General features: G+C 66.2%; 36 protein-coding genes and 1 tRNA gene (1 of these 37 cut by a window edge). 17 read left to right on the forward strand and 20 right to left on the reverse strand.

Translation table 11 applies throughout. The features are described 5' to 3' along the window. The 3 genes in view from ACTZWU_RS13525 to ftsH are tightly spaced (at most 58 nt apart) and all read left to right on the forward strand, a layout consistent with a single transcriptional unit that may run on beyond the window. Positions 1-120: the 3' portion of a tetratricopeptide repeat protein gene (locus ACTZWU_RS13525; RefSeq protein ID WP_444737887.1), read on the forward strand. The gene continues 822 nt to the left of window position 1, outside the view; only the last 120 of its 942 coding nucleotides appear in the window; its start codon lies off the left edge, out of view; it ends in the stop codon at positions 118-120. Positions 121-129: 9 nt separating this feature from the next. Then, a complete protein-coding gene (gene tilS, locus ACTZWU_RS13530) occupies positions 130-1,362 on the forward strand; it encodes a tRNA lysidine(34) synthetase TilS (protein WP_444737888.1) in 1,233 nt (410 codons plus the stop codon). 58 nt (positions 1,363-1,420) lie between these two features. Then, on the forward strand, positions 1,421-3,313 hold the full coding sequence (gene ftsH / locus ACTZWU_RS13535; protein ID WP_444737889.1) for an ATP-dependent zinc metalloprotease FtsH: 1,893 nt from the start codon (positions 1,421-1,423) through the stop codon (positions 3,311-3,313). A gap of 67 nt (positions 3,314-3,380) precedes the next feature. Here ftsH and folD read toward each other — a convergent pair whose 3' ends face one another. From folD to dnaE, 8 genes are all read right to left on the reverse strand, one after another. Continuing rightward, entirely contained in the window at positions 3,381-4,256 is an 876-nt protein-coding gene (gene folD, locus ACTZWU_RS13540) for a bifunctional methylenetetrahydrofolate dehydrogenase/methenyltetrahydrofolate cyclohydrolase FolD (protein WP_444737890.1), read from the reverse strand. Beyond that, on the reverse strand, positions 4,253-4,558 hold the full coding sequence (locus ACTZWU_RS13545) for a chorismate mutase (protein ID WP_444737891.1): 306 nt from the start codon (positions 4,556-4,558) through the stop codon (positions 4,253-4,255). The genes folD and ACTZWU_RS13545 overlap by 4 nt, the downstream gene beginning before the upstream one ends. A 39-nt stretch (positions 4,559-4,597) precedes the next feature. Then, on the reverse strand, positions 4,598-5,008 hold the full coding sequence (locus ACTZWU_RS13550) for a MarR family winged helix-turn-helix transcriptional regulator (protein ID WP_444737892.1): 411 nt from the start codon (positions 5,006-5,008) through the stop codon (positions 4,598-4,600). Between the two features lie 139 nt (positions 5,009-5,147). Continuing rightward, entirely contained in the window at positions 5,148-6,185 is a 1,038-nt protein-coding gene (ruvB, locus tag ACTZWU_RS13555) for a Holliday junction branch migration DNA helicase RuvB (protein ID WP_444737893.1), read from the reverse strand. Further along, a complete protein-coding gene (gene htpX, locus ACTZWU_RS13560; protein WP_444737894.1) occupies positions 6,182-7,090 on the reverse strand; it encodes a zinc metalloprotease HtpX in 909 nt (302 codons plus the stop codon). The genes ruvB and htpX overlap by 4 nt, the downstream gene beginning before the upstream one ends. 13 nt (positions 7,091-7,103) lie before the next feature. Beyond that, the gene (gene ruvA / locus ACTZWU_RS13565; RefSeq protein ID WP_444737895.1) at positions 7,104-7,838 is read right to left on the reverse strand and encodes a Holliday junction branch migration protein RuvA; all 735 of its coding nucleotides are present in this window, start codon (positions 7,836-7,838) and stop codon (positions 7,104-7,106) included. Next, entirely contained in the window at positions 7,835-8,344 is a 510-nt protein-coding gene (gene ruvC, locus ACTZWU_RS13570) for a crossover junction endodeoxyribonuclease RuvC (protein WP_444737896.1), read from the reverse strand. The genes ruvA and ruvC overlap by 4 nt, the downstream gene beginning before the upstream one ends. Before the next feature lie 128 nt (positions 8,345-8,472). Continuing rightward, positions 8,473-11,943, reverse strand: a complete 3,471-nt coding sequence (gene dnaE, locus ACTZWU_RS13575) for a DNA polymerase III subunit alpha (RefSeq protein WP_444737897.1) — start codon at positions 11,941-11,943, stop codon at positions 8,473-8,475. A gap of 94 nt (positions 11,944-12,037) precedes the next feature. On the opposite strand from dnaE, the gene ACTZWU_RS13580 reads away from it, so the two are divergent. From ACTZWU_RS13580 to ACTZWU_RS13595, 4 genes are read left to right on the forward strand one after another with little or no spacing between them, the layout of a single operon-like run. Beyond that, complete coding sequence (locus ACTZWU_RS13580; RefSeq protein WP_444737898.1) at positions 12,038-13,558, forward strand: ABC transporter ATP-binding protein; 1,521 nt, start codon at positions 12,038-12,040, stop codon at positions 13,556-13,558. Further along, entirely contained in the window at positions 13,555-14,631 is a 1,077-nt protein-coding gene (locus ACTZWU_RS13585; protein WP_444737899.1) for an ABC transporter permease, read from the forward strand. Before ACTZWU_RS13580 ends, ACTZWU_RS13585 begins: the two co-directional genes overlap by 4 nt. After that, the gene (locus ACTZWU_RS13590; RefSeq protein WP_444737900.1) at positions 14,628-15,518 is read left to right on the forward strand and encodes an ABC transporter permease; all 891 of its coding nucleotides are present in this window, start codon (positions 14,628-14,630) and stop codon (positions 15,516-15,518) included. The genes ACTZWU_RS13585 and ACTZWU_RS13590 overlap by 4 nt, the downstream gene beginning before the upstream one ends. A 36-nt stretch (positions 15,519-15,554) precedes the next feature. Next, entirely contained in the window at positions 15,555-16,631 is a 1,077-nt protein-coding gene (locus tag ACTZWU_RS13595) for a BMP family ABC transporter substrate-binding protein (protein ID WP_444737901.1), read from the forward strand. Positions 16,632-16,906: 275 nt separating this feature from the next. On the opposite strand, the gene purU is transcribed toward ACTZWU_RS13595, so the two are convergent. From purU to ACTZWU_RS13610, 3 genes are all read right to left on the reverse strand, one after another. After that, positions 16,907-17,791: a formyltetrahydrofolate deformylase gene (gene purU / locus ACTZWU_RS13600; protein ID WP_444737902.1), complete on the reverse strand. Its 885-nt coding sequence runs from the start codon at positions 17,789-17,791 to the stop codon at positions 16,907-16,909. Between the two features lie 138 nt (positions 17,792-17,929). Next, complete coding sequence (locus ACTZWU_RS13605) at positions 17,930-19,096, reverse strand: M20 aminoacylase family protein (RefSeq protein WP_444737903.1); 1,167 nt, start codon at positions 19,094-19,096, stop codon at positions 17,930-17,932. Between the two features lie 72 nt (positions 19,097-19,168). Then, a complete protein-coding gene (locus ACTZWU_RS13610; RefSeq protein ID WP_444737904.1) occupies positions 19,169-21,001 on the reverse strand; it encodes an ABC transporter ATP-binding protein in 1,833 nt (610 codons plus the stop codon). A 245-nt stretch (positions 21,002-21,246) separates the two neighbouring features. Between ACTZWU_RS13610 and ACTZWU_RS13615 the strand changes: the two genes are divergently transcribed. From ACTZWU_RS13615 to ACTZWU_RS13625, 3 genes are all read left to right on the forward strand, one after another. After that, positions 21,247-22,950, forward strand: a complete 1,704-nt coding sequence (locus ACTZWU_RS13615) for a peptide ABC transporter substrate-binding protein (RefSeq protein WP_444737905.1) — start codon at positions 21,247-21,249, stop codon at positions 22,948-22,950. Between the two features lie 119 nt (positions 22,951-23,069). Continuing rightward, on the forward strand, positions 23,070-24,077 hold the full coding sequence (locus ACTZWU_RS13620) for an ABC transporter permease (protein WP_444737906.1): 1,008 nt from the start codon (positions 23,070-23,072) through the stop codon (positions 24,075-24,077). Next, complete coding sequence (locus ACTZWU_RS13625; protein ID WP_444737907.1) at positions 24,070-25,047, forward strand: ABC transporter permease; 978 nt, start codon at positions 24,070-24,072, stop codon at positions 25,045-25,047. Before ACTZWU_RS13620 ends, ACTZWU_RS13625 begins: the two co-directional genes overlap by 8 nt. Positions 25,048-25,190: 143 nt before the next feature. On the opposite strand, the gene ACTZWU_RS13630 is transcribed toward ACTZWU_RS13625, so the two are convergent. Genes ACTZWU_RS13630 through ACTZWU_RS13645 form a run of 4 tightly spaced genes read right to left on the reverse strand, consistent with a single transcriptional unit; the run spans position 25,191 to position 29,330 of the window. Beyond that, positions 25,191-27,527, reverse strand: coding sequence for an aldehyde dehydrogenase family protein (locus ACTZWU_RS13630; protein WP_444737908.1), 2,337 nt, complete (start codon positions 27,525-27,527; stop codon positions 25,191-25,193). Positions 27,528-27,534: 7 nt separating this feature from the next. Continuing rightward, positions 27,535-28,473 carry a deoxyribose-phosphate aldolase gene (gene deoC / locus ACTZWU_RS13635; RefSeq protein ID WP_444737909.1) on the reverse strand — a complete coding sequence of 313 codons (939 nt, stop codon included), beginning with the start codon at positions 28,471-28,473 and terminating at the stop codon, positions 27,535-27,537. After that, positions 28,473-29,036 carry a DUF1523 family protein gene (locus tag ACTZWU_RS13640; RefSeq protein ID WP_444737910.1) on the reverse strand — a complete coding sequence of 188 codons (564 nt, stop codon included), beginning with the start codon at positions 29,034-29,036 and terminating at the stop codon, positions 28,473-28,475. The genes deoC and ACTZWU_RS13640 overlap by 1 nt, the downstream gene beginning before the upstream one ends. A gap of 12 nt (positions 29,037-29,048) precedes the next feature. Next, positions 29,049-29,330: a hypothetical protein gene (locus tag ACTZWU_RS13645; protein WP_304617973.1), complete on the reverse strand. Its 282-nt coding sequence runs from the start codon at positions 29,328-29,330 to the stop codon at positions 29,049-29,051. A gap of 173 nt (positions 29,331-29,503) precedes the next feature. Between ACTZWU_RS13645 and ccmI the strand changes: the two genes are divergently transcribed. The 3 genes from ccmI to ACTZWU_RS13660 all read left to right on the forward strand — a co-directional run bounded on the left by ccmI (position 29,504) and on the right by ACTZWU_RS13660 (position 31,500). After that, on the forward strand, positions 29,504-30,733 hold the full coding sequence (gene ccmI / locus ACTZWU_RS13650) for a c-type cytochrome biogenesis protein CcmI (protein ID WP_444737911.1): 1,230 nt from the start codon (positions 29,504-29,506) through the stop codon (positions 30,731-30,733). After that, positions 30,730-31,200, forward strand: a complete 471-nt coding sequence (gene ruvX / locus ACTZWU_RS13655; protein WP_444737912.1) for a Holliday junction resolvase RuvX — start codon at positions 30,730-30,732, stop codon at positions 31,198-31,200. Before ccmI ends, ruvX begins: the two co-directional genes overlap by 4 nt. 120 nt (positions 31,201-31,320) lie before the next feature. After that, positions 31,321-31,500 carry a DUF1289 domain-containing protein gene (locus ACTZWU_RS13660; RefSeq protein WP_444737913.1) on the forward strand — a complete coding sequence of 60 codons (180 nt, stop codon included), beginning with the start codon at positions 31,321-31,323 and terminating at the stop codon, positions 31,498-31,500. On the opposite strand, the gene ACTZWU_RS13665 is transcribed toward ACTZWU_RS13660, so the two are convergent. The 5 genes from ACTZWU_RS13665 to ACTZWU_RS13685 form a co-directional block, all read right to left on the reverse strand. Then, positions 31,497-32,426 carry a DnaJ C-terminal domain-containing protein gene (locus ACTZWU_RS13665; protein ID WP_444737914.1) on the reverse strand — a complete coding sequence of 310 codons (930 nt, stop codon included), beginning with the start codon at positions 32,424-32,426 and terminating at the stop codon, positions 31,497-31,499. The two genes, ACTZWU_RS13660 and ACTZWU_RS13665, sit on opposite strands and share 4 nt — an antisense overlap. Positions 32,427-32,498: 72 nt before the next feature. Continuing rightward, entirely contained in the window at positions 32,499-33,557 is a 1,059-nt protein-coding gene (locus ACTZWU_RS13670) for an aldo/keto reductase (RefSeq protein WP_444737915.1), read from the reverse strand. A gap of 145 nt (positions 33,558-33,702) precedes the next feature. Further along, positions 33,703-36,789 carry an efflux RND transporter permease subunit gene (locus tag ACTZWU_RS13675; protein ID WP_444737916.1) on the reverse strand — a complete coding sequence of 1,029 codons (3,087 nt, stop codon included), beginning with the start codon at positions 36,787-36,789 and terminating at the stop codon, positions 33,703-33,705. A 12-nt stretch (positions 36,790-36,801) separates the two neighbouring features. Further along, positions 36,802-37,866: an efflux RND transporter periplasmic adaptor subunit gene (locus tag ACTZWU_RS13680; protein WP_444737917.1), complete on the reverse strand. Its 1,065-nt coding sequence runs from the start codon at positions 37,864-37,866 to the stop codon at positions 36,802-36,804. Then, positions 37,863-38,411, reverse strand: a complete 549-nt coding sequence (locus tag ACTZWU_RS13685; RefSeq protein WP_444737918.1) for a TetR/AcrR family transcriptional regulator — start codon at positions 38,409-38,411, stop codon at positions 37,863-37,865. Before ACTZWU_RS13685 ends, ACTZWU_RS13680 begins: the two co-directional genes overlap by 4 nt. Positions 38,412-38,615: 204 nt before the next feature. Here ACTZWU_RS13685 and ACTZWU_RS13690 point away from each other — a divergent pair. The 4 genes from ACTZWU_RS13690 (at position 38,616) to ACTZWU_RS13705 (ending at position 44,199) form a co-directional block, all read left to right on the forward strand. Further along, positions 38,616-38,691 (forward strand) — tRNA-Ala (locus ACTZWU_RS13690). Between the two features lie 320 nt (positions 38,692-39,011). Continuing rightward, complete coding sequence (locus tag ACTZWU_RS13695; RefSeq protein ID WP_444737919.1) at positions 39,012-41,168, forward strand: restriction endonuclease subunit M; 2,157 nt, start codon at positions 39,012-39,014, stop codon at positions 41,166-41,168. A gap of 59 nt (positions 41,169-41,227) precedes the next feature. Then, a complete protein-coding gene (locus ACTZWU_RS13700; RefSeq protein WP_444737920.1) occupies positions 41,228-42,580 on the forward strand; it encodes a restriction endonuclease subunit S in 1,353 nt (450 codons plus the stop codon). Next, on the forward strand, positions 42,577-44,199 hold the full coding sequence (locus tag ACTZWU_RS13705) for a hypothetical protein (protein WP_444737921.1): 1,623 nt from the start codon (positions 42,577-42,579) through the stop codon (positions 44,197-44,199). Before ACTZWU_RS13700 ends, ACTZWU_RS13705 begins: the two co-directional genes overlap by 4 nt. Positions 44,200-44,575: the final 376 nt, after the last annotated feature.

Here is a 44,575-nt window from a genome sequence, read left to right on the forward strand (position 1 = left end):
GAGGCCGAGGCCGGTCTGGTCCGGCTGGGCTGCGGCAGCGCCGATCTGGGCGCCTTGGACCCGCTGCTGGACCCCGCGCTCGATCCCGAGGCGCTGGCCGATCTGGCCGAACACGACTAGGGGCCGGGGGTGATCGCCTCGGGCAGCGACCCGGCCACGCGGATCATGGCGGCACTGGACCGTCTGGCGGGCGATCTGCCCGCGCTTGGGCTGGCCGTGTCGGGCGGCGGCGATTCGGTCGCGCTGATGCAGGTGGCCGCAGAATGGGCGCGCGGACGCCGCATCATGGTCGCCACCGTGGATCACGACCTGCGCCCCGGCAGCGACCTCGAGGCCGCCGAGGTCGGTCGCGCCGCCCGCGCCCTTGGCCTGAGCCACGTCACCCTGCGCTGGCAGCGCGAGACCCGCAGCGGCAACCTGATGGCGCAGGCCCGCGACGCACGGCTGCGGCTGCTGGCGGGCTGGGCGCAGCGCAACGACCTGCCCGCCGTGGCGCTTGGCCATACCGCCGACGACATGGCCGAGACGCTGCTGATGCGGCTGGTCCGCAGCGCCGGGATCGACGGGCTGGCGGGCATGGCCGAATGGCGTGACGCCTTCGGGATGCGCTGGCTGCGCCCGGCCCTCGGCACGCACCGGCAGGAACTGCGCGACTGGCTCAAGGCGCGCGGCGTCTCGTGGATCGACGATCCCAGCAATGAGAACACCGATTTCGAACGCGTCCGCGTCCGCCGCGCGATGGCCACGCTTGGTCTCGACCCTGCCCCGCTGGCCCTGGCCGCCCGCCATATCGCCGAGGCGCGCGACGCGCTGTGCGATTTCGCGGCCCTTGTGGCGCGGGAGGCGCAGATCGAACAGGGGCGCCTGATCCTGCCGCGCGGCGCCTTCAACGAGGCCCCGCCCGAGATCCGGCGCCGCCTGCTGGTCGCCTCGTGCCGCTGGATCACCGGTGCCGATTACCCGCCGCGTCGCGCCACGCTGCTGCACGCGCTGCGCTCGATCGAGGCGGGGGCGCGGGTCACGCTGGACGGCACGATGATCGCGCCCTCGGGTGCCGATCTGCGCCTGACGCGCGAGGCAGCGGCGGCCGGGCGCGCCGTGCCGGTCGTCACCGGTGCCTGGGACCGGCGCTGGCTGGTCGAGGGGCTGGCGCCGGGCCAGCATGTCGCGGCCCTTGGCACGGCGCATCTGACCCGCCTCGCTTGGCGCGATGCGGGCCTGTCCCGCGACGAGGCCGCCGCCAGCCCCGCCATCTGGCAGGGCGAAACGCTGGTCGCCGCCGCCCTGCTGCGGCAGGGTCCGTGGCGCGTCACCCCCCTTCGTGGCGCGGCAGATTTCCGCAGCCTGGTGAAGGCACATTGAACCTTTGCCGATAATCCCTATTTTCAGGACAACCGCTTTCCCCGCCGGAGGACCGACTTTGGGCAACGCACGCAACTTCGCCTTTTGGGTGGTTCTGTTTCTGATGATCCTGGCGCTGTTCAACATGTTCAGCGACGGGGCCGGCACCGCCAACAGCCGGCAGATCAGCTATTCGGAATTCATGCAGAGGGTGCAGAACGATCAGGTCAGTGCAGTGGTCATCGACGGCGAGAACGTCGCGATCACGGGCGCGGACGGCCAGCAATACGCGACCATCCGCCCCCTGGGCGAGGAACTGGCCGGAAACCTGGTCAATCGCGGCGTCGATGTGCGCGTGGTGCGTCAGCAAAGCTCGGGCTTCATGTCGATGCTGGGCGTCTGGCTGCCCTTCATCCTGCTGATCGGCGTCTGGATCTTCTTCATGAACCGGATGCAGGGCGGCGGGCGGGGCGGCGCGATGGGCTTTGGCAAGTCGCGCGCCAAGCTCTTGACCGAGAAATCGGGCCGCGTGACCTTCGATGACGTGGCGGGCATCGACGAGGCCAAGGAAGAGCTTGAAGAAATCGTCGAATTCCTGCGCAATCCGCAGAAATTCAGCCGTCTGGGCGGCAAGATCCCGAAAGGCGCGCTGCTGGTCGGCCCTCCCGGCACCGGCAAGACGCTGCTGGCGCGCGCCATCGCGGGCGAGGCGGGCGTGCCGTTCTTCACCATCTCGGGCTCGGACTTTGTCGAGATGTTCGTGGGTGTCGGCGCATCCCGCGTGCGCGACATGTTCGAGCAGGCCAAGAAATCCGCCCCCTGCATCCTGTTCATCGACGAGATCGACGCGGTGGGCCGCGCCCGCGGCGTGGGCATCGGTGGCGGCAATGACGAACGCGAGCAGACGCTGAACCAGCTTCTGGTCGAGATGGATGGTTTCGAGGCGAATGAGGGCATCATCATCGTCGCCGCGACCAACCGCAAGGACGTGCTGGACCCCGCGCTGCTGCGTCCGGGCCGCTTCGACCGCCAGATCTATGTGCCGAACCCCGACATCAAGGGCCGCGAGCGCATCCTGTCGGTCCATGCCCGCAAGGTGCCGGTCGGCCCCGACGTGGATCTGCGGATCATCGCGCGCGGCACGCCGGGCTTCTCGGGCGCCGACCTGATGAACCTGGTGAACGAGGCCGCGCTGATGGCCGCCCGCATTGGCCGCCGCTTCGTCAGCATGGAAGATTTCGAGAATGCCAAGGACAAGGTCATGCTGGGCGTCGAGCGCCGCAGCATGGTCCTGACGCCCGAGCAGAAGGAAAAGACCGCCTATCACGAGGCCGGTCACGCCGTCGTCGGCCTGTCGCTGCCCAAATGCGACCCGGTCTACAAGGCGACGATCATTCCACGGGGCGGCGCGCTTGGCATGGTCGTCAGCCTGCCCGAGATGGACCGGCTGAACTTCCACAAGGACGAGGCTAAGCAGAAGATCACCATGACCATGGCCGGCAAGGCCGCCGAGATCATCAAATACGGCGAAGAGGGCGTGTCGAACGGCCCTGCCGGCGACATCCAGCAGGCCAGCGCGCTGGCCCGTGCGATGGTGATGCGGTGGGGCATGTCCGACAAGGTCGGCGCGGTGGACTACGCCGAGGCGCATGAGGGCTATAACGGCAGCACCGGCGGTTTCTCGGTCTCGGCCGCGACCAAGGAGCTGATCGAACAAGAAGTCCGCGAGCTGATCGAAGAAGGCTATCAGGAAGCCCGTCGCATCCTGATCGAGAAAGAGGCAGAATTCGAGCGTCTGGCCAAGGGCCTTCTGGAATACGAGACTTTGACCGGCGAGGAGATCGGCAAGATCCTTCGCGGCGAGCCTCTGGATGGTGGCGATGACAGCGGGCCGGGCAGCGTCATCCCCTCGGTCACCGCGATCCCCAAGGCGGGCAAGCCCGCTCAGGGCGGCGACCCCGCCCCGGCCTGAGCCGATCTTCAGGAACGACAAAGCCCCGGCAGGACCGGGGCTTTTTCATGCGCGCCGTGGGGCGGGCTCAGGGGGTCAGCCCCTCGGGGTCCGGCAGGCCGTTCGCGCGGGCCGTTGCGGTCAGGGTATTGGCCAGCAGGCAGGCGATGGTCATCGGCCCCACCCCGCCGGGAACCGGCGTGATCGCCCCCGCCACCGGCAGGGCGCTGGCGAAATCGACATCGCCGACCAGCCCGGCCTCGGTCCTGTTGATGCCGACATCGATGACCGTCGCGCCGGGCTTGATCCAGTCGCCCCTGACGAATTCGGCGCGGCCGACGGCGGCGACCAGAATATCGGCCTCGCGGCACAGCGCGGGCAGGTCGGCGGTGCGCGAATGCGCGACTGTGACCGTCGCACTGTCACGCAGCAAAAGCTGCGCCATCGGCTTGCCGACGATGTTGCTGCGCCCGATCACCACCGCGCGCTTGCCGGCCAGATCGCCCAGCCGGTCACGCAGCAGCATCAGGCAGCCAAGCGGCGTGCAGGGCACCATCGCCTTTTGACCCGTCGCCAGACGCCCGACATTCAGGATGTGGAACCCGTCCACGTCCTTTTCGGGCGAGATCGCGTTGATCACCGCCGCCTCGTCCATGTGGCGCGGCAGGGGCAGTTGCACGAGAATGCCGTTCACCGCCGGATCGGCGTTCAGCCGCGCGATCAGCGCCAGCAGCTCGGCCTCGGGCGTGGTGTCGGGCAGGCGGTGTTCGAACGAGGCCATGCCGACCTCGACCGTCATGCGCCCCTTGGACCGCACATAAACCTGGCTGGCCGGATCCTCGCCCACCAGCACGACCGCAAGGCCCGGCTTGATGCCGCGACCGGCCAGAGCCGCCACCTCGGCGGCGATCCGGTCACGCAATCCGGCCGCAAAGGCCTTTCCGTCGATGATCGCTGCGGTCATGGCTGCTCCTTGCGTTCAAGCTGGCGTTCTTCCTGGGCGATGGCGGCCTCGATCAGCTGGCGCCAGATCGTCTCGATCAGGTCGGCGTCCAGCCCCGCTGCCGTCGCATGGCTGCGGGCATTGGCGACAACCTCTTCGACGCGGGCCTCGATGCGGGCGGGCCAGCCATTCACCGCCTTGAGCTGGGCCGCACGGTCGATCAGGTCGCGGCGGCGCGCCAGCAGGCGCACCAGATCGCGGTCCAGTGCGTCGATCTCGGCCCGCAGGGCCTGCATATCGGGGATCTGGTCGGTGGGCTTCATGCCCGTCCCATGCAACGCCGCAAGGGAATACGCAAGGGTTCAGCCTGCCGCAGAGGCCAGCGCGCGGCGCAGGCGCCACAAAAGCGATTGCAGGCTTTCGACCTCGGCCAAGCTCAGCCCGTGCGACTCGCTGATACGTTTCAGCACGCCGCGCGCGGGCTTCTGCAGCGCCCGCCCGGCATCGGTCAGGCTGACGCGGACGCGGCGTTCGTCATCGGTGTCGCGCTTGCGATCCACCAGCCCGGCCTGTTCCAGCCGCTTGAGCAGCGGCGTCAGGGTGCTGCTGTCCAGCCCCAGCCCCGCGCTGATGATCCCCACGCTCTGCCCGTCCTCCTGCCACAGCGACGTCAGCACCAGGAACTGAGGATAGGTCACGCCCAATTCGTCCAGCATCGGCTTGTAAAGCCGGCCAAAAGCCAGATTGGCGGCATAGACATCGAAGCAGAGCATCGATTCCAATGAGAAGTGAGACGAATCGTTCATATTTTCTATCTATGGGCCAACAGCCCTACGCGCAATTAACGAATTTCGTTAGACCGATTTGTCGCCTATGCGCAGGGCTGAATCCCTAAACTTTTAGAGATTGCGTTCAGCCCTCGCCCTCGAACAGGTCGGTCTGCGCCGGGGTCCGGGGCGCGTCGATCCCCAGATGGCGCCATGCGCGCGGCGCAAGCTGGCGCCCGCGCGGAGTGCGCGCGATCAGGCCCTGCTGCAGCAGATAGGGCTCGATCACCTCCTCGATGGCGTCGCGGCTTTCCGACAGGGCGGCGGCCAGCGTCTCGACGCCGACCGGCCCGCCGCCGTAATGCTGCGCCATCAGCGTCAGATAGCGCCGGTCCGCCCCGTCGAGGCCCAGATCGTCCACCCCCAGCCGCGTCAGCGCCAGATCGGCGATCTCGCGCGTCAGGCGGCCATTGCCTTCGACCAGCGCGAAATCGACCACCCGTCGCAGAAGCCGCCCGGCAATGCGCGGCGTGCCACGGGCGCGGCGGGCGATTTCCAGCGTGCCTTCGGGATCGGCGCTGATCCCCATCAGACGCGCGCCGCGCTGCACGATCAGGTCAAGCTCCGGTATCTCGTAGAACTGCAGGCGCGTCGGAATGCCGAAGCGGTCGCGCAAAGGGGTCGTCAGCAAGCCAAGCCGGGTCGTCGCCCCGACCAGCGTGAAGGGTTGCAGCTCGATCCGGACGGTGCGGGCGGCAGGCCCCTCGCCGATAACCAGATCCAGCTCGAAATCCTCCATCGCGGGGTAGAGCACCTCTTCGACGGCGGGGTTCATACGGTGGATCTCGTCGATGAACAGCACGTCGCGGGCTTCCAGATTGGTCAGGATCGCGGCCAGATCCCCCGCCCGCGCGATGACCGGCCCCGAGGTCATGCGGAAGTTCACGCCCAGCTCGCGCGCCATGATCTGCGCCAGCGTGGTCTTGCCCAGACCCGGCGGGCCGTAGAACAGCGTGTGGTCCATCGCCTTGCCGCGCATCCTGGCGCTTTCGATGAAGACCTTCAGGTTCGCCCGCGCCTCGGCCTGACCGACGAATTCCGACAGGCCCTGAGGCCGCAGGGCGCGATCCTCGGCATCGCCCTCCATCCGGTCGGCGCGCAGGACGGGGTCGGGTTGGCTCATCCGCGCGACCAGGGGTCGTTGCGGCCCGCACGCGGAATGCGGCTGGCGGCGGTCGGACGCACGGGCGCGGCGCGCCCCTCCAGCGCCATGAGGCGGGCGATGCGTTCCTCGGTCGGGGGGTGGGTGGCGAACAGCCGGTCGGCCCGCAGCGCGTGCAGCGGGTTTATGATGAACATAGCCGCGGCGGCGGGGTTCTTTTCGGCGGGCAGATTCACGCTGCGGCCCGCGGCCGCGCTGATCCGCTGCAGCGCCGAGGCCAGCGCACGCGGCTGCCCGCAGATCGCCGCGCCGGTCGCGTCCGCCTCGTATTCGCGGGCGCGCGAGATCGCCATCTGCACCATGGCGGCGGCGAGGGGGGCAAGGATCATGGCCAGGATCGCGCCGATCCCGCCCCCGCGCCCATCGCGGCCGCCCATGAACAGCATCATGTTGCCCATCATGGCAATCGCCCCCGCCATCGTGGCGGTGATGGTCATGGTCAGCGTGTCGCGGTGCTTGATATGGGCCAGTTCATGCGCGATCACGCCCGCGATCTCGTCCCGGTTCAGCGCGCGCAAGAGGCCTTGCGTCACCGCGACTGCGGCATTCTCGGGGTTGCGGCCGGTGGCAAAGGCGTTGGGTTGTTCGGTCGGCAGCAGGTAGAGCTTGGGCATCGGCATATCGGCGCGGCGGGCCAGATCGGCGGTCATGGCGTAAAGCTCGGCCCCTTGGTTGGGCGACAGCTCGACCGCGCCCTGCTGGCGCAGGACCATCTTGTCGCTGTTCCAATAGGCGAAGAAGTTCATGCCCCCCGCGATCAGCAGCGCCAGAACCGCGCCACCGCCGCCGCCCAGCATCCAGCCCAGAACCATGACCAGCGCCGTCAGCGCGGCCATCAGCATGAAGACCTTGATATTCGCTTCCATCAACCAGCCTCCGCTAATCCTTCGGCGCCAGAAGACGCAGCGCCGCCCGGATCAGAACGGGGGTCGAGGCGCCCGGTTCCCCCGCCTGAGCCTCGGCCACAGCCGCCGCCGCCTCGGACGGACCATAGCCCAGATTGGCCAGCGCCGACAACGCGTCCGCCATGGCCTGACCGGAATTTGAGGCCGCAGACCCGCCCGCCTTTCGCACGGCGGCTGGCGGGGGGGGCGCCGTGGCGCCCGGCGCCGCGGCGGCGGAGGCGTCGGGCTCGATGCCCGACGCCTCCGCGCCACCGCCCGCGGCAACGTCCCCCGCATCGACGGTCAGCGCGCCGCCCAGGGCCATGACCGAGGGCGCCTTGTCCTTCAGCTCCAGCACGATCCGCTGCGCGAGCTTCGGCCCGACCCCGTTCGCCTTGCGGACCGACGCCCAGTCCCCCAATGCGATCGCGCGCCCAAGCCCCTCGGGTCCAAGCGTGCCGAGGATCGCCAGCGACACCTTGGCGCCCACCCCCTGAACCGAGGTCAGAAGCCGGTGCCATTCCTTTTCCAGCATCGTCGGAAAGCCGAAGAGTTGCAGCAGATCCTCGCGCACGACCAGTTCGGTATAAAGCGCTGCCCCCTGCCCGACCGGAGGCAGCATCGCCGCCGTCCTTTCGCTGACATGAACGATATAACCCACGCCCCGCACGTCGATCAGCACATGATCGCGCGCCCGGTGAAGGATGATCCCCGCGATCCGCCCGATCATGCCGCGCCCTTTCCGGCGGCGATCACGCGCAGGCTGCGCCCCTGAAGATGGCGCGCGTGGCAGATGGCGATGGCCAGTGCATCCGCCGCGTCAGGGCTTTCGAAACGGACGCCGGGCAATTGCACGCGCACCATATGCTGCACCTGTTCCTTGCCCGCGTGGCCCACGCCGACCACGGTCTTCTTGACCGCGTTCGGGGCGTATTCGCCGACCGCGATCCCGGCTTCGGCCGGGGCCAGCAGCGCGATGCCGCGCGCCTGACCCAGTTTCAGCGTGCCGGTCGCATCCTTGTTTACGAAGGTCTGCTCTACCGCCGCCTCGTCGGGTTGATGGGCCGCAATCACCGTGCAAAGACCCCGAAACAGCACCGAGAGCCGCGCGCCCAGATCCTGCGCGCCGTCGGAATGGATCGTGCCATTGGCGACATGGCGGATGCGCGGGCCATCGACCTCGATCACGCCCCAGCCCATGTTCCGCAAACCGGGATCAATGCCCAAGACCTTCATGCTGCCCCCTTTTTTGAATTCCTAGCACGAAGCGGGAACATCTGGCCAGTGGGGATGGCGGGCACGCCGGGGGCGCTTCGCCCCCCGGACCCCCCGAGGATATTTGAGTGAAGAAGAAGTGCTGGCCGCTATTCTTCGATGACGTCGAGCACGCCGGGTACCGCGCGCAGAGCCTGGCGGGCCGGAGTTGTCAGCGGGGCGTCGTTGGCGACCTCGATCTCGATGATTTCGTCCTCGTGGCGCAGGCGCAGGCGGATCGGGCCGCGGGCGCGCGAGGGGGCGGTGATCTCGGTCGTGACGCGGTGCAGGACCTCGGCCAGGCGGGGGATCGTGTCGGCGCCCTGGATTTCCAGCGCGAGGCAGCCCGCCCCCGCATCGGCGACGAAATCCTCGAGCAGGCTGACCGAATTGGCCAGCATCTTCACCTGATCGCCAGAAGGCTCGACCTTGACCTGCAGGACGACGTTCTGCCCCGGCTCGAGCTTGTCGCGCGCGGCAGACAGCAGGTCCGAAAAGCACGTCACCTCGTAGAGCCCCGTCGGGTCGGACAGGCTGACGAAGGCATAGGCGGTGCCCTTGGCCGATTTGCGTTCCATCCGCGCCGCCACCGTGCCCGCGATGAAGGCGACCATCGGCCCCGTCTCGGCCTCGCGCGAGATTTCGGCGAGGGTCTGCACCTTCTTGCGTTTCAGCGCGGTCTGGTAATCGTCCAGCGGATGGCCCGAGAGGTAGAAGCCGATGGCCTTGTGTTCCTCGCCCAGTTTCTCGGTCGGCAGCCAGACCTGCGCCAGCGGGGCGCGGGGCGGCGGCAGATCCTCGCCCGCGCCGAAAAGCGAGGTCTGGCTGGAGGCCGCCTGTTCCTGCACTGCCGCAGACCAGGCGACCAGCGCGTCAAGCGACTTCATCACACGCGCGCGGTTCTCGTCCAGCGCGTCGAAGGCGCCCGCGCGGGCCAGCATTTCCAGCGGGCGCTTGCCCACCCGCTTCATGTCCACGCGGCGGGCGAAGTCGTGGATGTCCTTGAACGGCCGGTCGCCGCGCGCGTCGTGGACCAGCCGCATCGCCTCGATCCCGACCCCTTTGAGCGCGCCGAGCGCGTAGTGGATGCGCCCCTGCCCCACCGTGAAGGTGGGCGCCGAGCGATTGACGCAGGGCGGCACGATCTCGATCCCCATGCGGTCGCATTCGCGCTTGTAGACCGCCAGCTTGTCCGTCAGGTGGATATCGCAGTTCATCACCGCGGCCATGAACTCGACCGGGTGGTTGGCCTTGAGCCAGGCGGTCTGGTAGCTGACCACCGCATAGGCCGCCGCGTGGGATTTGTTGAAGCCGTAATTGGCGAACTTCTCCAGCAGGTCGAAGACCTCGCCGGCCTTCTTTTCCGGCACGCCGTTGGCGATCGCGCCCTTGACGAATTTGGGCCGTTCCTTGGCCATCTCGGCGGCGATCTTCTTGCCCATCGCGCGGCGCAGAAGGTCCGCGCCGCCGAGCGAGTAGCCCGCCATGACCTGCGCGATCTGCATCACCTGTTCCTGATAGACGATGATGCCCTGCGTCTCGGCCAGGATATGGTCGATGCTGGGATGGATCGATTCCAGTTCGCGCTGCCCGTTCTTGACCTCGCAATAGGTCGGGATGTTCTCCATCGGGCCGGGACGATAGAGGGCCACGAGGGCCACGATGTCCTCGATGCAGGTGGGCTTCATGCGGCGCAGCGCGTCCATCATGCCCGAGCTTTCCACCTGGAACACCGCGACCGTGCGGGCGCTGGCGAACAGATCATAGCTGGCCTTGTCATCCAGCGGGATCAGGTTGATCTGGTTCTCGGTCCCCGGCGCAGGCTGGTAAAGCTGGCGCCCGTCGGCTGCGACATGCAGGGGCCGCCCCTGCCCGTTGATCAGATCGACCGCGTTCTGGATCACCGTCAGGGTCTTCAGGCCCAGAAAGTCGAACTTGACCAGCCCGGCCTGTTCCACCCATTTCATGTTGAACTGCGTGGCCGGCATGTCGGATGCCGGATCGCGATAAAGCGGCACAAGCTGGTCCAGCGGCCGGTCGCCGATCACCACCCCGGCGGCGTGGGTCGAGGCGTTGCGGTAAAGTCCTTCGAGCTGTTCGGCGTAGTCGAGAAGCCGGCCCACGACCTCCTCCCGCGCCGCCTCGCGCAGGCGGGGTTCGTCGGCGCGGGCCTTGGTGATGCTGACGGGCTTCACGCCCTCGACCGGGATCATCTTGGACAGGCGGTCCACCTGTCCAAAGGGCAGTTGCAGCACACGGCCCACGTCGCGCACCGCCGCCTTGGACAGAAGCGCGCCGAAGGTGATGATCTGGCCCACCCGGTCCTTGCCGTATTTGTCCTGCACGTAGCGGATCACCTCTTCCCGGCGGTCCATGCAGAAGTCGATGTCGAAATCCGGCATCGAGACGCGTTCGGGGTTCAGGAAGCGTTCGAACAGCAGCGAATAGGCCAGCGGGTCCAGATCGGTAATGGTCAGCGCATAGGCGACCAGCGATCCCGCCCCCGAGCCGCGCCCCGGACCGACCGGGATGCCCTGCGCCTTGGCCCAGCCGATGAAATCCGCGACGATCAGGAAATAGCCGGGAAAGCCCATCTGTTCGATGATGCCCAGTTCGAAATCCAGGCGGGCGTGGTATTCCTCGACGCTGACGGCATGGGGGATGACCTTCAGCCGCGCCTCGAGCCCCTCGCGGGCCTGACGGCGCAGTTCGGCGACCTCGTCATCGGCGAATTTCGGCAGGATCGGCGCGTGTTTCGACACGGCGAAGGCGCAGCGGCGGGCGATTTCGACGGTGTTGTCCAGCGCCTCGGGCAGGTCCGCGAACAGCACCGCCATTTCCTCGGGCGTCTTGAAATAATGCTGCGGCGTCAGGCGGCGGCGGGGCTGGGACTGATCCACATAGGCCTTTTCCGCAATGCAGATCAGCGCGTCATGGGCCTCGTACATGGTCGGCTTGGGAAAATGGACATCGTTCGTCGCCACCAGCGGCAGGTCGCGCGCATAGGCGATGTCGATCAGCCCGCCCTCGCTGGCGGCCTCGGCGGCCATCAGGGAGCCGTCCTCGCCCGGATGGCGCTGCAATTCGACGTAAAGCCGCGTCGGAAAAGCCTCGGCCAGACGTGCGGCCAGCGCATCGGCCTTGGTCGCCTGCCCCTGCGCGATCAGCTGGCCCAAAGGCCCCGTCGCGCCGCCGGTCAGGCAGATCAGCCCCTCGGCATGGGCGCATAATTCATCGACGGTGACATGGGGCAGCGCGCCCCCCTCGCGCAGATAGAGGCACGAGGACAGCGCCATCAGGTTCATCCAGCCATCACGGTTCTGCGCCAGAAGGACGACCGGGCCGGTCGCCTCGGCCGCCAGCGTCACCTGACAGCCGATGATCGGCTGAACCCCCTTGTCGCGGGCCTTCACGCTGAATTCCAGGGCCGCGAACATGTTGTTCGTGTCTGTCAGCGCCACGGCAGGCATGCCCGCATCGGCGGCAAGGCTTGGCAATTTGCCCACAGGAATGGCACCTTCCAGCAGCGAATGCTCGGAATGTGTGCGAAGATGGATGAATCGGGGGGATTTCTCGGCCATGATCCCATCAGTATCTCAGCCTGACCGAATAGCGCAATTGCACCTCGGGCGATTGCCGGTTTAAGCAGGTGAAGTTTTGACCAAGGGGACAGATTTGGCCGAGCCGACCGTCTTTCGCGCCGAGGGGATCGGCAAGTCCTATCCCGGCGTCCGGGCCAATGACGACGTCTCCTTTGCCGTGAGGCCGGGCGAGATCCATGCCCTGCTGGGCGAGAACGGCGCGGGAAAATCCACGCTGGTCAAGATGATCTATGGCCTCGTTCGGCCTGACGACGGGCGGATGTTCCTGCTGGACGCACCCCACGCGCCCCATGATCCGCGCGCCGCGCGGGCGGCGGGCGTGGCGATGGTGTTCCAGCATTTCAGCCTGTTCGACGCGCTGACGGTCGCCGAAAACATCGCCCTGGGGATGGAGAACCCGCCCCCCCGGCGCGAACTGGCCGCGCGGATCACGCAGGTCAGCCACGATTTCGGCCTGCCCCTGAACCCCACGCGCCGCATCGTCACCCTGTCGGCGGGCGAGCGTCAGCGGGTCGAGATCATCCGCTGCCTGTTGCAGAACCCGCGGCTGTTGATCATGGACGAACCGACCAGCGTCCTGACCCCGCAAGAGGCCGAATTGCTGTTTGCCACCCTGCGAAAGCTGGCAGCCCAAGGGACCGCGATCCTCTACATCAGCCACAAGCTCGAGGAAATCCGCGCCCATTGCGACCGCGCCACGATCCTGCGGCATGGCCGCGTCGTGGACAGTTGCGATCCCCGCGCCCATTCCGCGCGCGATCTGGCGGCGATGATGGTCGGTGGCCAGATGCGCCAGATCGACCGCTCGGGCCGCCAGGCGGGCGATGTGCTGCTAGAGGTGCGGGGCCTGTCGCTGCCCGCCCCTGATGCCGAAGGCACCGCGCTGAAGGACATCGCCCTGACGCTGCGTGCGGGCGAGATTCTGGGCATCGGAGGCGTCGCCGGCAACGGACAAGAGGAATTGCTGGCCGCCCTGTCGGGCGAGGTCGCCAGCCGCCCCGGAACGGTGACGCTGGAAGGCGCCGACCTGTCGGGCAAGGGCCCCGAGCCGCGCCGCGTCGCGGGCCTTCTGGCCGCGCCCGAGGATCGTCTGGGCCATGCCGCCGTCCCCGATTTCAGCCTGACCGAGAACACGCTGCTGACCGCTGGCGCCCGCAAGGGGCTGGTCCGGGGCGGGCTGATCGACCACGCAGCCGCGCGCGATTATGCGCTGGCGGTGATCCGCGACTTCGACGTCCGCACCCCCGGCCCCCATGTCGCGGCCCGCGCGCTTTCGGGGGGCAACCTGCAGAAATTCGTCATCGGCCGCGAGGTGATGCAGGCGCCCCGCGTGCTGGTCGTGAACCAGCCCACCTGGGGCGTGGATGCGGGCGCCGCCGCCGCCGTCCGCCAGTCGCTGCTGGATCTGGCGCGGCAAGGGGCGGGTGTCATCGTCATCTCTCAGGATCTGGATGAGCTTTTGGAACTGTCCGACCGTTTCTGCGCCCTGAACGAGGGGCGCCTGTCGCCATCGGTGCCGACCGAGGGCCTGACGCTGGACCGCATCGGCCTGATGCTGGGCGGCGCGCATGGCATGGAGGAGGCACGGATATGATCCAGCTTGTCCCACGGCAAAGCGCCTCGAACATATGGCAGATCGCCACGCCGCTGATGGCAGTGCTGGCCACGATGATCACCGGCGGCCTGCTGTTCGCCATCATGGGCCACAATCCGGTGGCGGCGATCCGCACGATCTTCTGGGACCCACTGTTCGGCATGGCCTCCAGCTATTCGCGCCCGCAATTGCTGGTGAAGGCCGCGCCGCTGATCCTGATCGCCAGCGGCCTTGCCATCGGCTTTCGCGCGGGCATCTGGAATATTGGCGCCGAGGGGCAGTACATCATGGGCGCCATCACCGGCGCCGCCGTGGCGCTGGCGCTTTACCCGCTGGAGGCATGGTGGCTGTTCCCGGCCATGGTCGCGGCGGGTCTGGCGGGGGGCTGGGCCTGGGGGATGATCCCCGCGCTTCTGCGAAACTGGTTCGGCGCGTCCGAAATCCTGGTGTCGCTGATGCTGGTCTATGTGGCGCAGCGCATCGCCGCCTGGATGGCGTTCGGCCCGATGCGCAACCCGCAGGGGATGGGCTTTCCCGGCTCGCGCAACCTTCAGCAATATCCCTCGGCCTCGAACCCGGAACTGATCGCGGGAACCGGCGCGCATTGGGGCGTCGTCGCGGCGGCCTTCGCCGTGCTGGCGACGTGGTTCCTGATGAGCCGCCATATCCGCGGCTTCCATGTCCGCGCCGCGGGCACCGCGCCGCGTGCCGCGCGCTTCGCGGGCGTTCGCCCGGCGGTGCTGGTCGCGTTCTGCCTTGGCCTCTCGGGCGCGCTGGCAGGGGCTGCGGGCCTTTTCGAGGTCGCAGGCCCGGCAGGCCAGATCACCGACCGGATCGGCGTGGGCTACGGCTTTACCGCGATCATCGTGGCCTTTCTGGGGCGATTGCATCCGGTGGGCATCCTGCTGGCGGGCCTGCTGCTGGCGCTGACCTATATCGGGGGCGAGCTGGCGCAGCTGACGATGGGCCTGCCCGCCGCCTCGGTCCAGGTCTTTCAGGGGATGCTGCTGTTCTTCCTGCTGGGCTTCGACCTGCTGACCCGCTACCAGATCCGCAGAAGGATCACCGCATGATGATCGACCCGCTTTCCGTCTTTCTGCTGCTGCTGGGCGCCTCGACCCCGATCCTGTTCGCAGCCCTTGGCGAACTGGTGGTGGAGCGCGCGGGCGTGCTGAACCTCGGGGTCGAGGGGATGATGATCACCGGCGCGCTGGCAGGCTTTGGCGCGGCCTATTCGACCGGCAACCCCTTTCTGGGCTTTCTGGTCGCGGCCCTTGCGGGGGCGGCGATCTCGATGCTGTTCGCGGCGCTGACGCAGGTGTTTCTGGCCAATCAGGTCGCATCGGGCCTTGCGCTGACCCTGTTCGGCCTGGGCCTTGCCGCCATGCTGGGCAAGCCCTTCGAGGGCGTGCGCGCCCCCGCCATGCCCGCAGGCCCCTTGGGGATCAACTGGATCGTCTGGCTGGGGCTGGTCATGGTGCCGCTGGTCTGGTGGTTCCTGAACCGCACCCGGTCCGGCCTGATCCTGCGCGCCGTGGGCGAGAACCACGAGGCCGCCCATGCCCTTGGCTACAACATCCGCCTGACCCGCCTGGCCGCGATCGCCTTTGGCGGCGCCATGGCGGGGGTCGGCGGCGCGTTCATCTCGATCGCGACCGTCCTGCAATGGACCGAAGGGATGACGGCGGGCGCAGGCTGGATTGCGCTGGCCATTGTGGTCTTTTCCAACTGGACGGCGCCGGGCGTCCTGGCCGGGGCCTGGCTTTTCGGCGGCGTCACGGTGCTGCAGCTGCGCCTGCAAGCCGCAGGGGTCGCGGTGCCGGTGCAACTGCTGTCGATGGCGCCCTATCTGGCGACGATCATCGTGCTGGTCGCCATCTCGGCCCGGCAGAAATTCAGCAGGCGCGCCGGCACCGGCGCGCCCGGATCGCTTGGCACGAATTTCCACGCGCTGCGCTGAAACGCGGCCCTTCACTTCCAACAGAGGAACAGACCCATGCAACGCAGAACCCTTCTGGCAACGGCCTCGGCCCTGATGATGACGCTGGCCGCCCCTGCCCTGGCACAGGACGAGCCGCTGAAGATCGGCTTCATCTATGTCGGCCCGGTGGGCGACGGCGGCTGGACCTATCAGCACGACCAGGGCCGCCTTGCGATCGAAGCTGAGTTCGGCGACCGGGTGGAAACCACCTTCATCGAAAGCGTCCCCGAGGGCGCCGATGCCGAACGCGCCCTGACCCAGCTGGCGCTGGCCGGCAACCAGCTGATCTTCGCGACCAGCTTCGGCTTCATGGACCCGGTGATCAACGTCGCCCAACGCTTCCCCGACGTGAAGTTCGAACATGCGACCGGTTACAAGACCGCCGAGAACGTCGCGACCTATGACGCGCGCTTCTACGAGGGCCGCGCCGTGATCGGCACCATCGCCGGCCACATGACGGAATCGAACAAGATCGGCTATATCGGGTCCTTCCCGATCCCCGAAGTGATTCAGGGCATCAACTCCAGCTTCATCCATGCCCGCAAGGTGAACCCGGATGTCGAGATGCGGATCGTCTGGGTCTACAGCTGGTTCGACCCCGCCAAAGAGGCCGAAGCCGCCAACGCCCTGCTGGCCGAAGGCGTGGACGTGATCATGCAGCACACCGATTCGACCGCGCCCCTGGCCCAGGCCCAGGCCGCAGGCGCGATCGGCTTCGGCCAGGCCAGCGACATGGCGGCCTTCGCCCCCAGCCCGCGCGTCTCGTCGATCATCGACGACTGGTCGCCCTATTACATCAAGCGCGTGCAGGCGGTGCTGGACGGCACCTGGGAAAGCGGTTCCAGCTGGGCCGGGATCGGCGAGGGCGAGGTCGTGATCGGCGAAATCACCGACGCGGTCCCCGAAGAGGTCAAGGCCGAGGCGCTGGCCCTGCGCGACGCGATCGGTGCGGGCGAATACCATCCCTTCACGGGCCCGCTGAACAAGGCCGACGGCACCGTCTGGCTGGCCGAGGGCGAAACGGCATCGGACGCTGATCTGCAATCGATGAATTTCTACGTCGAAGGCATCACCGCGCAGATCCCGCAGTAAGAAAGGGGGGCGCTGCCCCCCGTCCCGTTCCGGGACTCCCCCCGGGATATTTCAACCAAGGCAAAGAAAGTGACGCCCCGCTTCACATGGAAGCGGGGCGTTTTGCCTTGGACGGTCATCGGCGTCCCCGCCTGTACCGTGCCTCCATTCATAACGCTTGCGGGTTAAGCAGTGGTTAACGGCATTTGCCTTGGGCCAAATATCCTGCGGGGGGAGTCGCGCTTGCGCGACGGGGGGCGCAAAGCCCCCCTGCCCGGCTGCGGCAAGCGCGAAGTTCAGCCCATGCGCTCGCTGGCATAGCTGCCCGGCGAGGGCGGAAAGACGACGGTCTTGTCGCCGTTCAGGAAGACGCGCCCGTGGATATGGGCATGGATCGCGCGGGCGAGGACCTGCGCCTCGACATCGCGGCCGAGGCTGACGTAATCGGCGGGCGATTGGGCATGGGTCACTCGGACCGTGTCCTGTTCGATGATCGGACCTTCATCGAGGTCGGCGGTGACATAGTGGCTGGTCGCGCCGATCAGCTTCACGCCGCGTTCATAGGCCTGCTTGTAGGGGTTGGCGCCCTTGAAACTGGGCAGGAAGGAATGGTGGATGTTGATGATCCGCCCCGACATCTGCTGGCACATGCGGTCCGACAGGACCTGCATGTAGCGCGCCAGAACGATCAGATCGGCGCCTGCTTCATCCACCACGCGCATCTGGGCGGCCTCGGCCTCGGGCTTGTTCTCGGGCGTGACCTTGATGCAGTGAAACGGGATGTCGTGGTTCACGACGACCTTCTGATAATCCATGTGGTTCGAGATGACGCCCACGATCTCGATCGGCAGCGCCCCGATCCGCCAGCGATAAAGCAGGTCGTTCAGGCAATGCCCGAACCGGCTGACCATGATCACGACCTTCTTCTTGACCGCATCGTCGGACAGATCGACCTCCATCCCGAAGCGGGCCGCGATGGCCGCGAAATCCGCGCGCAGGCTGTCCAGCGTCGCCGCCCCCTCGGAGCGGAAGCTGACGCGCATGAAGAAACGGCCGGTTTCGGAATCGTCGAACTGGGCGCTGTCGGTGATGTTGCAATCCGCATCCGCAAGCGCGCCCGAGATGGCGGCGACGATGCCGCGGGTCGAGGCGCAGGTCACGCGCAGGGTGTAGCTGTTCATGCGTCGGTCGTTCCTTGAGATCGGACGTGAGAAGGGCGCGAGACCCCGGCCTCGCGCCCTGTGACATTTCCCCTGATCGCCCGCCAATGACAATCCGTTTGCGACGGGGCGCAGCCGCGCCGCGACATCGGGTCGTGGTCAGGCGGCGGGCAGGCGCGCCTCGACCATGCCGGCATACCAGCTTGCGCCTGCGGGGATCGTCTCGTCGTTGAAATCATAGGCAGGGTGGTGGACCATCGCCGTGTTGCCATTGCCGACCCAGATATAGGCGCCGGGGCGTTCGTTCAGCATGTAGCTGAAATCCTCGCCGCCCATCATCGGCTCCATATCGGTCTTGATGTCGCCGGCGATGCCGCGCGCCACATCCGCCGCCCATTCGGTCGCCTGATCGTCGTTCATGGTCACCGGATAGCCGCGCTGGTAATCGACGACCGCCGTGGCGCCCATCGCCGCCGCGACATGGGTGGCGACGCGGGTGATGCCCTCTTCCAGCTGGTCGCGCACGCTGGCGTCGAGGCTGCGGGCCGTGCCTTTCAGCGTCACGACCTGCGGGATCACGTTATGCGCGGTCGAATCTGTCGAGACCACGCAGACCGAGATCACCGCGTTCTTCAGCGGGTCGATGTTGCGCGAGACGACCGATTGCAGCGCGACGATGATTTGCGCCGCCGTCAGGGTCGTGTCGATGCAGTCATGGGGCTTGGCCGCGTGGCCACCCTTGCCGGTCACGGTGATGTCGAACTGGTCGGCGGCGGCCATCATCGCACCCGGCTTGATGGCGAAGCTGCCCACCGGCAGGCCGGGCATGTTGTGCATGCCGTAGAATTCGTCGATCTTCCAGCGATCGACCAGGCCGTCCTGAACCATCGCCAGACCGCCGCCGCCGCCCTCTTCGGCCGGCTGGAAGATCACCACGGCCGTGCCGTCAAAATTGCGCGTCTCGGCCAGGTATTTCGCCGCGCCAAGCAGCATCGCGGTGTGACCGTCATGGCCGCAGGCATGCATCTTGCCGGGCACTTTCGAGGCATGAGGCGCGCCGGTCTGTTCAAGGATGGGCAGCGCATCCATATCGGCGCGCAGGCCGATCACTCGGCCGCTATTGTTCGTGCGCCCCTTGATCACGCCCACGACGCCGGTGCGGCCCACGCCTGTCGTCACCTCGTCACAGCCGAATTCGCGCAGCAACTCGGCCACCCGGCCGGCGGTGCGATGCACCTCGTAAAGCAGTTCGGGGTTCTCGTGAAAATCCCGGCGCCAGGCGGTGATTTCGGGCAGCAATTCGGCAAAGCGGTTCTTGACGGGCATTTGTTCGGTCTCCTTCACGGCGGCAGCGTGGCGATTTCTTGCATCATCTGCAAGAGGCTGGATACCGCCTGCCTAGGAATGCGTCACCGGATCGACCAGCACGCGATGGCCCGGCGCCACCTCGCGGTAGATCGAGGGCTTGGCTGCGTAATCCACCGGATGGATGGGCGAGGGGATGGGGCGGAAGTTCAGATCCTCGCTGATCTTCTTCTGGCGCGGATCGGCCACCGGCACCGCGGACATGAGCTGCCGGGTATAGCTGTGCTGGGGGTTCTCGAAGACCTGCTGGCGGGTGCCGATCTCGACGATGCGGCCCAGATACATCACGCCGACATGGTGGCTGACGCGTTCCACCACCGCCATGTCATGGCTGATGAACAGCATGGAAATTCCCAGATCCTGCTGCAATTCCATCAGCAGGTTCAGCACCTGCGCCTGCACCGAGACATCCAGCGCCGACACGGCCTCGTCCGCGATGATCAGCTTGGGGTTCAGGGCCAGCGCGCGGGCGATGGCGATGCGCTGGCGCTGGCCGCCCGACATCTCGTGCGGGTAGCGGCGCATGAAGCTGCGGGGCAGTTCGACCCGGTCGAACAGCGCCGCGATCCGGTCCTGCCGTTCGCTGCGCGAGCCGATGCCGTAATTCTCCATCGGTTCGGCGACCTGATCATACAACTTCATATGCGGATCGAGGCTGGCGAAGGGGTCCTGAAAGATCATCTGCATGTCGCGTCGCGCCCGGCGCAAGGCGCGCGGCGACAGGGCCAGAACATCGGTGCCGCCCAGATCGACGCTGCCCGATTCAGGTTCCACCAGACGCAGGATCGACCGGCCGCAGGTGGATTTACCGCAGCCCGATTCGCCGACCAGAGACAGCGTCTCGCCGCCGTTCAGGGTGAAGCTGACATCCTCGACCGCGTGGACGCGCGCGACGGTGCGGCGCAGGATGCCGCCCTTGACCGGAAAGCGGGTGGTCAGGTTATTCACCGTCAGCAGAGGCTTGGGATCGGTGACGATGATCGGCTGGGGTGCCGAGACGCTGCCGTCGCCCATCAGGCGCAGGCGTTCGGGGGCGGGCTTGCCTGTCATCTCGCCCAGACGCGGCACCGCGGCCAGCAGCATCCTGGTGTAATCCTCGCGCGGGTTCTCGAAGATCTGTTCGACAGGGCCTTCCTCGACCTTGTTGCCCCGATACATGACGACGACGCGATCTGCCATCTGGGCGACCACTGCCATGTCATGCGTGATGAAAAGAACGGCAATCTGCTTTTCACGCTTCAAGCGGTCGATCAGCGCGAGGATTTCGGCCTGGATCGTCACGTCCAACGCAGTGGTCGGCTCGTCGCAGATCAGCAGACGCGGCTCGCAGGCCATCGCGATGGCGATGACGACGCGCTGGCGCATGCCGCCCGACAATTCGTGCGGATACTGGTCCATGCGGCGTTCGGGCTCGGGGATGCGGACCTGGCGCAGGATCTCCAGCGCGCGGGCGCGGGCGGCCTTCTTGTCCAGCCCGCGATGGGCGATCAGCCCCTCGGTCAGCTGGTCGCCGACGGTAAAGACCGGGTTCAGCGCGGTCATCGGCTCCTGAAAGATCATGCCGATCTGGTTGCCGCGGATGTCGCGCATCGCGGCCTTGGGTTGGCGCGCCAGATCGATCGGCTTGCCGTCGCCCGTGTCGAACATCAGGCTGCCGCCTGCGATGGTGCCGCCGCCATATTCGACAAGCCGCATCAGCGACAGCGAACTGACCGACTTGCCCGACCCGGATTCGCCCACCACGCAGACACATTCGCCCGGCTTGATGTCGAAGCTGACATCCTTGACGCCCACCACGACACCGTCATTGGTTTCGAATTCGACACGCAGTTTCTCAATGGAAACAAGCGGTTTTTCGTCAAGCATGGCGCGCCCCCGGAACAGTCCAAGTGGCAAGGCTAGCCAATGCCCTGCGAAAGTCAAAGCCGAAACCGCGCGCGCGACCTTGCGCGAATGGTCTTGCTTTTGGCGCGGGCTTCATTCGATGATGCGCGTATTCCGCCCGGGGCAGCCCGATGCTGACAGAGGCGGGACAGACCGAAAGGACGGCCCCGAAGAAGGCCGGTGTGACGTGACTGCCCCACGCACACGACACCCAACAGGAGAGAGTGATGAAACTGAGAACCGTGTTGATGGGCGCCGCCGCCACGCTGGTGCTGGCACCCGCCGCGATGGCCGAACGCGGCCGCGATGGCCAGCTGAGCATGATCCTCTGGCAGGCCCCCTCGACGATGAACCCCTATCTGTCGGGCGGCACAAAGGAGATGATCGCCTCCAGCCTGACGCTGGAACCGCTGGCCGGTTTCGATGCGCAGGGCATCATGTATGCGCGTCTCGCCGCCGAACTGCCCAGCATCGAGAATGGCGGCATCGCCGAGGACCTGCGCTCGGTCACGTGGAAGCTGCGCGACGATGTGAAGTGGTCGGACGGCAGCGACTTCACCGCCGATGACGTTGTTTTCACCGCCGAATACTGCATGCATCCCGAAGGCGGCTGCTCGCAACTGGCCAAGTTCGAGGGCGTCGCCTCGGTCGAGGCGGTCGACCCGCACACGGTCCGCATCAACTTTACCGAACCCCGTCCCGACCCCTTCACCACCTTTGTCGGCTCGCAGACCCCGATCCTGCAAAAGGCGCAGTTCCAGAACTGCCTCGGCGCCAATGCGCCCACCTGCACGGACCAGAACTTCAACCCGATCGGGACGGGCGGCTTCCGCGTGACGCAGTTCCTGACCAATGACACGATCAGCCTGGAAGCGAACCCCGAATACCGCGACCCGGCCAAGCCCGCCTTTGCCACGGTGCTGGTCAAGGGCGGCGGCGACGCGGCCGGCGCCGCACGTTCGGTCCTTGAGACGGGCGAGTTTGACTATGCCTGGAACACCCAGCTGGCCCCCGATGTCATCGCCGGCATGGTCGCGGCCGGGCGCGGGACCGTCTCGGCCGCCTTCGGCAGCCTGGTCGAGCGGATCCACGTGAACCTGACCGATCCTTCGTCCTCGCTGCCTGCCGACGAGCGTTCGACCCGCGCGCATCCGCATCCCTTCCTGTCCGACCCGGCCGTGCGCCGCGCGCTGTCCATGGCCATTGACCGCGAATTGCTGGTCGAGATCGGCTATGGCACCGCCGGTCAGCCGACCTGCAATTATGTCCCCGCCCCCGAGGCCTGGGCATCCGACAACACCGACTGTCTGACCCAGGACATCGAGGGCGCGAACGCGCTTCTGGACGAGGCGGGCTGGGTGCGCGGCCCGAACGGCATCCGCGCCAAGGACGGCGTGGAACTGCGGATGGTCTATCAGACCTCGGTCAACGCGGTGCGCCAGGACTTTCAGGCGCTGATCAAGCAGTGGTGGTCCGAGATCGGCATCGAGACCGAACTCAAGACCATCGACGCCTCGGTCTTCTTCGGCTCGGATGCGGGCTCGCCCGACACGCTGCAGAAGTTCTACGCCGACGTTCAGATGTATGCCGACAACTTCGACGGCGTGAACCCGACGGCCTATCTGTCGAAATTCACCTGCAACAAGGCGCCCTCGCCCGCGAACCAGTGGCAGGGCGAGAATACCAGCCGCTTCTGCGACGAGGAATATGACCGCCTCGTCAGCCAGCTGGGCGGGATCATCGACCCCGAGGAACGCGCCGCCATGGGCCGCCGCATGAACGACATGCTGACCAAGGACAGCAATGCGATCATCCCGCTGGTCTATCGCGGCACCGCGTCGGCGCATTCCAACACGCTCGGCGGCGTGGAGCTGAACGCCTGGGACAGCGAGATCTGGAACACGGTGGACTGGTACCGCATCCAGCAGTGACCGTCTCGCCGCCCCGGTCCGCGCGACCGGGGCGGCGCCCCTCTTTCCCGGCCCCGCAGCCCCTGCGCGAGGCCGCGACAGAGAGGCGGCCCATGCCCATCCCTTCCCGTTGAGGCGCCATGCTGACATTCACCATCCGCCGACTTTTACTGGCGATCCCGACCCTTCTGTTCATCTCGCTGGTGATCTTCCTGCTGCTCGAGGCTTCGCCGGGTGACCCCCTGGGCGACGTGCCGCTGACCGTGCCGCCAGAGGTCCGCGAACGCATGCGCGCCGCGCTTGGCCTGGGCGAGCCCTGGCCCATCCGCTATGTGCTGTGGCTCAAGCAGTTCTTCTGGGTCGAGCCGCTCTACTGGACCGACCGCTGGTTCGGGACCAGCTTCAGCGAGGGGATGCAACGCATCGTCAGCTTCCAGTCGCGCAGCCCGGTCTTTGATGTGATCGCACAGCGCCTGCCGCAGACGCTGACCGTCGTGGGGATGTCCTATGTCGTAGGCATCCTGATCGCGATCCCTATCGGCATCATCTCGGCCTATCGGCAATACAGCCTGTTCGACCAGATCGGCACCTTCGTCTCGATGATCGGCTTCTCGATGCCGACCTTCTTCACCGGGGTCGTGCTGATCATCGTCTTCGCGGTGAACCTGCAATGGTTTCCGTCGGTCTATGACACGACGCTGGTCGTGCGCGACTGGGACAGCTTTCTGGCGCAGGCCCGGCAGATGGTGATGCCGGTGATGGTGCTGGCGCTTTACAACGCCGCGCAGATCAGCCGGTTCATGCGGTCCTCGATGCTGGACAACCTCAGCCAGGATTATATCCGCACCGCGCGGGCCAAGGGCCTGTCGGAACGCAAGGTGGTTCTGAAACATGCGCTGCGAAACAGCCTGATCCCGGTCGTGACGGTGATCGCGCTTGGCCTGCCCGCGGTCTTCGGCGGCGCGATCATCACCGAACAGGTGTTCCGCGTGAACGGTCTGGGGCAGCTTCTCATCTCGTCCATCTACGCCAACGACATCCCGATGGTGATGACGCTGACCTTCATCTTCGCCATCCTGATCGTGGTCTTCACCCTGATCGCAGACATCCTTTATGGCGTGCTCGACCCGAGGATCCGCTATGACTGAGCCGCAACGCCCGACCCCCGACCTCGCCTCCGCCGGAGGCGCAGCCACCCCCGCCGCGCTTTCGCCCCCCGTGGTTCCGGACGGCGATAACAAGCATCGCAGCCAATGGTCCGACATCTGGCGCCAGTTCCGTCGCCATCGCGGCGCGATGGTCGCGCTGGCGGTCTTTGTGGGGATCATCCTCTTCGTTTCGGTCGGCCCCCTCATCTGGAGGATAGACCCGACCTTCGTGGACATCCGGGCCCGCAACCAGGGCTTCTCGCTGGCGCACCCTCTGGGCACGGACCAACTGGGCCGCGACCTGCTGGCGCGGCTGATGGCCGGGGGGCAGGTCTCGATCGCGGTCGGCCTGACGGCGATGGTGATCGCGATCTTCCTCGGCAGCCTGATCGGCGTCCTGTCGGGCTACTTCCGCAGACTCGACGCGCCGCTGATGCGGATGACGGAGCTCTTTCTCGCGCTGCCCCTGCTTCCGCTGCTTCTGCTGATGGTGACGCTGTTCCGCGAACCGCTGTCGCAGAATTTCGGCTCGGCCTTCGGGGTCTTCCTGCTGATCGTCGCGGCGATCGGCGCGACCAGCTGGATGCAGGCCGCCCGTATCGTCCGGGGCGAAGTCCTGGGCCTGAAGGAACGCGAATTCATCCTGGCCGCACGATCCATCGGAACGCCCGCCCACAGGATGATCCTGCGCCATGTCCTGCCGAACGTGATGTCCCCGATCATGGTCGCCGCCACGCTCGGCATCGCGACCGCCATCATCACCGAATCCGCGCTCAGCTTCCTGGGGCTCGGCTTCCCGCCCGACTTCCCCACCTGGGGCCGGCTGCTCTTCGACGCGGTCGATCAGATGGTGCTTTACCCTTGGCGGGTGATCTTTCCGGGGCTTCTGATCTCGCTGACGGTGCTTTGCGTCAACTATATCGGCGACGGACTTCGCGACGCGATGGACCCGCGCATCCGGGGTCGGTAAGGGGGCTCTGCCCCCGTCGCCTGACGGCGACTCCCCCGGGATATTTCAACCAAGGCAAAGGGCATTTGCCTTGGCTGAAATATCCTCGGGGGGGTGAATTGGCCGAAGGCCAAGAGGGGGGGCGGAAGGCCCCCCTTTCGACCTCAATAGGCAGCGCCGCCGCTGCCTGCGGGCAGGGCACCATAAGGCAGCCAGATGGTCTTGCAGCGCGTCGCATAGCGCAGGAAATCCTCGCCCTGCGCCTGCGGTCCCGTCCAGTCGCGGTTCTGGATGCCGAAGACCGGCTTGAGGTTGCCCGACGCCGCCCTGTCGATGGCCGCGCGTTCCTGCGGCGGGCCAGCGTGCCAGAAGGCAGCGACCTCGTCATGGGCGGCAAGAACAGGAGCCAGTTCCGCGCGCGCACCCGTCACGATGTTCACGACGCCGGCGGGCAGGTCCGAGGTGTCGAAGACCTGATAGAGGTCCGTGACCGGCAGCGGGTCGTTCTGCGAGGGGATCGCCACGACCGTGTTGCCCATCGCGATGGCGGGCAGGACCAGCGACAGGAAACCCGTCAGCGGTTGCGCGTTCGGGCATGCGATGCCGATCACGCCATGGGGTTCAGGCAGCACATTCACCAGATGCCCGGCCTTGGCCTGTACATTCGCGCCGTCGAACTTGTCGGCCCAGGCGGCATAGTGGAAGATGCGCGCGATGGCGGCCTCGACCTCGGACTGGCTGGTGCGGCTGGCGAATTCGAAGGCGCGGGCCGCAAGGTTCTCGGCCAAGAAATAGAGAACCTGCGCGCGGCCATGACCGCCCATCGCCGCCCATTTCCCGGCTTTCGCCGCCGCCTCGACCGCATTGCGGATATCCTTGCGCCCGCCAAGGGGCGCAAGCCCCCCCGGCACCGCATACATCGCGCCGCCATCCGGGCGCTTCTGCGCGCCGCCGATATAGAGCTTGGCCGTCCGGTCGATCGCCTGCCCTGCCGTCGTGCCCGGCTCGGGTGTGGCGACGGGCGCCGTGGTCGCCGCGTCGCGCGCTGCCCGGACCGGGGGTTCGGCCAGATAATCCAGCATTCCCGCCGCACCGCCTTCACGGCCATAGCCGCTTTCGCGGTAGCCGCCGAAGGGGGCCGCCGCGTCGAACATGTTGGCGCTGTTGATCCAGACCACCCCGGCCTTGATCCGCGCGGCAAGGTCGGTCGCGACGGTCGCGCTTTCCGACCAGACCGAGGCCGCCAGCCCGTAACGCGTCGCATTGGCCAGTTCGACCGCCTCATCGGCCGTGCGGAAGGTCGAGAGCGTGGCGATGGGGCCGAAGATTTCCTGCTCCATCCCCGGATTGGCGGGGGCGGTGTTCTTCAGGTAGCCGGGCGCGATGAAGCAGCCGTCCTGCGGCTGGCCGCCGACCAGTTCGGCGCCCGCCTCGGTCGCGGCGCGACAGATCGACAGGATGCGGTCCTTCTGCACCGGATCGACGATGGCGCCGACATCGGTCGATTTGTCCAGGGGCGGCCCGAGGCGCAGGCGGGCCATGCGGGCGCGCAGCAGGGCCTCGAACCGTTCGGCGACGGCCTCGGCCACAAGGATGCGCGATCCGGCGCAGCAGACCTGGCCCTGATTGAACCAGATGCTGTCCACGACCCCCTCGATGGCGGCGTCGAGATCGGCGTCCTCCATCACGACAAAAGGCGACTTGCCACCCAGTTCCAGCGTCAGCTTGCGCCCGGTCCCGGCCAGGGCGGTGGCGATGCCGCGCCCCACCTCGGTCGAGCCGGTGAAGGCGATCTTGTCCACCTGGGCCGCGACCAGCGCCGCGCCCGTCGCGCCGTCGCCGGTCACGATGTTCACGACGCCCGCGGGCAGGCCGACCTCAAGGCAGATCTCGGCGAAGGCAAGCGCCGTCAGCGGGGTGTATTCGGCGGGCTTCAGCACGACCGTGTTCCCCGCCGCCAAGGCGGGCGCGATCTTCCACGCAAGCATCAGCAGCGGAAAGTTCCACGGGATGATCTGGCCGCAGACGCCCAGGGGGGCATGGCCCGGAAAGCGCGTGTCGCGCAGTTCGGCCCAGCCTGCGTGGTGATAGAAGTGGCGCGCGACCAGCGGCACATCGATGTCACGCGCCTCGCGGATCGGCTTGCCGTTGTCCAGCGTCTCAAGCACCGACAGGAAGCGTTCGCGTTTCTGCACATGCCGCGCCAGCGCATAGAGGTGCCGCGCCCGTTCGGTGCCCGACAGCGCGGCCCAGCCCTTTTGCGCCCGGCGCGCGGCCTTGACGGCGGCCTTCACATCGGCCTCGGTCCCCTGGCTGACATGGGCCAGAACCTCGCCCGTGGCCGGGTCGCGGGTCTCGAAGGTCTCGCCCGGCTTCGTGAAGCTGCCGTTGATGAAATGGCCGAAGCGGCCGCGACGAGACAGCCAGTCGCGCACCGCGGCGCTGTCCTCGACCGAGGGGCCGTATTCCATCGTCTGCATGATCTTGCTCACTTGGCTCATCGGGTCCTCAGGCAATCGCTTGGCGGTGGGCCGCCGCGTAGCGTCCCGTCACATGGTGGCTGATCTGGCGTTCGATATCGCCCAGAAGGCTGGAGGCGCCGATGCGGAACAGGTCCGGGGCCAGCCAGTCGCGGCCCAGTTCCTCGGCCATCAGCACCTGCCAGCTGATCGCGTCCTTGGCGGTGCGCAGCCCCCCCGCGGGCTTGAAGCCGACCTTGATGCCGGTCTGGGCATGGAAATCGCGGATCGTGCGGACCATGACCAGGCTGACGGACAGGGTGGCGTTCACGCCCTCTTTCCCGGTCGAGGTCTTGATCCAGTCCGATCCGGCCTGCATGGCGACATGGCTGGCCTTGGCCACATTTTCCAGCGATTTCAGATCGCCGGTGGCCAGGATCGCCTTCATCCGCGCCGCCCCGCAGGCCTCGCGCATGGCGCGCAATTCGTCATAGAGCGCTGTCCAGTTCCCTTGCAGCACATGGGCCCGGGTGATCACGATGTCGATCTCGTCGGCGCCCTGATCCACGGCATAGCGGATCTCGGCCAGGCGCAGGTCCAGGGGCATCAGGCCTGCGGGAAAGCCGGTCGCCACGCTGGCCACCGGGATGCCGCTATTGCCCAGGGCGCGTTTCGCGGGCGCCACCATCGTCGGATAAACGCAGACCGCCCCGGTGGTCAGGCCGCTGACGCCCATCGCGTCCAGCAGGTCGGCCGCTATGGGCTGGCGCGCCTTGGCACACAGCCGCGCGACCCGGTCGGGCGTGTCGTCGCCCGCCAGCGTCGTCAGGTCGATGCAGCGCACCGCATTCAGCAGCCAGGCCGCCTGATGGTCCTTTTTCAGGCTGCGCCGCGCGGGCAGGGTCGCCGCGCGGCGTTCGACGGCGGGGGTGTTGATGCGGATGTTCTGGAACCAGTCCAGCCGCAGATCGGTGCCGGGATTGCTCATCATTGTCTCCTCAGGCGCGACAGTCCGCGCTGCCGGAACTGCGCCCACATCCGCCAGATCAGCACCAGAGCCGCCAGCAGGACGCCGCAGACCAGCATGGCGGGCCAGTTCACGGGCCGGTCCTCGGGGCCGGACACCGTGTTGATCGAGATCGCGTTGGGATAGGTCGAAAGCCAGGGCATCCGCCAGCCGTAAGAGGTGATGCTGACCCAGATCGGCTCTTGCGCGGTCGATTGCAGATTGTTCGCCTCGGCCTGAAGGTTCGCGCTGTCATATTTGAAATAGGGCGGCCAGACCCAACCGGTATCCTCGTTGCGATAGACCAGCACGCGGCCATTGGGCCGGATCGTGTCGATGAAGCGCACGTCGCGCTGGCCCTGCGCGTTCTCGACCGTGCCGGTGCTGTCGGCCGCCCAGAAGATCGAGGCCGAGGGCGGGATCGCGGTCAGCCGGTTATAGGTGTTGCTGATCCTGACGGTTTCACGCGACGGCAGCGCATAGTCCAGAAAGGCGAAGACCAGAACGCCGAACAGCACACCGGCAACGACACGGGCATAATACATGGACGGCACCTCCTAGCGCCAATTGACCGCGATGACGATGGCCAGCACCGCCAGCGTCGGCAGAACGAAGACCAGGGCCGTCAGCCGCGCCTTGAGGCTGCGTTCGAACCCCACCATCGAGCGCGCGATAAAAGCCCGCCGCGCGGGCGTGTCGCCCGCCTGATCGGGGTGGCGCGCATCCCACCGGTTCTCCAGCCGCTCCAGCCGCAGCGAGCGGACATAGATCCGCAACAGCACATAGAACACAAGCTGCACCACGAACATGACCAGAAACAGCCGGATCAATGCCGCCAAGATACGCGTCCCCCTTGCGTGCCACCGGGCAAAGCCTAGCACGCGGTCTTGGCGGGGGGCCAGATGTCGCGTCGCGTCAGACCCGGCAGGGGACAGATTGCCGTGATGCGCCAAAGGCAGCGCTTTCGTGCGCGGCCGAAGCCGGGTATCAGGCGAGCAATCGGAGGATTGCGATGTTCTGGATAATCAGTCTCGCCATGACGGCGATCGTGGCTCTGGTCGTTCTGGCGCCGGTCTGGCGCGGGCGGGCCAACAGCGAACCGGCGGCGGCCTATGACCTGCGCGTCTATCGCGACCAGCTGCGCGAGGTGGACCGCGATCTGGAACGCGGCGTGATCCAACCCGACGACGCGCAGCGCCTGCGCGCCGAGATCGGCCGCAAGGTGCTAGATGCCGACCGCCGCCTGACCGAGGCCCGCCCCTCGGGTCCGCAGGGCGGGGGCGCGGTCGCCGCCATCGTGCTGGTCGTGCTGCTGGCAGGGGGCTTCGCGCTTTACCTGCGCGAGGGGGTGCCGGGCGCGCCCGACATGCCCATCGCCGAACGCTTCGCCGCCGCCGAGGCCGCCTATCGCGCCCGCCCCAGCCAGGCCGAGGCCGAGGCCGCCGCAGCGCCGCGCTCTCCGGTGGATCTGAGTGAGGCCGATCCGGCATGGCTGGATCTGGTCGATCAGCTGCGCGCCGCCGTGGCACAGAACCCCGACGACCCGCGCGGCCTGTCGCTGCTGGTCACGAACGAGATGCGGCTAGGCAACATCGCCGCCGCGCGCGAGGCCGCGGAACGGCTGGTCGCGCTGCAAGGCGACCAGCCCGACCCGACCGACCTGATGCGCCTTGCCACCCTGATGATCGATGCCGCCGGTGGCCTGATCACCCCCGAGGCCGAGCAGCTTCTGGTCCGCGCCCTGCGCGCCGACCCGACCCAGCCTCAGGCGCGCTATCTTCTGGGCGTCATGCAGATCCAGAACGGCCGCCCCGACCGCGCCTTTCCGCTGTGGCGCCGCCTGCTTGAGGAAGGCCCCGAAAGCGCGTCCTGGATCCCGCCGATCCGCGCCTCGATCGAGGATCTGGCCTGGCTCGCCGGCATCGGCGATTACGTCCCCCCCGAGCCGGTCACGGCCCCCCTGCCCGGCCCCGACGCCACCAGCATCGAGGACGCGACGGCCCTGCCCGAAACCGACCGCCAGCAGATGATCGAGGGCATGGTCGCCGGGCTGCAATCGCGCCTTGCCGCCGAGGGCGGCACGCCCGAGGAATGGGCGCGGCTGATCCAGTCGCTTTCGGTTCTGGGCCGCGCGACCGATGCCCGCGCGATCTGGGACGAGGCGCAGGTGCGCTTCGCGGGTTCGGAAACCGCGCTGGCCCCGATCGCCGAAGCCGCGCGTCAGGCGGGGTTGATCCAATGATCCACGAGGACATCACCGAATTCGCCGCCGCGCTGCCCCGCCATGGCGGACTGGCCGGGCTGGATGTGGGCACCAAGACCATCGGCGTGGCGGTCAGCGACGGGCTGCGCCAGGTCGCCTCGCCGCTGATGGTGATCCGCCGCACCAAGTTCACGCAGGACGCCGCGCAGCTTCTGAAGCTGATCGAGGACCGGGCGCTGGCCGGGCTGATCCTCGGCCTGCCGCGCAACATGGATGGCAGCGAAGGCCCCCGCGCCCAATCGACGCGCGCCTTCGCCCGCAACCTGTCGGCGCTGACGCCCCTGCCCATCGGCTATTGGGACGAGCGTCTCTCGACCGTCGCCGCCGAACGCGCGCTGCTCGAGGATGACACGTCGCGCAAGCGCCGGGCCGAGGTGATCGACCAGGTCGCCGCAGGCTACATCCTGCAAGGCGCGCTGGACCGGCTGTCCTATCTTGCGCGCTGAGACCGCGCCGCGGGCCACCGCGCGCAGCGCGGCGCGGGGCCAAGCGGCAGCGTCCGGGCCGGGCTTTGCACGGCCCGTCCCCCGACCCCCTCGCGCCGTCCGACACGAAGCAGCCGCCAGATGACTGCGCCGGGCGCCCCCGCCAGCCCCTGCATCCGGCTTTGCCGGATCGACCCGGCCAGCGGGCTCTGCACCGGCTGCCTGCGCAGCCTCGACGAGATCGCGCGCTGGTCCGCGATGACGCCCACCCAGCAACAGGCGGTGCTGGACGCGCTGCCTGCCCGCCGAACGCCGCGCTAGTCCATCATGCCCCGGCGCGGATCATAGCCGTGATCCTCGCGCCAGATCTCGAAGAAGGCGCGCAATTGCGGATCGACGCTGGCGGGCATGGCGATCCGCAGCTCGACATGCTGGTCGCCCCCGTCGATCCCGCGCCCGCGCAGCCTCAGCCGCCTGCCGCTGGTCGCGCCCGCCGGGATGGTCAGGCTGACCGGCCCGTCGATGGTCGGCGCCTCGACCCGGCCGCCCAGCACGGCCTCGTCCAGCGAGATCGGCAAGACGATGTGGATGTCGTCACCCTCGCGGCGAAAGACCGGATGCGGTGCGACCGTGACATCCAGATAGGCGTCGCCCGGCGCACCCTTGCCCAGACCCGGCCCGCCCTTGCCGCGCAGCCGGATCTGCTGGCCGTCTCGCACGCCCTTGGGGATGGTCACGCTGATCTCGGCCCCGTCGGGCATCAGCAGGTCCATGCGACCGCCACGCGCGGCGGTCAGGAAATCGACCTCCAGCCCGTGGCGTAGATCCTCGCCGCGCCGGTCCATGCCGCCGCCCCGCCCGCCAAAGCCGAAGCCGCCGAAACCGCGCGGCCCGCCGCGCTGCCCGAAAAGGTCAGCAAAGACGTCGCCCAGATCGGGATCACCCGCCCCCGGACCGCCGCCGAAGGGACCGCCGCCGAAAGGCCCGCCCGCATGGGCGCGCGAATGGCGGGCGCGGGCCTGTTCATGGCCCTGCCCGTCGATCTCGCCCGCGTCATAGCGGCGACGCTGCTCGGGGTCCTTCAGCAGGTCGTAAGCCGCCGAGGCCGCCTTGAACCGCGCCACCGCCTCGGGGTCGGAGTTAAGGTCCGGGTGATCGGTCTTGGCGATGCGCCGATAGGCCTTTTTGATGTCTTCCGCGCTGGCCGTCCTTGCGACGCCAAGCACCTGATAGGGATCGCCTGTCATCTGGTTACCCTCTGAACTTTCTTGAACTTGCCCTCAAGATAGAGGCCCCGCGCCCGTCATCAATAGCGCCCCTCAATAAGGCATCGCATGGCTCTTGTGCAGCCGCTCGATGGCGCGGCGCAGATCGTCGGGCAGGGGCTTGCCCAGACCCGCGATCAGGTGGCGCAGTTGCGGCAGGGTCGTGGCCCCGATGATCGGCACATTCGCGAAGGGCCGCGTCAGCTGCCAGGCAATCGCCATATGCACCGGGTCCCAGCCATGCTCGGCCGCAAGCGCGGCATAGGCGGATGCGGCCTCAAGCCCGCGCGCCGTCTTGCGCCCGCCCAGATTGCCCTGCCCGCCCGAGGCCTTGTCAACCGCCGCCCGACTGCCCTCGGGCACCGCGCCGCCCGCATATTTGCCGCTGAGCAGTCCGGCGGCCAGCGGCGAATATGCCAAGAGGGTGACGTTCTCGTTCACCGCCGCCTCGGCCAGATCGGTGTCATACATCCGGTAGAGCAGCGAATACTCGTTCTGGATCGCGGCCATGCGCGGCGCCCCGATCCGGTCGGCGACATCGCACCAGCGCGCCAGCCCCCAGGCGCTTTCGTTCGACAGGCCCACGGCGCGCAGCTTGCCCGCGCGCACGCCCTCGGCCAAAGCCTCCAGCACGTCGGCCATGTGGTCCAGGGTCCGGGCCTTGTCCTGCCCTGACGGGTCAAAGCCCCAGTTCTGCCGGAACGCATAGGACCCGCGCACCGGCCAGTGCAGCTGATAGAGGTCGATCCGGTCCGTCTGCATCCGCCGAAGCGAGGCGTCGATGCAGGCCCGCACCGTCGCCCCGTCAAAGGGCGCCCCGTCGCGCACCATCTGGCTGGGTCCCGTGATCTTGGTGGCGATCTCGACCCGGTCGCGATGGCCGGTCCGGGCCAGCCAGCGGCCGATGATCTCTTCGGACAGGCCCACCGTCTCGCGGCGGACCGGGTTCACGGGATACATCTCGGCGCAATCGAGGAAGGTCATGCCGACATCCAGCGCGGCGTCCAGCTGGGCATGGGCCTCGGTTTCGTCGGTCTGGTTGCCGAAGGTCATGGTGCCAAGGCAGATCGCGCTGACCTCGACGTCGCTGCCGCCCAGTGTGGTTCTGTCCATGTCGTTCCTCATCCGATGTCGTGCCGCGCGGGGGCGCGGCGGATGCGACCGGGCGGGGCCCTTTCGGGCAGGCCCGGTCACCGCTGCGGGGACAATTGGACGTTTCGCCCGCCAGCGCAAGCCGCCCGGACGGGACTGGGCCGCCCTAGCCCGCCTCAGGCGCCGCTGCCCCAGCCCCGCCGGTATCCTTGCCGCCGACCCTGATGCCGAACATCAGGCCGTAAAGCACCGGCACCACGATCATCGTCAGCACTGTCGCAAAGGCCAGCCCGCCCATGATCGTCACCGCCATCGAGGCAAAGAACGCATCCGCCAGCAGCGGCAACATGCCGAAGATCGTCGTGACCGCCGCCAGAAGCACCGGGCGCAACCGGCTGATCGCGCCATCGACCAGCGCCGCAAGCGGCGGATCGCCCGCATGGCGGCGCGCGTCGATTTCCTCGACCAGCACGATGGCGTTCTTCATCAGCATCCCCGATAGGGACAACAGACCCAGAAGAGCGGTGAAGGTGAAGGGCAGCCCCGTCACCAGAAGGCCGAGCGACATGCCCGTGACCGACATCGGCACGACCAGCCAGATGATCGCGGGCTGCCGCAGCCGGTTGAACATGAGAATAGAGATCACCAGCATCACCAGGAAGCCAAGCGGCAGCTGCGCCCCAAGCGAGGCCTGCGCCTCGGTCGAGCTTTCATATTCACCGCCCCAGGCGATCGAATAGCCGGGCGGCAGGGGCATGGCCTCGATCATCGGACGCAACTGGCGGAAGGCCTGATCGGCGGTCAGCCCGCTGATGGCGTCGGCCTGCACGGTCAGCGTGCGGACCCGGTCGCGGCGATGGATCAGGGCCTCTTCGGCGCGCATCTCGATCCGGTCCACGACCTGGCTCATGGGGACGTAGCCGCCCGCGCCCTCGGACCAGACCGACAGGTCGATCAGGCCTTCGGGGCCGCTGCGTTCGGCCTCGGGGCGGCGCAGCAGGATCGGCAGCTGCGTGTCCCCCTCGCGCAGAGACCCGGCGCGCAGGCCCGAGCTGCCATAGAGGATCGTGTCCGCGATGGCGCTGCGGGTGATGCCCGCCAGACGCATCCGCGCCTCGTCCACCATGGGCACGATGGCCAGTTCCGGCTGGCGCCAGTCGTGGCGCAGATCGCGCAGCACGCCGCTGTCGCGCATGATCTGTTGCGCCTGTGCCGCAAGCGCGCGCAGCACCGCCGGATCATCGCCCGAGATCCGCAGCGCCACATCCGCGCCGGTGGGCGGGCCGAAGACCAGTTCCTCGATCCGCAGATGGCCTGCGGGGAATTCCGCGGGCAGCGTTCGGGACAGTTCGGCGGCCAGGGCGGGAATGTCCTCGGCCCGCTGCATCCGCACCAGCGCAAGGCCATAGGACGGGTCGGGCTGTTCGGGGGGATAGGTCAGCATGAAGCGCGCCGCGCCGCCGCCCGCGAAGGTGGTCACATCCGTCACGCCCGGCGCTTCGGCCAGCCGGGCGGCGATGCGTTCCAGATCGGCCTGGGTCGAGGCGATATCGGCGCCGCGCGGCAGGCTGTAATGGACATAGAACAGCGGCGTGGTCGAGGCCGGGAAGAACTGCTGCTTGACGCCCGCGAAAGCCATGATCGAGGCTACGGTGGTCGCCGCCACAGCCGCCACGACCAGCCAGCGCGCGCGCAGGCTGCCGCGCAGAAGCCAGCCATAGACCCGGTAAAGCCGCCCCGCATAGGGATCGCCCCCCGCCTTTCCGGAGGGTCGCAGCAGCCACGCGCCTAGCCAGGGCGTGACCGTGACGCCCAGCACCCAGCTGAGAAGCAGCGAAATGCCGATCACCGCAAACAGCGAGAACATGAACTCGCCCGTCGCATCAGGCGAAAGTCCGATCCCGGAAAAGGCCATGATTCCGATGATCGTCGCGCCCAGAAGCGGAATGCCGGTCGCGGCCTCGGTGTCGGCGGCAGCTTCCTCGGCGGTCTTGCCCTTGTCGATGCCGATCACCATCCCCTCGGCGATGACGATGGCGTTGTCCACCAGCATCCCCATCGCGATGATCAGCGCGCCAAGCGAGATGCGCTCCATCTCGATCCCGAAGATCGCCATGAACATCACGGTGGCCATCACAGTCAGCAGCAGCGTGCTGCCCACCACGATCCCGGCCCGCCAGCCCATCGCCACCATCAAGGCCGCCACCACGATGGCGACCGATTGCCCAAGGCTGACGATGAAGCCCGACACAGCCTGATCGACGACCTTGTGCTGTTCGTAGATGGGCGACAGCGTGACGCCGGGGGGCAATTCGGTCATCAGCTCGCGCAGCCGCGCCTCGACCGCGTGGCCGACCTCGACCACGTTGCGCGAGGTGATGGCCGAGACGCCAAGGGTAAAGACCTGCCCGCCGCCATGCGTCACGATCAGATCGGGCGTCTCCGAGATTTCGCGCCGGACGGTGGCGATGTCGGCCAGGCCCAGCTGGCCGGTCGTGCCCGCCTGACCGACGCGCAGCGCCTCGATCCCCTCGGGGGTGGCATAGCCGGGCGGCAGGCCCAGACGCAGCCGCGACAGGTCGCTGGCGACGGTGCCCTGCGCCAGAACCGCGTTGTCCGTCGCGATCGAGCCGACCAGCTGCGCAGGCGGCAGGCCCAGGCTTTCCAGCCGGGTCGAGCTGATCTCGACCACCACGTTTTCCTCGATCAGGCCGCCGATATCGACCTTGGCGACGCCGTCCACCGTGACCAGCCCGCGCCGAAGCTGACGCGCGATCTCGCGCATCTGGCGGGGCGAATACCCCTCGGCCGAGACGGCGTAATAGAGGCCGTAAACATCCCCGAAATCGTCGTTGATGATCGGATCGTAGACGCCCTGCGGCAGGCTGCCCCGCGCATCACCGATCCGGCGGCGCAATTCGTCCCAGACCTGCGGCATCTGGTCGGGGCCGTAGGTGTCCTCGATCTCGACCGTCAGTTGCGACAGGCCGGGCATCGACTTCGATTCGATGCGCCGCAATTGCGGCATCTGCTGGATGGCGCTTTCCAGAGGTTCGCTGACCTCGGATTCGACCTCGTCGGCGGTGGCGCCGGGATAGGGCGTGAAGACCAGCGCGGTCTTCAGCGTGAAGCCCGGATCCTCAAGGCGCCCGACGCTTCCCATGCCCCAGAGGCCACCAAAGACGCAGATGAGGATGATGATCCAGACCGAGACCGGGCGCCGGATCGAAGCGGCGGCGATAGAGGCACGCATGTCCGCCGATCCTCAGAGGTTGCCGGGACGCACGGGCGCGCCCTCGGTCAGTTGCCACCAGCCCGCGGCGACGACGGAATCGCCCGCCTGCAGCCCTTCGGCGATCACGATCGATCCTCCCTGCGGCAGGCCAAGCGTGACCTTGCGCGAACTGGCCGTCCCGGCCTGCGGGTCAAAGACCCAGACGCGCGGCCCGTCCGGCCCCGTCGTGTCGATGGCCCCGGTCGGCAGGCTGATGCGCGCGACGTCGTTGCGCGGCGAGATATGGACATTCGCGGTCATCCCGGGCAGCAGCCTCGGGTCCAGCGCGCCCTGGATGGCAAAGCTGACATCGTAGGTCTGGGCGACGGGATCGGCCTCGGTCACGAAATCGCGCAATTCCAGCGGCAGGCGCAGATCGGCCAGCGCGGGAAAGGTTGCCTCGGCCACAAAGGCCCCGGCATTGCTGCGCGCTATCGCGGCCAGCGTCTCGGGCAGCGAGATCACCACGCGCATCTCGCTGATGTCCTGCAGGCGCAGGATCGGCACGGCGGGGGTGACGTTGGCATATTCCTCGACAAGCGTGCGGGCGACCAGCGCGGGAAAGGGCGCGGTGATCGTCGTCTGGTCCAGCGCGCGGCGCGCCTCGCTCAGGGCGATCTGGGCCTGGACGCGTTCGGCCTCGGCGCTGTCCAGCCGCGCGCGGGTCGAGACACGGTCAACCAGCGTGTTCGCGCGCTCGAACTCGGCCAGGGCCTGGGTGTTGACGGCCTCGGCGCGGGCGACGGCCAGTTCGTAGGACACCGCATCCAGCCGCGCGATCAGCGCGCCTTCCTCGACCCGGTCGCCTTCCGAAACCGGACGCTCGACCATCTGGCCCTGCACCTGGAATGCCAGATCGACGGTGCGGCGGGGCTCGACCCGGCCGACAAAGCTGCGCGATTCCGCGCGGGAATCGGGCGCCGCCGTCACCAGCGGCACGACCAGCGCGGGCGGCGCCTCGGCCTCGGTTGCGGTATCGGCGCTGGCATCGGGGATGCAGCCCGCCAGCAGCAGCGGGACAAGGCCGAGAAACAGGGAAAGACGCAGGCTGGTCATGACCGGACCTCGAATTCGGAAATCATTACTTCGATGCGTTCAAGCATCTGGCGGCGCAGTTCAGGGTCGGTGGGCGGAAGCCCCAGAAGGTGCTGCAACAGCATCCCGTCCATCGCCGACAGCAGGACCAGCGCGCCGACCGGATCGGACAGCCCCTCCAGCACCTCGCGCGTTTCCTCGGCGATATGGTTGCGCAACGGGTCCAGAAGCGCAGGATTATGCGCGCCCGCCACAAGGATCGCATGGGCCAGAGGCATGTCTTCGCCCATCAGCCCCAGCATCGCATCAAGCTTGGCGCGCATATCGCTGCAACCGCGCTCGGACTTGCCCTCGTTTGGGCAGACCCTGGCGCTGAACTTGTCGATCATGCGTTCCAGCAGGGCGGACATCAGCGCGTCCTTGCTGGAAAAGGTATAGAGCAGCCCGGCCTTGCTCAGCCCGACTTCGCGAGCCACGGCCTCGATCGTCAGCCGCGACGCACCGTCCCGTTGCGCCACGATGGTGGCGGCGTCCAGAATCGTGTCACGGGCAATCGCCTTCCGCATCGGACCCTCTTAACTTACCAACCGGTCGGTAACCCTTGGCTTGCGATTTGTCAATCTGCCGGATGGCGCAGCGCGCTTACAGATTGATGGGACAGCGACCGCGGAAAAAGCCGAAAGCGTTTCGATTTTTCCTCTTGCGGCCCCCGGCGGGGGCAACTATACGCCCCTCAGCGAGAGACGAAGCGTCACTTGCAGACCTCCGGTGGGGCCATAGCTCAGTTGGTAGAGCGCTTGAATGGCATTCAAGAGGTCAGGGGTTCGACTCCCCTTGGCTCCACCATTTCATCCTTGAAAAGTGACGGATAGATCTTCCATTCATGACGGAAGATTGTCCATTTTGTTGGGAAATCTGCGCAGGTTGAGCGCTTGAGGCCGTTAGAGATCGCTCTGCTGGCTTTTGTGTTTTTGCTACGCGGTGCTTGCGGTGGCAACCTCATCGCTTCGCCTACTGCTCTCAGCGTTTAGTCGCTCCACATCCGGATTCATCCTCCCACTGGACGACCTCCCCTCGATACTCGCATTTCCGCCAGCTCAGCACACGCCCCCAAAACTTCCTGCCTCAAAATGGTGCGGAGCCCCACTTGCTCCCAGACCATCGACATGGAACAAAAGAGCAAAGTGGTGTCAGGCCGCGTGTTTTCGATGTCGGGAAAGAAAATGGCAAATGCCTCGGGACAAGATTGGCTCGGACGAGCACTAGAAGATGGCCATATCCAGATCATTGCCAGTGGCAAATCTGAAAAGGTCCGCTATGTCGCATGTAATGTTGCCGAGAAATGGAGCGATCCAGAGGAAAAGGTTCGTGCCGCCTATTACGCCGAACTAATTTACCGATATGGATATGATCCTGAATTTATCGGAGTTGAAGTTACTGTTCCCGACCGGGTCCCTTATGATCGTGCAGACATTGTCGTTTTCCGCGACAAAGCGCGAACCAGACCTTTTGCCGTAATCGAATGCAAGCGAGATGGCGTTACCGACACAGAATTAAAGCAGGCCATTGAACAGGCTTTTGGGAATGGCCATGCCCACAAGTTCCGTGCCGAATATATCGGCGTGATCGCGGGGCAGACGCGGGCCTTTTATGATTGCTCCGACAACTTCGGTGCTCTGGAGCGTGAAGCGAATATAGTTGCCGACCTTCCCGTGAAGTTCGGCAAGCCCGAAGAGTTCAAGTATTACTTCGCCGCGCCCCCGAAACCCGATATCTCGGCGGTGGGGCGCGATGACCTGATCAAGACCATCCGCAAGTGCCACCAGACGCTTTGGGGCGGGGGCCGTCTTTCGCCGCCGACCGCGTTCGGTGAGCTTTGCAAGCTGATCTTCGTCAAGACACGTGACGAGAAGAAGCCGCGTCGGAAAGGCGAGCCCTACGAGTTCCAGATCAAGACTAACGAAACGCCGGACAGGCTCGCAGGCCGTATCCGCGCGCTCTATGAGGCCGAGCAGAAGAAAGACCCCGAAGTCTTCAACGAGGGGATCAAAATCGACGACGTCACTTTGAAGAACGTCGTGCTTCACCTTGAAGGCGTGAACCTCACCGCGACCGACCTGGACACCAAAGGGGTCGCGTTTGAGCAGTTCATGGACGGCTTTTTCAAGGGCGACTTCGGCCAGTATTTCACGCCGCGCAACATCATCGCCTTCTCGATCCAGATGCTCAACATCGAAAGCGATGACACCGTCATGGACCCGGCTTGTGGCTCGGGCGGCTTCCTGCTGCATGCGCTTGACCATATTCGCAAACAGGCCAGCGAATTCTACCCCGAAGACAGCCCGCAGCATTTCAGCTACTGGCACGACTTCGCTGGAAAACGTCTGTTCGGGATCGAGATCAACGAAGAGATCGCCCGCGTCGCCAAGATGAACATGATCGTCCACGATGACGGCCACACCAACGTCATCGGCAACGACGCCCTTGAACCCCTGACGGTGATCGCAGATCGCAACGAAACCTTTGCCCGCATCATGGGCATCGACCGGATGACCGGGCGGCGGGACGAGAGCAAGGGCTTCTCGAAAATCCCGACAAACCCGCCTTTCGGGGCCGTGGTGAAAGAGGAACTGCACACCTACCTCAGCAGCTATGAACTATCGCGCTACGTCGCCAAGGGCACGGCGGGCGAAGATGAGGACGATGACGCCCGCAGCCCCAGCTCCGGCAAGAAGTCGATCAAGCAGCGGTCCAGCGTCAAGACCGAGATCATCTATGTCGAACGCATCTGGCAGCTTCTGAAACCGGGCGGACAGGCTGCGGTCGTGCTGCCTGATGGCCTGCTGACAAACGCCAGCTTGCAAGGGGTCCGCGACTGGCTGTTGGAACGGTTCAAGGTTCTGGCCGTGGTGTCGCTACCGCAGTTCGCCTTTGCCCATTTCGGCGCAGGCGTGAAGTCCAGCGTTGTCTTCCTTGAAAAGCGCCCCTTCTCAATCACCAAGCGCGAGGGCAAGGAGATCGTTGTGGTCGGTTCGGTCAGCGATGACGAACCCATCTTCATGGCGATGGCCGAGAACATCGGCTACGACGCCGCCGGGCGGAATACCTACCAGATCGAGGTGTTAAGCGAGACGCCCGAGGTGGAACGGGTCGAACGTCACCGCAGCGACCTGTTCGATTGGCGGGTGGTCTATGACTGGAAGCCCGGCGAAGGGAAAAAGCCCGGCGTTTGGACGGAACGGCACCGCAACGTCACGCCGGGCAGCGGCCTTCTTGGCCAATACGCAGCATTCCAGCGGGACCCGACGCCTTTTTTCGTCTAACCCCCGTTCCCGCTGGGCAGGCTGTCTGCTTTGCGGTGAAGCGGGGGGAAGCATCCTCCATGACACTATCAGTCAGCCCGCAGGTCGTGGCTTTGAAACAGCTTCGCGCTGATCTGGCGGCAGCACCCTGGCCGATCCTGCCATTGGGTCATCCCGAGGTGGCTGAGATCAATCCCAAGGTCGATCTGAAATCCTTGGAAGATGACGCGCCGGTTTCATTCCTGCCTATGGAAGCCGTGGAGGAGAACACCAATACCTTCCATCCGACGGTCCGGCCCGTTGCCGAGGTCCGAAAGGGCTACACCGCATTTGCAGACAATGACGTGATCTGGGCGAAGATCACGCCCTGCATGCAAAACGGAAAATCTGCTCTGGTGCGTGGCTTGACGAATGGGGTTGGCAGCGGATCGACAGAATTCCATGTCTTGCGAGCAGGACAGAAAGCCCTGCCCGAATTTCTGTGGGCGCTTCTCTCGATGCCGCGACTGCTTTTTGCGGCGCAGGGAGCCTTTGCCGGTTCATCGGGCCATCAAAGGGTGCCTGCGACCTTCTTGGAAGAATTGAATGTGCCAGTCCCGCCGCTGTCGCAACAGGCGCGCCTAGTGGAAGTTCTGCTTAGTGGGAAATCAAGTCGTGACCACGCCCTTGGAAGGGCAAGGGAAATCGTTGCAGAGATAAACGGCCTGGTCCTGAACGAGCTGGGCATAGTTCTATCATTGCCCAAAGTTAGTTCTGTTTTCGCAACGAAGCGGTTGGTCGCAGTGACCCGCCTTGACCCCTTTTTCCATTCGCCTGCATTCCTAGAGGTTGAACGGGAGATCGCGGAAAAGCCTCATGCTATTTTGGGCGAGATTGTCGAGTTCTCGGACAAGACATGGGACGCAAAAGCCCATCCGGAAGCCAGTTTTGACTACATCGAAATCAGCGGCGTTGATCGTGTCACAGGTCGTGCTGTTCCAAATCGTGTTGCGGTCGAAAACGCCCCCAGCCGTGCGAGGATGGTCACAAGACCGGGCGACATACTCGTCAGTTTGACACGACCGCATCACGGATCAATTGCTTTGCTGGATGACCAGCATGAGGGCTGCATCGCCTCAACGGGCTTCGCGGTCATTTGCGATGTAGATACGGACCGCACATCGGCCCGGTTTGTCTGGACGATGCTACGCTTAAGCGTCTGCCTTGACCAAATGCTGCGCCGGTCAAGCGGGGGCAACTACCCGGCGATCACGCAGGAAGAGCTTGGCAAGGTCCTCATCCCGCTTCCCGACAAGGCGACACAGCAGCGAATATGTGATGAAGTCGAGCGCCGCCATGTCGAGGCGCAGAAGCTCGAAATCGAAGCCCACTCGATCTGGCAAGCCGCACGTCAGCGGTTCGAAGACCAATTGTTGAACGGAATTGCACCATGATCCTGTCCGGTATCCTGCATTCTTCGCTGGGCGGCTTCATGGTGATCCGGGGGGTGGCCCCGCTTGGCGACCTGGCCCGTTGCTCGCGCTTTGACCCCGCCTATCAGCGCAACCTGATCGACACCCACAAGGCCGAGATTGAGCGGTTCCTCGCGGATCGCCAGTTCCTGTTCTTCCCAGAGGTGGTGTTGTCGGCATCGCTTCGGTTTGACTTCGACAAGGCGCGGGGCCGCGCCGTCGATCCGCTTGGCGACCTGTTCACCGGCAAGGGGTTTGTGTCGAACGTCAACGGCCTCAAGATCACGGTGCAGTCCACAAAACTGCCCAAGGCATTGGAGACGGTCGGCGGCACGAATGCCCCGACGCTAGTCTATCTGGAACTGCCCGATGCCGAGATGGACGCCGATGATGCTGTGAAGCTGTTCCGCATCGACGGGAACCATCGCCTCAGTGCCGCGAAAGACGTAAAGGCGGGCGAAGCGACCTACAGGCTGGAAACGCCGTTTTGCATCGTTCTGCATCAAGACCCAACGCTGGCTCGGCAGTTCGAAAAGGTTGTCTTCCATAACATCAATGCCAAGCAGATACCGCTCACCTCGGAAGAGAACTTGCGGCTGATCTTGGAAGAAGGGGATGGGTCGCTGTTCAAGGATGCCGATCTGGTCAGCAACCCCAGCCTTGGCCCGGCCTATCTGATGGCCCGCAAGCTGTTGCCCGAGTTCGACGTGCGGTTCCTGTCCGGCTTGGCCAAGCATTTTGCGAACAAGCACACCTTAGCGCTTGGCCTGTCCCAGTTTCTAATGGCTAGGGATGAAGCCCTTGGAAGGGCCGCGACCGCCGAAGAGATCGCGGGACTGATCGGCCCTGTACGCGAGGCATTGAAGCGAACCAACACCATGTATGAGGGGGACCACCACAAGCAATTGCGCGAGGCCGGTTGCCATGGCGTGCTGACTGCCGCCGTCCATTTCGCCTACAAGAACGGTGGTGCCCAACTTCCCGCCTTCGCCCGCTGGGTGACAAGCAACCGCATCGACCGCCTCACCCCGTCAGGCACCACGCGCGGTCTGGGCTACCACTACCACCTGGGCCAGACCCAAGCAGTGGACGCCGCGAGCCTTGTCGAGGTGTTCGAAAGCATCTTGAAGGCCCGTAGCCGAGAAGTCTTTGTGTCGATGGAGTTCGGCAAGCATACAGACGCTGTCTATAAGGCGATTGAAAAGGCGATTACCCGGCTTAACGAGAAGCACAAGCTCAAGCAGTTGGGTCTGGCGCTCAAGCCGATCCGGATCGACCGCGTGATCAAGGGTCACTCCTACACAATCAACGACGAAATCCTGAACGTCATCGACGGGTCAGGTTTGTTGATCGCCGACCTGACCCAAGGCAACAAGAACGTCTACCACGAAGTCGGCTACATGATGGGTTTGAACAAGGGACGTGGCGGGTCGCAAGACAACTTCATCCTGATTGCAGACCAAGCCAAACTGGCCGGGGATAGCGCGATTGGATTTAACCTTAGGGCGTGGCAGCAGCTTCGTTTCTCTGACACGTCCAGCCTTGAAGACGACCTAATCGAGGCGATGGAAGAGTTTTTCAAGCTCAAGCCAGAGGATTGAGCGAGGGTAGGCTTGCTGAGGTTCGCATGCCGCAGATACCAGCTGAAATCACGCTGGCCTCACGGCGGTCAAACTAACCTGTAAATTCGATGCAAGTGTATTGATAGCCGCTTCCTGTGCGATCAAAATACTGGCTTTCACGGCACGACTGAAAATCACTCCACGCGTTCCCAGATTGGATGGTCGGTGTTGTTGAGAGGCCATCGCGAGTAGAGCACGTGGCTGCTGATGGAGCGGGGAGCTCGTCACCGAACTTGAACGCTTTTAAGTATGGGGCACTCTTTGAGCGGCAAGACCAAAGGATCATCCCATCGCGGGAAACCACAAATGCGCAAGCCTTCGGCGTTAGATTCACAAAGCGAAGGGCACTCGCTTG

The organism is Paracoccus sp. NSM (assembly GCF_052379855.1).
GTDB lineage: Bacteria > Pseudomonadota > Alphaproteobacteria > Rhodobacterales > Rhodobacteraceae > Paracoccus.

Excerpts from the sequence above, each read along its gene's own strand:
- ACTZWU_RS13640 (WP_444737910.1), bottom strand. The coding sequence starts at position 29,036 with ATGTATTATGCCCGTGTCGTTGCCGGTGTGCTGTTCGGCGTTCTGGTC.
- ACTZWU_RS13590 (WP_444737900.1), top strand. The coding sequence starts at position 14,628 with ATGATGATCGACCCGCTTTCCGTCTTTCTGCTGCTGCTGGGCGCCTCG.
- ACTZWU_RS13620 (WP_444737906.1), top strand. The coding sequence starts at position 23,070 with ATGCTGACATTCACCATCCGCCGACTTTTACTGGCGATCCCGACCCTT.
- purU (WP_444737902.1), bottom strand. The coding sequence starts at position 17,791 with ATGAACAGCTACACCCTGCGCGTGACCTGCGCCTCGACCCGCGGCATC.
- ACTZWU_RS13670 (WP_444737915.1), bottom strand. The coding sequence starts at position 33,557 with ATGGACAGAACCACACTGGGCGGCAGCGACGTCGAGGTCAGCGCGATC.
- ACTZWU_RS13595 (WP_444737901.1), top strand. The coding sequence starts at position 15,555 with ATGCAACGCAGAACCCTTCTGGCAACGGCCTCGGCCCTGATGATGACG.
- ACTZWU_RS13625 (WP_444737907.1), top strand. The coding sequence starts at position 24,070 with ATGACTGAGCCGCAACGCCCGACCCCCGACCTCGCCTCCGCCGGAGGC.
- ruvA (WP_444737895.1), bottom strand. The coding sequence starts at position 7,838 with ATGATCGGGCGGATCGCGGGGATCATCCTTCACCGGGCGCGCGATCAT.
- folD (WP_444737890.1), bottom strand. The coding sequence starts at position 4,256 with ATGACCGCAGCGATCATCGACGGAAAGGCCTTTGCGGCCGGATTGCGT.
- ccmI (WP_444737911.1), top strand. The coding sequence starts at position 29,504 with ATGTTCTGGATAATCAGTCTCGCCATGACGGCGATCGTGGCTCTGGTC.
- deoC (WP_444737909.1), bottom strand. The coding sequence starts at position 28,473 with ATGAGCAATCCCGGCACCGATCTGCGGCTGGACTGGTTCCAGAACATC.
- ACTZWU_RS13680 (WP_444737917.1), bottom strand. The coding sequence starts at position 37,866 with ATGACCAGCCTGCGTCTTTCCCTGTTTCTCGGCCTTGTCCCGCTGCTG.
- ruvX (WP_444737912.1), top strand. The coding sequence starts at position 30,730 with ATGATCCACGAGGACATCACCGAATTCGCCGCCGCGCTGCCCCGCCAT.
- ACTZWU_RS13605 (WP_444737903.1), bottom strand. The coding sequence starts at position 19,096 with ATGCCCGTCAAGAACCGCTTTGCCGAATTGCTGCCCGAAATCACCGCC.
- ACTZWU_RS13660 (WP_444737913.1), top strand. The coding sequence starts at position 31,321 with ATGACTGCGCCGGGCGCCCCCGCCAGCCCCTGCATCCGGCTTTGCCGG.
- ruvC (WP_444737896.1), bottom strand. The coding sequence starts at position 8,344 with ATGAAGGTCTTGGGCATTGATCCCGGTTTGCGGAACATGGGCTGGGGC.
- ACTZWU_RS13685 (WP_444737918.1), bottom strand. The coding sequence starts at position 38,411 with ATGCGGAAGGCGATTGCCCGTGACACGATTCTGGACGCCGCCACCATC.
- ACTZWU_RS13675 (WP_444737916.1), bottom strand. The coding sequence starts at position 36,789 with ATGCGTGCCTCTATCGCCGCCGCTTCGATCCGGCGCCCGGTCTCGGTC.
- ACTZWU_RS13545 (WP_444737891.1), bottom strand. The coding sequence starts at position 4,558 with ATGAAGCCCACCGACCAGATCCCCGATATGCAGGCCCTGCGGGCCGAG.
- ACTZWU_RS13630 (WP_444737908.1), bottom strand. The coding sequence starts at position 27,527 with ATGAGCCAAGTGAGCAAGATCATGCAGACGATGGAATACGGCCCCTCG.
- htpX (WP_444737894.1), bottom strand. The coding sequence starts at position 7,090 with ATGGAAGCGAATATCAAGGTCTTCATGCTGATGGCCGCGCTGACGGCG.
- ACTZWU_RS13550 (WP_444737892.1), bottom strand. The coding sequence starts at position 5,008 with ATGCTCTGCTTCGATGTCTATGCCGCCAATCTGGCTTTTGGCCGGCTT.
- ACTZWU_RS13700 (WP_444737920.1), top strand. The coding sequence starts at position 41,228 with ATGACACTATCAGTCAGCCCGCAGGTCGTGGCTTTGAAACAGCTTCGC.
- ACTZWU_RS13585 (WP_444737899.1), top strand. The coding sequence starts at position 13,555 with ATGATCCAGCTTGTCCCACGGCAAAGCGCCTCGAACATATGGCAGATC.
- ACTZWU_RS13705 (WP_444737921.1), top strand. The coding sequence starts at position 42,577 with ATGATCCTGTCCGGTATCCTGCATTCTTCGCTGGGCGGCTTCATGGTG.
- ruvB (WP_444737893.1), bottom strand. The coding sequence starts at position 6,185 with ATGAGCCAACCCGACCCCGTCCTGCGCGCCGACCGGATGGAGGGCGAT.
- dnaE (WP_444737897.1), bottom strand. The coding sequence starts at position 11,943 with ATGGCCGAGAAATCCCCCCGATTCATCCATCTTCGCACACATTCCGAG.
- ACTZWU_RS13665 (WP_444737914.1), bottom strand. The coding sequence starts at position 32,426 with ATGACAGGCGATCCCTATCAGGTGCTTGGCGTCGCAAGGACGGCCAGC.
- ACTZWU_RS13610 (WP_444737904.1), bottom strand. The coding sequence starts at position 21,001 with ATGCTTGACGAAAAACCGCTTGTTTCCATTGAGAAACTGCGTGTCGAA.
- ACTZWU_RS13695 (WP_444737919.1), top strand. The coding sequence starts at position 39,012 with ATGGAACAAAAGAGCAAAGTGGTGTCAGGCCGCGTGTTTTCGATGTCG.
- ACTZWU_RS13615 (WP_444737905.1), top strand. The coding sequence starts at position 21,247 with ATGAAACTGAGAACCGTGTTGATGGGCGCCGCCGCCACGCTGGTGCTG.